This is a genomic window from Curtobacterium sp. AG1037, from assembly GCF_003349855.1.
In the GTDB taxonomy this organism is placed as follows: Bacteria; Actinomycetota; Actinomycetes; order Actinomycetales; family Microbacteriaceae; genus Curtobacterium; species Curtobacterium citreum.
Genome location: NZ_QQAO01000003.1, coordinates 1 through 57671, shown reverse-complemented (window position 1 = coordinate 57671; position 57671 = coordinate 1). Strand labels below are relative to the sequence as shown.

The window sequence follows — 57671 nt, the reverse complement described above, 5'->3', positions numbered from 1 at the left end:
AGCAAGGTCGGCGTCGCGGTCGGGTCGACTGCCCGCAGCGCACGGTGCGCGTCGATGAGCGCGGGCACGCGCTTGCGCGGCTCGACCGTCCCGAGGAACGCGATCCACTCCTCGTCCGGCGCGATGCGGTGGGCCGTACGGAACGCGGCGACCTCGTCGGCGTCCGGCACGTGGAAGACCGCCTGGTCGACGCCGAGGTGCGCCACGACCGTCGGCCGTGCGGCGCGTCCGGCGAGGCGGTCGAGCTCGGCCACGGTCGCGGCGCTCGGCGCGACCGTGGCCGCTGCGCGACCACGTGCGAGGCGCGTCCAGGCGCGGAAGAACGCGACCTTCAGTCGGGAGTGCGCGGCGGGGTCGCTGAAGAACGTCGCGTCGTGCAGCGTGACGACGGTCCGGGAGGCACGGCTCACCGGGAACGTGTAGTGCGGGCTGTGCAGCCTGGTCGCCCCGACCCGTCGGAGCAGCCCCGGCAGGCCGAGCTGCTCCCAGAGCAGCCGGGCCGGACGACGGGCCGTCCACGCGGGGGCCGCGTGGTAGCGGTGCGCGGGAGCGAGGGTCCGCAGCCAGTCCAGGTCACCGGGCTTCGCCACGACGTCGACGGACACTTCGACCTCGCCGAGGCCGGCGAGCAGTCCGGAGATGTACCGCGCGACACCGCCGCGGTTCGGTGGGATCGTCGTCGCGTCGACCAGCACCGGCAGCGGTCGCACCCTCAGGCCCCGATCTGGCGTTCGGTCGACCTGGTCCAGGCGATGCCGGACTGCGTGTCCTCGTCCTGGACGACGAAGCGTGCCGCCTCGCGCTGGATCACGATGTGCTCGCCGTTCGGCTTCGCGAGGAAGACGTGCACGAAGTACTGGCCGCCGCCCAGGCGCAGGTCCTCGAGGCGCCACTCGACGGTCGCACTGCCACGGAGCGGGGCGTGCGTCGTCTGCAGCTGACGGCTGTCGACGCCGAACGCCGGGTGGCCGAGGTGGTTCTCGATCTTGATGCCGGCACGCCACTCGGGCAGAACGTCGCTGTGCGAGAACGTGGCCCGCACCACGAGGTCGTCCCCGTGGTGGTGCTCCTCGCCGGGGGCCCGGCCGGGGATCTCGAGCTCGACGTGCTCGACCTTCGCCGGGTTGGCGTCCTCCTCCGGGTGCGACGCCTCGGCCTCGGCGATGCGCCGGCCCTCGAGGATCTCGCGGAAGTTCTTGACTGCGAGGCGGGCGGAGCCCTGGAACTTGACCTCGCCGTGGTGCAGCACGACCGCGGAGTCGCACAGCTCCTGGACCTGGCCGAGGGAGTGCGACACCAGGATGATGGTGCGGCCCTGCTCCTGGAACTCGCGGATCTTGTCGAGGCACTTCTTCTGGAACTGCTCGTCACCGACGGCCAGCACCTCGTCCACGAGCAGCACGTCGGGATCGGTGTTGATCGCGACCGCGAAGGCGAGTCGGACGTACATGCCCGACGAGTAGAACTTCACCTGGGTGTCGATGAAGTCGCCGATGCCGGAGAACTGCAGGATGTCCTCGAACCGGGCCTCGGTCTCCTCCTGCGTCTGGCCGAGGATCGCGGCGTTGAGGTACACGTTCTCGCGACCGGTCAGGTCGGGGTGGAACCCGGCGCCGAGCTCGATCAGAGCGGCGAGCCGCCCGCGACGTTCGACGGACCCGGTCGTGGGTTCGAGGATGCCACCGATCGTCTTGAGCAGCGTCGACTTGCCGGAGCCGTTCGGACCGAGCAGCCCGATCGTGGTGCCGGCGGGGATGTCGAGGCTGATGTCCTTGAGCGCCCAGAAGTCCTCGCTGTGGCGACGACCGGCGCGGCCCAGCGTGACGACGCGCTCCTTGAGCGAGTTGTCCTTGCGGATCGTGAACCGCTTCGACACGTTCCGCACGGTCACCACGTCGGGGGCGTCGGCGAAGGGGGAGCGGGTCTCCTGGTCGATCTCGTTGTCGATGCTCATCGGATCAGATCTCCTGGGCGAAGTTGCCCTGCAGCTTGGCGAACACGCGCTGGCACACGAGGAGCGCGACCAGGCCGACGACGGCGGCGACCGCCATCCGGACGAGCAGGTGCGACGGGTACTCGGAGTCGGCACCGGCGGTCCAGAACGCGCGGTGGATGCCGAGGACGGCCAGGGTGATCGGGTTGGACGTGTAGATCGAGAGCAGCCACTCCGGCGCGCGGGTGGCCACCATCTGCCAGCTGTAGACGATCGGCGACGCCCACATGAGCAGGAGCACGAGGACCTCGACGAGGTACTGCATGTCACGCAGGTAGACGTTCAGCGCCGCGAGCAGCAGGGCGAGGGCGGTCGCCCAGATCAGGATGACCGCGACCGACGGCAGGAAGTAGAGCAGGTCGAGGCGGACCCAGGCGAAGCCGCTCTGCAGGATCGCGGCGGCGATCAGGACGACGAGCTGCACGCCGAAGTTGAACAGCGCGGCACCGACACTCGCGAGGGGGTAGATCTCACGCGGCAGGTAGATCTTCTTGATCAAGCCAGCGTTGCCCACGATCGACGCCGTCCCCGTGGCGACGATCTCGCTGAACAGGCCGTAGAGCGTCAGGCCTGAGAACACGTAGATCGCGAACTCCGGGATGTTCCGGGACGCGCCGAGGATCTCACCGAGGACGAAGAAGTAGATCGCCAGCTGCACGAGCGGACGGATCAGCGTCCACGCGAAGCCGAGCGCGCTGTCCTTGTACCGCGACTTGAGGTCGCGACGGATCAGCAGATCGAGGAGCTGCCGGTGCGCGAAAATCTCGCGCAGCGACCCGATGACGGCGGTGGCCGGGCGACCGGCCGGGACCATCTGCTCCTGCCGGAGGCGCTCGAACCGCTCGGTGACGATGTTGCTCAAAGGGGGTTCCTCACGTTCGATCGGGCGACGGACAACTGTACATCGGCGACCAGGGGCGGCCGCCGGGCGTCAGCGCCCGTTCTTGCTCTCGCGCATCAGGCGGGTGCGGTTCTGCACCTTGTCGCGCAGCCCGGAGACACCGTTCTCCCGCAGGTACCAGGCCGCGAGCCGGGCGTCGCGGACGAGACCGTGGCGGCTGTTCGCGATCTGGTGGAACTGCAGTTCACGGGCCCGTGCGGGGCTGAGCTGCACGCGCGGGCGGCCCGCTGCCGCGACGGAGCCGGCCGGGACGGCGGCCTCGTGCGCGCGGTCCGCGGCGACGTGCGGGTCCTTGCAGAACTCGACGAGGGGAGCGAGGGCACGCTCCCACGTGAAGTCCTCGCGGACCCGGCTCACGGCGGCGCGGGCCGCCGCTGCGGCTTCGGGGTCGTACAGCATCGACTCGAGCGCCGCGGCGAGTCCGTCGACGTCGCGCTCCTTCACGGCGACGCCCAGGCCCTCGGCCGCGACGAGGTCGCCGAAGCTGTCGCCGTCGGTCGTGACGATCGGCAGGTTCGCCCACATGTAGTCGAGGATCCGGGTGCGGAACGAGAACGTCGTCTCGATGTGTGCGAAGTGCGTGCTGACGCCGGCGTCGGCCTCGAGCAGGTAGTTCTGCCGGTCGTCCAGCGCCACCCACTGCTCGTTGAAGAAGACGTGCTTGTTCGTCAGCCCCAGGTGGTCGCTGATGCGGCGGGTCTCGGCGACGATCGCCATCTCCGGCACGTCGGGGTTCGGGTGCGCGACGCCGAGGAAGAACAGACGGATGTCGTCGTGTGTCTCGGCGACCTTCGCGACCGCGCGGACGAGCGAGGGGGTGTCGAACCAGTTGTAGATGCCGCCGCCCCAGATGACGACCTTGTCGTCCTCGCCGATCCCCGGCGTGACGCCGCGGATGGCCTTGCGCTCGTGCTTCGGCGGCGTCGAGTCCATCCCGAACGGTGCGATCGCGATGAGCTTCTCGAGGTTGTCGTCCGCGAGGTAGTTGTCCGGGTTCACGCGGCCGACCCCGGCCAGCTGCCCGAGCCAGAACAGCCGCTGGCGCTCCGAGGCACACAGGAAGAAGTCGCCGCGCTCCAGCTGGCGGTTGATCACCTCGGTGGTCGAGGTGACCTGGTTGCGCCAGCCCACGTCGCCGTTGTCGCGGGCCTGCTCGAGCTGCTCGAGGTGCATCGGGTCGTAGAGGTCGACGACCATGATCTTGTTCGAGTTCTGCAGGGTCTGGAAGTGGTGCAGCGCGTAGCCCTGGAAGAAGATGACGTCCGCCCACTCCTCGTGCTCCCGCATCGTGCGCTCGTGCTGGAGCGGCACGCGGGACACCTCGAAGGCGTCGGACTTGCGGTTCGCCACGTTCCAGGTCACCAAGCGGACGTCGTTGTGCGGTGCGAGCGCCTCGGCGATCTTCCACGCGCGCATGCCCGGGCCGGCCATCTTCTCGCCGAGCGCGTCGCCCGTGATGATGAGGACCTTCGTGCGGTGCATGGGCTGCTCGACGTCGAACGCCTCGATGATCGCCTGGTAGCCCTCGAGGAAGTACCCGTCCTCGAACAGTGGCTTGAAGGCGTCGCCGAACAGGCGGAAGACCTCCTTGTCGGAGCGCACGCGCTGCGACTGGATCCGACGACGCTCCTCGCCCAGGCGGGGGAGGTCGGCGACGAACTGGTCGAGGGCGTAGAGCCCTGCGACGGCCTCCTTCGACATCGGCGTCGTCGGGTCGAACTCGTCCGGGGCGCCGGTGAAGCGACGGATGTCGAACTCCTCCGAGTCGCGCCCGCTCTTCGCGACGGCGCGGCGGGCCAGCAGCGCGAGCGCGGCAGGCAGGAAGGTGCCGAGGTTCTCGTCCGACAGGTTCTTGTAGAGCAGGTGCAGGGCGTTCCGCTCGAGCAGGTACATCTCGCGGTGGTCGCCGAACGACTTCATCGAGCCGTGGTGCTTGTGGAACACGACCGACCGCGGGGCGAACCGCACGCGGTACCCGAGCAGGTTGAGGCGCCACCCCAGGTCCACGTCGTCGTAGAACATGAACAGGCCCTCGTCGAAGCCACCGACCTCGAGGAAGACCTCGCGGCGGACGAACAGCGCGGAGCCGGTGCCGAAGAGCAGGTCCTGCGGGGTGTCGAAGCGACCGTCGTCGATCTCGGTGACGTGCGCCTTGTAGCCCATGCCGAACCAGCTCAGACCGGACTCGACGAAGTCGATCGCCTTGCCGTCCCAGTCGAGGACCTTGCTCGCCACGGCGGCGACCCGGGGGCTCGGGGCGAAGCCGGCGATGCCCTCCTTGATCCAGTTGACGTCGGGCTTCGCGTCGTTGTTGAGGAACGCGACGACCTCGCCGGACGCCTCGCGCGCACCGAGGTTGCTGCCGCCGGTGAAGCCGAGGTTCTCGGCGGAGACGACGATCTTGACGTTCTTCCGGTCGCCGAGCTCGGCACGCAGGCGCTGCTCGCTGTCGTCGCCCGACCCGTTCTCGACCACGACGATCTCGAGGCGGTCGGCGGGCCAGTCGACCTCGGTCAGGCGTGCGATGCACTCGAGGGTGTCGTCGGTCCCCCGGAAGTTGATGACGACGACGGACACGCGAGGCGCGAAGGTGGACACGGACGGACTCCATACGTCGGCTGGCGGTGGTGCCCCGGAGAGCGGGACCACTGTACCGGACGTGCTCCGGGTGCCCTCCGCGACCCGGGACGCTGCGCGACCTGGGACGCTCGGCGACCTGGGACACTGGGGGCATGGACGTCTCCGTGGTCATCGTCGACTGGCACCAGCCCGAACTCACCCGACGCGCACTCCGGTCCGTGCTCTCGCAGCGCGTCGATGCCTCGGTCGAGGTCGTGCTCGTGGTCAACGAGGCCGACGACGCAACGGTGGCCGCCTACCGAGCCGACCACCCGGGCGTGGTGGTCGTGCCGGAGCCGACGAACGCCGGGTTCGCCGGTGGCGTGTCGCGGGGGATCGCCGCGTCGACGGGCGACATCGTCGTCCTCGTCAACAACGACGCGGTGGCCGACAACGGGTTCCTCGACCGCGGGCTGGTCGCCCTCGCCGCCGGTGGTCCGACGGTCGGCGCGGTGTCCGCGACCGTCGTGCTCGAGGGTCGGTTCCGCCCGGTGGTGGACGGTGCGCCGACGTCGCAGGACGACCTGGTCGCGGGGGACGGGCGTCGCTGGCGCCGGGCGGAGACGGGGGAGACCCTCGTCAACGGCACCGGGGTCGTGCTCGACCGGTCCGGCAACGGCCGTGACCGCGACTGGTTGCGGCCGGTCGACGACGCCCCGGAGCACGCTCCGCTCTTCGGGTTCTCGGGCGGCGCGGCGTTCCTGCGCCGCGCGGCCCTCGAGGCGATCGGCGGCTTCGACGAGTCCCTCTTCATGTACTACGAGGACCTCGACGTCGCGTGGCGGATGCGGCTTGCGGGCTTCGACGTGCGACACGCCCCCGAGGCCGTGGTCGTCCACCGGCACGCCGCGAGCTCCGGCAGCGACGGCCCGCTCGTGCGCACGCAGAGCATGCGGAACCGGCTGCTCGTCGTGGCGCGCAACGGATCCGGCGGCTTCCTCGCGCGCGTCGTCGTGCGGACGGTGCTGCGCCTGGTGCGCGACCTGCTGCGCCCGTCCACCGCCCAGCTGCGCCCCGCGGCGTGGTGGCGGCTCATCCGGGAGGCCCGTGCCGCCCTCCGCCGCGCCCGCCGGCTCCGCCGTGGGGACCGGATCGACGACACGGCGCGTCGCCGCGTCGAACGCCTGCTCGACGCGACAGGCTGAGCGACGGCACAGGTGACCACGCGTCGCCCGCGGCCGTCGGGGCGGACGCGCCCCGTGCCTCCCGGACGGGGTGCACGTCGGGGGCTGTGTGATCGCTGTGATCCCTGTAGCCTGATGTGACAGACGTGACTCGCCGGATCAGGGCCCGGCCACGCGCGGTCGGGACGGCCGTGCGGCAGACACCGAGTCGCCGCCACAGGGAGGCCCCCGTCGTGAAGAAGGTCATCGCCGCGTTCGCGAGCGTGCTCGCGGTCGCGAGTGTGCTCGTCGGCGTCCAGCTGTCCGGCGTGGGGGCGCCGGACGCGGACCGTGCGTCCGCGCTCAGCGGGTCGCAGTTCGACCCGGGCAACATCATCCCGGACGCCGAGTTCTACAACGGCGGCGGGATGAACGAGGCGCAAGTCCAGACGTTCCTGGACGCACAGATCGGCACCTGCCGGTCGAGCTCGTGCCTCAACGTCGGGCGGTACTCGCTGAACAGTCACGGTGCGGACGCCATGTGCGGCGCGCTGACCGGCGGTTCCTCGCTGTCGGCGGCGCAGATCATCACGCGGGTCGGGGCCGCGTGCGGGATCAACCCGAAGGTGATCATCGTCACGCTGCAGAAGGAGCAGGCGCTCGTCAACGGCGCGACGGCGCGGAACCCCTCCGCCGCCGTGCTCGAGCGCGCGATGGGCTACGCCTGCCCGGACAGCGCCAACGGCGGCTGCGACCCGGCCTACGCGGGCGTGGGCAACCAGGTCTTCTGGGCCTCGTGGCAGTGGAAGCGGTACGGCAACCCGGCGGGCACGAGCAACTACTTCACGTGGTTCGCGCCGGGCGGCAACCGCAACGTGCAGTACAACCCCAACGCGGCGTGCGGCACGAAGAGCGTCTACATCCAGAACAAGGCGACCGCCGCGCTGTACTACTACACGCCGTACACGCCGAACCAGGCGGCGCTGAACAACCTCTACGGCACCGGCGACGGCTGCTCGGCGTACGGCAACCGGAACTTCTGGCGTCTCTACAACGACTGGTTCGGCGTCTCGACGGCGGACAACCCGTTCGGCGGCATCGATGCGAAGCAGATCGGGCCCGGCTACGTGCAGGTGAACGGATGGGCACTCGACCCGAACGCGAAGACCCAGCCCGTGCAGGTGCAGTGGTACTCGGACGGCAAGCTGCTCGGGACCCTGCCGGCGAACGCCTCGCGGCCGGACGTGGGTGCGGTGTACCCGGGAGCGGGCGGCGACCACGGCATCCTGAACACCCTGACGGTCGGCGGCGGCACGCACACCATCTGCGCCGTCGGCGTGAACATCGGCGCCGGCTCGAACGCGCAGATCGGGGCCTGCCAGACGGTCGCGGTCTCGACCGGCTCGCCGTTCGGTGGGATGGACGTGTCGTCGAGCGCACCCGGTGTCGTGTCCGTCGGGGGGTGGACGATCGACCCGGACACGGCGTCGTCGATCTCGGTCGATGTCTACGTCGACGGGCGCAACCGCGGTCGCTCGCCCGCGAACGGCTCGCGCCCCGACGTCGGCCGCACCTACCCCGGGTACGGCTCCGCGCACGGCATCGCCACCACCGTCGCGGTCCCCGGCGGCTCCCACGAGATCTGCGTCTACGGACTCGACGCCGTGGCGCCCGGCGGCAGCACGACCCTCGGCTGCCGCACGATCACCGTCGCTGACACCTCGCCCTTCGGCGGGATGGACGTCACGACGAACGGCTCGACCGCGACGGTGAACGGCTGGACGATCGACCCGGACACGAAGAACGTCGTGCAGCTGCGGATGTCGATCGACGGCGTCCAGGTGGGCACCGCGACCGCGAACGCCCCGCGCGCCGACGTCGGCCGTGCCTACCCGGCCTTCGGCCCGAACCACGGCATCGCCACGAAGTACGACCTGACCGCCGGTTCGCACCGGATCTGCGTCACCGCGGTGAACGTCGGCGGCGGCACGGACACCGAGCTCGGCTGCCAGTCGTTCACGATCGCGGCGAACCCGTCGCCCTTCGGCGGGATGGACGCGTCGTCGCCCACCGCGGGTCGCGTGCAGGTGAACGGGTGGACGATCGACCCCGACCAGCAGCAGACCGCGATCCGGGTCGACACCTACCTCGACGGCGTCGGCGTCGCCTCCGGCCCGGCGAACCAGTCGCGGCCGGACGTCGGTCGTGCCTATCCTGCGGCCGGCGCGCTGCACGGCATCAACCAGTCGTTCGCAGCGCGAGCCGGTTCGCACACGGTCTGCTCCTATGGGATAAATGTCGGGGCCGGGACGAACGTCCTCCTCGGCTGCCAGGCCGTCACCGTCCGGTGACGCCGGCGGCCCGACCGGTCCGCCAGGCCGTCACCGTCCGGTGACCCCGGCGGCCGGACCGGCCGTCCCACCCGATCCGAGAGAACCGCCGCGTGACCAGTCCCACCGCCGTCCGACCGCGACCCGAATCCCGAGCCACGGCAGCGTGGATCCGCGCCGGCGCCGCGTGGCAGCGGGTCGTCGCCCCCCGGCCGTCCGGGCTGCCGAACCTGCTCGTGCTGGTCGGCTTCCCGGTGGTCGCGCTGCTCGTCGTGGTGGTGCTCGTCGCACTCGGGATCTCCGGGAACTCGAGCGGCGTCTACTGGCAGTCGTTCGGCACCGGGGCGGATCCGGACCTGCTCGCCGGGCGACCGCAGGGCATCCGGAGCGACGAGTGGCTCGTCCAGTCGAGCTGGATCATCTCGCAGGTCCGCGAAGGCTTCCCCGTCGTCAACCAGTCCTTCCCCGGCGGCATGGACGCGACGATCCAGAACGACCTGCCGACCTGGGACTGGTCGAGCGTCTTCCGCCCGCACGTGGTCGGCTTCCTCTTCCTGCCGCTCGACCAGGGCATGGCCGTCCGCTGGTGGCTGCCCGTCCTCGCCGCACTCGTCGCCGCCTACGTCTTCGCGGTCACCGTGATGCCTCGTCGCCCGGTCACGGCCGGCGCGCTCGCGATCGCGCTCTGCCTGTCGCCGATGATCCAGTGGTGGTTCCTGCCGACCACGATCTGGCCGGTCGCCTGGGCCTTCACCGGGCTCACCGCCGTGCTGTGGGCGTTCCGGTCGTCGCGGCGCTGGCCCGGCATCGTCGCAGCGGCGGCGACCGGCTACCTCACCGTGACGATGGTGATGAGCATCTACGTGCCGTACATGGTGCCGGCCGCCGTCGTGCTCGTCGCGATCGCGATCGGGTTCCTGGTCGAGCGCCTGCGCACCCCCGGGGTCCCGTGGCGACGCACGCTGCTCCGACTGGTGCCCCTCGCGGTCGCCGCCGTCGGCGCGGGCGCGGTGATCGGGGTGTGGGCGCTCACCCGGATCGACACCATCCGGGCGGTCCTCGGCACCGTCTACCCCGGCCAGCGGCTCGAGGCCACCGGGGCGTCCGACTTCGGGGCCGTCGTCTCGCTGTTCAGCGCGCCGTTCCAGCGGGCATCCCAGTTTGGGGTCGTCCAGGGGCTCTCCGTCAACCAGTCCGAGGCGGCGGCGCCGCTGATGATCGCCCTGTTCCTTGTGCCGGCGCTGGTCTGGGTCTTCGTGGTGCAGCTGCGGCGCTCCCGCAGGACGGACTGGCCCGTGCTCGCGACCGGTGCGGTGCTCGTCGTGCTCTTCGCGTTCCTGCTCGTGCCGCACTGGGACGCCCTCGCGCACCTGCTGCTGCTCGACCGGAGCACCGACGCACGGCTGCGGCTGGCGTTCGACCTGCTCGGGGTGGTCGCGGTCGCGCTCCTGGCCGCCCGCCTCGACGCCGGGGTCGGTCGGCGCAGCCCCGTGGGAGAGGCGTCTGCCGACGAGGTCCCGGCGCCGACCCGGGTGCCGTGGGTGGTCGCCGGGTACGGCGCGGTCCTGGTCCTCGGCTCGGTCGCGGTCGTCTACAGCAGTCTGCACGCGCAGTCCTCGCCGGTGCTCGGCGCCTCGCACGCCTGGAGGTACGTCGCGGTGCTCCTCGCGGTCGCGGTCGTCGCCCTGGCCCGACGGTGGCTGGCCGCCGGTGCCGTCCTGGTGCTCGCCGCTGCGGTCGTCGTCGGCGGCGGTGTGAACCCGCTCTACCGCGGGGTCTTCGACCTCGCCACGCAGACGACGGCCGGTCGCGCAGTGTCCGACATCGTCGACGAGCACCCCGACGCACGGTGGGTGGGGATCGGCGGGTACGTCCCGACCGCGATGCTGCTCGAGACCGGCGCGCACTCCTACAACGGCGTGCAGACCTACCCGCCGGAGGAGATGTGGCGGGAGATCGACCCGAGCGGCTCCCAGGAGCAAATCTGGAACCGTCTCGCGAACGTCAACTGGCTCGACGGCGACGGGGACCCGAAGCTCTTCCTGCCGGTCCGCGACCAGATCCAGGTCGGGTTCGACGGCTGCAGCAGCTTCGCGCAGCGGAACGTGCAGTACGTGCTCGCCGACCAGCAGGTGACCGACCAGTGCCTCACCCAGGTGCGGAAGGTCACGCAGGGGGCGGAGTCGCTGTGGATCTACCAGGTGGAGCGGCGCTGACCGCGTCCCCACGTGACGGACGGGAGGCACGGCACGGGTCCGCACCGTGCCTCCCGTCCGTCGGGTGGTCCGTCAGGGGGTGGGTCAGCTGATCTCCGCGATCGCCTCCGCGCCACCCTCGCGGTCGTCCTTGAAGACGAACTTCCCGTACGCGAAGTAGCGGAAGACCGTCGCGACCGCCTGCCCGACCAGCGTGCCGGAGACGTTGTCGGCCAGCGGGGAGTCGAGGTGCAGGACGTAGCGCGAGAAGGCCAGGCAGCCCAGCTGCAGCAGGATCGCGACGACGTTGATGGCGGCGAACACCAGGAAGCTCCGCAGCGTCTGCGAGCCAGCGCGGTCGCGGAACGTCCACAGTCGGCTGCCGAAGTAGGTGACGACGCTCGCCACCGCGATCGCGATCACCTTGCCGAGCAGGGGGACCGCGAAGAGGGGACCGGACCCGCCCCAGAACACCAGCGCGTTGTACACGGCGGCGTCGACGAGGAACCCGACACCCCCGACGACGAGGAACGACCCGCCTCGTCGGAGGTGTCCCAGGAACCAGCCGGTGGCGTTCGTCACGTGTCCTCTTCCCGGTCGTGGACGGCCTCGGCCGAGTCCGCGCACCTGTTAGCCTTTCGCAGGGGATTCGTGCTCACGTCCCCGCCGCTCGACGGATCCAAGACCACTGAAGGACCCTACCTCGTGACTCACGACGACCTCGTCATCGCCGCCATCGTGCCCTGCCACAACGAGGCACCGGCCATCCACAAGGTCGTCACCGACCTCAAGGCAGCCGTGCCCGGCATCCACGTCTACGTCTACGACAACAACAGCACGGACGGCACCGACGAGGTCGCGCGCCGCGCGGGGGCCGAGGTCCGGTACGAGCACACCAAGGGCAAGGGCAACGTCATCCGCCGTGCGTTCGGCGACATCGACGCAGACGTCTACCTGATGATCGACGGCGACGACACGTACGACACCGCAGCGGCGCCGGAGATGATCCGCACCCTGCTCGAGGGGCCCTACGACCACGTCCTCGGTGTCCGGCAGGACGACCCCGATGCGACCGCGTACCGGCCCGGGCACGAGGCCGGCAACCGGATGTTCAACCGGGTCGTGGGCAAGCTCTTCGGTACGCCCGTGTCGGACATGCTCAGCGGGTACCGCGTCATGTCCCGGCGCTTCGTGAAGTCCTTCCCCGCGCTGTCCCGCGAGTTCGAGACCGAGACCGAGCTCACGGTGCACGTGATGAACCTGCGCGTGCCGCACACCGAGGTGCCGGTCGGCTTCAAGGACCGGGCCGAGGGCACCGAGTCGAAGCTCAACACCTACAGCGACGGCTTCAAGATCCTGTCGCTCATCGCGCACCTCATCCGGTTCGAGCGTCCCGTGCTGTTCCACGGGATCATGGGCGCGATCTTCGCGATCGTCGCGGTCGTGCTGGCCGTCCCCCTCTTCATCGAGTTCGGACGCACCGGGCTGGTGCCGCGCTTCCCGACGGCGTTCCTGGCCGCGTCGCTCATGGTGATCGCGTTCCTGACCTGGATACTCGGCTTCATCCTCGAGGGCGTCACGCGGCTGCGCCGGGAGACGAGCCGGCTGAACTACCTGATGTACTCGGCGCCTGGGACCTCGACGCGGCGGCTGCCCGTCGACCACCCCGAGCAGCAGCCGGCTCCGCAGCAGCAGCACGGGGACGCCGGCACGCGCTGACGCGGCGCCCGTCCGCCCTCCTACGGCGACGCGGTACCCACGGGGGTGCCGCGTCGTCGTCGTCCCGGCAACGGGCGCGTCGCGGCGTGGTCACGGTCCGGTGCGGGGCGGTCGTCGTGGTCCTGCGCGGGGCCGTCGCCGTCGCGGTCCTGCGGGCCCGTGGCGGCTCGGCCCGCCGGTCGGGTGCGGAGGAACCGCACCGCGAACACCACGAGCAGCACCGCGCGGATCCACAGGGCCGCCGTGACCATCTGCCCGGCCCAGGTGTCAGCGGTCTGCCCGATCGCGTCGTAGTAGCCGTTGCGGAAGAACCCGACCGTCAGGCACACGTCGGTGACCAGGTAAGCGGTGACCCACCAGCCGCCGAGCCGCAGCACCACGAAGAAGGGCAGCAGCCAGAGCACGTACTGCGGTGAGTCGACCTTGTTCGCCACCATGTAGACGCAGAGCATCGCGGCGGAGGCCTGGATCCACGGCGTGCGGCCTGTCCGGAGCGCACGCAGGACCGCCACGGCGAGCACCGCCAGGATCCCGATCGCCGTCGTCGCGGTGGACAGCAGCGCCATGGTGCCCTGCACCGGACCGTCCAGGTCGGCCGACCAGGGGAGCAGCCCGTAGTACCAGATCGTCAAGGTCGAGGGACCGATCGGGCGCTCGGCCTGGAACCGGAAGACCGACGACCACCCCTCGTAGTTGACCAGGGCGAACGGCACGTTGGCGACCAGCACCACGGCGACGCCGGCCCCGAGCGTGACGGCGGTGCGCCGCACCCGCTCGGACCACGGGGCGTCCCGGTCGAGCAGTGCGGCGAGGGTCAGGGCACCGAGGAACATCAGTGGGTAGAGCTTGAACGCGCCGCCCAGCCCGAGGAGCGCCCCGGCGAGCCCCCACCGCAGCAGGGGCGACCAGGAACGCGGTGCTGCGGTCGCCACGAGGAGCGCCGCGACCGTGCACGCCACCGGGAGCAGGTCCCAGTTGTAGACCGCGTAGAGGGCGAGCGGCGGGGTCGCGGCGAACACCCACGCGCGTCGACCGGCGATGCGCTGCAGCGCGAGGATGACGAGCACGGCCGTGACCGCGGCCGCCACCGCGGTCACGACGAGGAACCCGCGGACCGAGTCGACCGGCAGCGCCGTCAGCCACACCCACACGCCCGTCGCGGTCGGGTACTCGACGGTGCCACCGCCGAGGACGGGCGGGTCCCCGCGCCAGGTGCCGTGCACGTAGGGGAAGACGTGCTGCGCGAGTCCGCGGCTGTTCCAGAGCGCGGCGACGTCCGACCAGCACCCGTACCGGTTGACGTACTCGGCGCGGGACACGTCCGCCGGCTGGGGGACCGTGCAGAGGAGCTTCTGCCCGAGGTTCAGGGCGCAGGACACCACGACGACGACGCACATCGCGATGCGTTCGAGCAGGGGGAGACGCACGCGACGACCCTAGCAACCGGCGGGTCCGACGCCCGGGGTCAGACGCAGGTCGCGTTCCGGTCGAACCCGCCGGCGACGTACTGCGTCATGACGACCTGGCCCCCGGTGGTGAGGGCCGGACCGGAGCACGCCTGCTGCGCCGCCGCGAGCGTCGTGGTCCCGGTCGCGATCCAGCTCGGCAGGCCCGCGAGCGAGCTCGACGACGGGACGGTGCCGACGATGCTGTTCCACTGGAAGGTCGTCGAGTACAACCCGACCTGCGCGCCGACTGCACGGAACGCCGCGACCATCCCCTCGAGGTCGGCTCGGTTCTGCGTCGAGTCGGCCTGCCAGGTGCCCTCGGTCTCGACGTCGAGCCACCACCGGTAGGACGCGGGGGAGTCGACCCCTCGGGATCGGGCGTCGTCGTACGCCCGGGTGTAGCCGTACACGTAGGAGCACGCCCGGTCGTAGCCGCCGGCGCAGGTGCCGTACGGGTTCGCGACCGTCGGTCCGCCGTTCGGCAGGGTGTTGCTCGCCGGCCACACCGAGGCCTGCTTCCCGGGGTTCGCGGTGTTCACGTACAGCTGCACGGGGGCCTGCGAGGTCCCACCGGACGAGCCGGCCGCCCAGGACAGCTGGCTGGAGAGGCACGGGTTCGTGTTGTTCGCGAGGCCGCCGTTCACCCCGACGACGGCGAATGCCGCGTCGGTCGGGAGGGACGAGCCGCACTGCGGCCACGAGACGTCGACACCGGTGCCGGACGCCGAGGTCCCGTCGAGGAAGTACCCGGAGACGTCGACGTAGTCGTTCGCGGTGCCGCGCGACACCTTCGCCTGCAGGGCGCGGGCGGCGGTCGAGCCGGTCACCTTCGTGATCACGGCCGCCGAGACCTCTTCCCCGGCGCGGAACACCTGCGCGGCGACGGTCGCGTCCTGTCCCGCCGGGGTGACGCGGAGGTACCCGTCGGAGGACGGTGCCTGCACCTCGACGTTCGCGACGACCGCGGTCGCGGTGCCGGGGACGCCGCCGACACCGGTCGCCCGGACCGCACGGGGGGCCGTGCCGAGCGTCGAGGACTCGATGCGGGCGGTGTCGACGGGGACGAACACCGAACCGGACGTCGACGCGGAGTAGTAGCCCGCGACGTCCAGGAACACGGTCGCCGAGCCGCGCGACAACCGGACCTGCGCCGCCCCGTCGACCAGCCGGACGATCGCCAGGTTCGACACGGTGCGACCGGCGGTGAACTCCTGGGCCGCGACGGAGGCGTCGCGGCCGAGGGGCGTGAGCCGGACGTAGCCGTCCGCGGTCGGACCGTTCGTCTCGACGTTCACCACGACGGCCGTCGCGTCGTCCGGGACCCCGCCCTGCCCGGCCAGCTGCACCGGGACCGGCGTGGTGCCGACGGTCGGCGACGCGACGCGGGCGGTGGGCAGCGGGGTGAAGGTCGAGCCGCCGCCCGACGCGTAGTACCCGGAGACGGCGAGCAGCACCCGGGCCGACCCGGCGGAGACCTTGACCTGGACACCCCCCTTCGCGAGCTTGACCGTGGCCAGGTTCGAGATGGTGCGCCCGGCCGGGAACTCCTGCAGTGCGACCTGTGCGTCGGTGCCCGCGGGCGTGATGCGGACGTAGCCGGCGGCGGTGGGCGCCTCGACCTCGACGTTGACGACGACGGCCGTGGCGTTCGACGGCACCCCTGCACTCCCGGCGACGGGCACCACGACGGGGGTCGTCCCGACGGCGCCGTCGAACACGCGGGTGGTGTCGAGTGGTGTGTAGCGCGACCCCTGGACGGTCGCGGTCCCGGTCCCGGTCCCGGTCCCGGTCGCGGTCGGGGCGGCGGCGGCACGTTCGGCCGGCGCGACACCGACGACCGCGGCCGTTGTGAGGGCCGAGACCGCGAGCAGCGCGGTGACGGCGCGGGAGGCGAGGGACATGCCGGCTCCTGTCGGTGGTGGACCGCCCCCTGCGGCCCGCGGCCATGCTAGTGGCGCGGTCACCGCGGACGCGAGTGTGGATGCTCGCAGGCGCGGGAGGGCACACGGCAGGCGTGCAGGCAGGCGCGGTGCTCGGTCGTCGTCCTCCCTCAGGAGGGGACGCGCGGCAGGTGCCGACGCCACGACCGCCGCCGCGCCGCCACGACGATCACGGTCGTGAAGAGCATCAGCCCGGCGCCGTGCAGCAGGTAGCTCTCGGCCGTGCTGGTGACGCCGAGCAGGACGAGGACGGCCGCCGGCCAGACGTACGCGACACCGGGGAAGGTCGTCGCCGTCACCCAGGCGCGGGCGAACGCGAGCCCCGCGGCGACCGCGAGCAGGAGCGTGCCGGCGAGCCCGATCTGCAGGTAGGCGTCGACGAACGCGTTGAGACCGGACGTGAAGCGCGCGCCGGCGGGGTCGACCAGGGTCGTGAACGGGAACACGGCCTCGCTCGGCCACGTACCGACCCAGCCCCAGCCCTGCATCGGGAACTGCGCACCGAGCACCCGGATCTGCTCCCACAGACCCAGGCGCGTCGCCGTGCCGCCCGCCGCACCGATCTCCGCGAGCACCCGGTGCCGGAGCGCCAGGCCGAGGGTCGCCATGCCGAGCACGACCGCGCCGAGCACCGCGTTCACCACCGGTCTGGTGGCCGGTCTGGCGTGCCGCAGCGACCACAGTGCGAGCGCGGTCACGGCGAGTGCGATCATCGCGATCCCGGTGATCGGTGACTGCACGAGCATCAGGGCGATCACGGCGAGGGCGGTCGACGCGACGGCCCGCCACGTGGTGACCGACCGGGTGAGGAACTCGACGACGAACGTGACCAGGGCCACCGCGGCGACGAAGCCCATGAAGTTGCGGGTGCCGCCGACGCCCTGGATCGGGCCGCCGTACGCGATGTCCCCACGGATGCCGAACGCGGGGAACGGCACGTCGAGCACGAGTCCGGACAGCACCTCGAGCCCGAGGGCGACGACGAGCAGGATGCGGAAGGCGTCGCCGGCCGCGCGGATGACCTGCACGAGGTCCCGGCCGAGCGCCAGGTAGAGCCCGAGTCCGACGAAGCAGACCGTGGACGCGAACCCGCGCAGGGCGACCCACGAGTACTGACTCCAGAGCACGCTGAGGGCGCAGAACCCGACGAAGGCCAGCAGGGACAGCGGCAGGACGCCGTGCCACTCGATGCGGTAGCGCTGTCCGAGCAGGCTCAGGCCGGCGAGCACCACGAGGGTCGCGAGGGCGGCCCACGACCCGGCGGTGCCGACCATCGCGTGCACGGCCGGCTGCCCGAACGCGAAGAGCAGGACCGCGGTCGCCAGGGCCTGGCTGAACCGCCCGCCCGCCGAGAACCCGATCCAGGCGGAGAGGTACCGGCGCGCGAGCGCACGCCTGCTCACCGTCCGGTCCGTCACCCGTCCATCCTCTCGCACCTCGTGGAGAGTCCGCCGCGGGCATCGCGGAGCGTCGATATGGCTGGTCGTCGATATCTCGGATAGGTTCTCGCCCCGATGGACGAGCACGACGGCCCCGCGCGCACCGCGTCCCGCCGTCGCCGCGCGGTCGTCCAGGCGCTCGCAGCCGTCCTCGTCGCGCTGGCCGCCGCGGCACTCGCCTGGTGGCGCCTCGGCCCGGTGACCCGCGCGACGACCTTGGCCGAGGACGGCGGGATCTTCCTCCGCGAGCAGCTCGCGTACGGCGCCGGCGACACGCTCCTGCGGCCCTACGCCGGCTACCTCCACCTCGTCCCGCGCCTGCTCGTGGACCTCGCGGTGCACCGCCCCGTCGAGCAGTACGCCCTGACACTGTCCGCGTCGGCGTGCGCCGTCGTCGGCGTCGTCGCCGCGTCGCTCTTCCTGCTGTCCCGCGACGTCGTGCGCCCCTGGCCGTTCCGGCTCGTCCTGGCGGCGGTCCCGGTCGTCCTGCCGCTCGCCCCGGTCGAGATCAGCGGCAACGTCGCCAACCTGCACTGGTACGCGATGGCGCTCGTCCCGTGGCTGTTCTCGTACCGGGCCCGCACCTGGTGGGGATCCGGCGTCGTCGCCCTGCTGACCCTCGCGGCGACGCTGACGGAGCTCCAGACGGTCCTGTTCCTGCCGCTCCTCGCGCTGGCGTGGTGGCCCGCCCGCGACCTCACCGGTCGGCGGGCCGCTGCCGGTGAGCGGGACCGTCTCCGCGCGCTGCCCGTGACCGTCGCGGCGGTGCTCGGGGGCACCCTGCAGGTGGTCGCCGCCCTGACGACGGAACGACTCTCCCGCCCTGGGGACCCCTCCGTCGGCGACGTCGTTCGCGGGTACCTGCTGCTGCCGTTCGGTGGGCTGTGGGACCGCGACGTCGCCGCCGTCGGTGCGGCCGTGGCCCGCCACGGCTGGTGGGTCGTGCTGCTGCCGGCGGCCGGGATCGGCGTGGCGGTCCTCGCCGCGGTGCTCGTGGCCGGCTGGCGCACTCGGTGGACCATCGTCGCGCTGGTGCTCGGTGCGGCCGGCGTCTGGACCGCGGCGCTCGTCGCGAACCGCTCCGCGAACGGGCGGTGGGGCTCGGTCACCGGCGCGGCCCTGGCCGCGATCGGGCCGAACCGCTACGCCGCCGCCGCGGGCATGCTGCTGCTGTCCGCCGTGGTCGTCGCGGCTGCGGCACTCGCGGGCGACCGGTGGGCCCCGCGGCACGGCGGCGACCCGACGGGCCGACGTCGCCGACGGACGACCCGGACAGGAGGCGCGGTGCACGTCCTCCGCGTCGGCCTCGGCTGGTGCCTGGTCGCGCTGGTGGTGACGACGGCCGTCGCGAACGCCGCCCCCGCTCGGACGAACCGCAGCGACGGACCAGAGTGGGCGCCGCAGGTCGCGTCCTCCGTCGGCGTCTGCCGTGCCGACCCCGCCGCGGTGCTCGAGGTGCGGACGGCACCGTGGTCGGCGCAGGTGCCGTGCGCGCTGGTGGTGCGGGACCGCTAGCGGCGGTCGGTGTCCGTGACGTCCGACCCGCGGAAGGCACGGACGGCGACCGGGATGCGGGGACCGTCGCCCACCGAGGGCGGCTCCTCGCCGACGAGCACGTTCCTGGTCTTGATCGCGATGAGCGCGAAGAGCACCCAGTTCCCCTGGTACAGCAGGCGCGACTCGGCGACGGACTGCACGAGCAGGGCGACGACGACGAGCAGCGGGAAGAGCGTGACGGGGTCGAACGCCCGGGGCCGCAGGTCCGTGACGTAGCCGGTCCGGGTCGCGCACCACCAGGACCGGACGAGGGTCGACAGCACGTACAGCCCGAAGAGCACCAGGCCGACGATCCCGGTCTGCATCCAGACGTCCAGGTACGCGTCGTGCGCCTGCAGGTACACCACGCCGTTCCGGTGCGCGATGTCGGCGAGCTCCGGGATGTTCGGCCACCAGTAGCCGATCCAGCCCGAACCGACGACCGGGTGTCGGTCGACCAGGCCGAGGACCGCCGTCCAGATCTCGCCGCGGCCGGTCAGGTCCGACGACTTGCCGAGGACCGCGGTGAGCGCGCCGCGTCCGACGAGCGCCAGCACGGCGAGGACCACCGCGCCGACCGCCACCACGGCGTACCGGGGCGCCCGACGGCCGCTCGGCACCCGCCGCACCCACACCGCGACGACGGCCGCGACCGCGACGACCGCGGCTGCGACGAGCACCGTCGACGAGCGTGTCAGGGCGAGCACGAGGACCCCGAGCACGAGCCACACGACGGCCCGGTCGCGGCGGATGCGCCCCTCGGCGAGCTGCACGGCGACGGCCACCAGGGCCAGGAGCGCGACCATCGCGAGCAGGTTGGCGTTGCCGGGGAGGCCCTGGATCCGCCCGCCCGTGAAGAGCTCCGCGCGTGAGAAGTAGAAGGCGTCCGGGATCTTCCGGTCGCCGTAGTCCGTCCAGATCGGCGCGATCGGGTGCCGCACGACCACGGCGACGACGGCCTCGAACAGCAGCGACAGGCCGAGCACCCACCGCATCGCGAGCGACACGGCGTCGAGGATCCGCCGCCACGACAGCGTCGACGCGATCGCGAACGCCACCAGGACGCACAGGACCTGCGCGACCATGCTCGCCAGGGTCGCTGCGCGCCAGTGCGACCACGCGACGGTCAGCAGGCACCAGCCCAGGAACACCCAGAGCGCGCGCGGTGTCCGGGCGAGGGAGGGTCGGGCGCGCACGACGACCGAGACGCCCCACCCGCCGAGCGCGGCCCAGACGACCGCGGCGCCGTACCAGGTGAGCGTGTTCGGGACGGCGTCGCCCGCGAACAGGACGCCGACGACCGCGGCGCCGAGGGCGAAGGCCTCGCGCTCGGGCACGGTCCCACGGGCGATCGGCCAGGTGTTCGTCACGGGGGACAGGCTAACCGCCCGCTACGCTCGGCACATGTTCCTCGGCATCACGAACACCCCGCGCGACTACGCGTGGGGTTCCGTCACCGCGATCCCCGAACTCCTCGGCCGCACCGTCACCGGCGCCCCGCAGGCCGAGCTCTGGCTCGGTGCGCACCCCGGCAGCCCGAGCGTCGTGGTGAACCCCGCGACCGTCGGTGGCGCGGACACGCTCCTCGAGTGGATCGCCGCAGAGCCCGAGGCAGCACTCGGACCGGACCGCACCGGACTGCCGTTCCTGCTCAAGATCCTCGCCGCCGCCGCACCGCTGTCCCTGCAGGCGCACCCCACGCCGGAGCAGGCGCAGGAGGGCTTCGCGCGCGAGGAAGCAGCCGGCGTCCCGATCGACGACCCGGCCCGGAACTACAAGGACCCGTTCCCGAAGCCCGAGCTCGTGGTCGCACTCAGCGAGCGCTTCGAGGCGCTCAGCGGGTTCCGCGCCGTCGAGGAGACCCTGGCGGACGTCGACCTGCTCGATGCCGGTTCCGGTCGGCTCGGCGCGCTCCGCGTGCACCTGGCCCACGGGCTCGAGGACACGGTCAGCTGGCTCGAGACCGCGGACCCGTCGGCGCTCGCCGTGGTCCAGGCGGCGAGCGACCTGGCCGCCGCACTGCCGGACGACGCCGCCACCCCGAACACCCGGACCGTGCGCGACCTCACCACCGCGTACCCGGGCGACCCCGGCATCGTCGTGTCGCTGCTCATGCACCGCGTGACGCTCACCGCCGGCCAGGCGATGTACCTGCCCGCCGGGAACGTCCACGCGTACCTGGACGGGCTCGGGGTCGAGCTCATGGCCCCCTCGGACAACGTCCTGCGCGGCGGGCTGACGCCGAAGCACGTCGACGTCCCGGAGCTCCTGCGCGTCCTCGACTTCACGGCCCACCCCGCACCCGTGCTCGAACCGGAGCAGCTCGCACCGGGCGTGGACCGCTTCGCACCGGAGGGGGTCGGCTTCGCGCTCCTCCGCGTCACCGGCGAGGGGCGCCCGGTCGGCCTCGCGACGGGTGGGGTCGCACCGCTGACCGGACCGTCGATCGCGATCTGCACCGAGGGCGTGGTGACGCTCGTCGGCGCCACCTCGGCGACCCTGCTCCGCCAGGGCGAGTCCTGCTTCGTCACCCCGGACGAGGGCGACGTCACGGTCGAGGCGGACGTCGCCTCCGGCCTGACCTCCACGGTCTTCTTCGCGACGGGCGCCTGACCCCCGAGCCGGACCGACGGGCGCCCGGACCCGGCCGGACCCGGATCAGCCGGACCCGGACACGCAGCCCGGGTCGGCCGGCCGGGGTCGCCCGGTCCGCTAGCGTGACGAGCATGAGTTGGCTGGTCACCGGCGGTGCCGGGTACATCGGGTCCCACGTCGTCCGCGCCCTGCGCGCCGCCGACATCGAGACGGTCGCACTCGACGACCTGTCGAGCGGCTTCCGGGCGTTCGTCCCCGAGGACGTCCCGTTCGTCGAGGGCACCATCCTGGACGGCGAGCTCGTCGCCCGGACGCTCCGTGACCACGCGGTGACCGGTGTCGTCCACGTGGCCGGCTTCAAGTACGCCGGCGTCTCGGTCGAGCGCCCGCTGCACACCTACGAGCAGAACGTCACCGGCACCGCGACGCTCCTGCGCGCCATGGCCGAGAACGGCGTCACGAAGGCGGTCTTCTCGTCGAGCGCGGCCGTGTACGGCACACCGGACGTCGAGACCGTGGTCGAGGACACCCCGAAGGCGCCGGAGTCCCCGTACGGCGAGTCGAAGCTCATCGGCGAGTGGCTGCTGCGGGACATGGAGGTCGCCGCCGGCTTCACGACGACGTCCCTCCGCTACTTCAACGTCGTCGGGTCGGGGGAGCCGGACCTGTACGACGCGAGCCCGCACAACCTGTTCCCGCTGGTCTTCGACGCCCTCCTCGCCGGCCGGACGCCCCGGATCAACGGCGACGACTACGCCACCCCGGACGGCACCTGCGTCCGCGACTACATCCACGTCGCCGACCTCGCGCACTCGCACGCGGTCGCGGCCCGGAAGCTCGAGGCGGGGGAGCCCCTGCAACGCGCCTACAACCTCGGCAGCGGCGACGGCGTGAGCGTGCGACAGATCATGGACGCGATGGCCTCCGGTACCGGGATCGCGTTCGAGCCGGAGGTCGCACCCCGCCGGCCGGGCGACCCCGCGCGGATCGTCGCGACGGGCGAGGCCGCAGCGCGCGACCTCGAGTGGGCGATGCGGCACTCGCTCGACGAGATGGTGACCAGCGCCTGGGAAGCCCGCCGCCGCATCGGCTGACGCGCTCGGCGGGCGTTCTTGTCCCCCGACGGCCGGACAGAACGCCCGCGACACGCCCGTACGGGGGACATGACACGCCGCCGCGCTCAGTGCCTTCTATGATCCGCGACTTGACTCTCGGGAATCACACCGCTGTAATTACAGGCAAGCGACCTCGGTCGTGGTGACCGCAGTCGAGACGTCAGGGGTGATCAGGGTGAACGGTGCCGACTTCAACGCCGGAGTGCCGGAGGACTGGCACGTCGACCCCGTGTCCCTCGGGGTCCCCGGCGTCCGCCGTCCCGTCGCCGACGAGGAGAACCCGCTGTCGTGGCAGGTCGACTCGCTGTGCGCGCAGACCGACCCCGAGGCGTTCTTCCCCGAGAAGGGCGGCTCGACGCGCGAGGCCAAGAAGATCTGCACCTCGTGCGAGGTCCGGTCGCAGTGCCTCGAGTACGCACTCGAGAACGACGAGCGCTTCGGGATCTGGGGCGGCCTGTCCGAGCGCGAACGCCGCAAGCTGCGCCGTCGCGCCTAGCGGCTCCCGTCCGTCCCGGCGACCCGGCCAGGAGGCACGGCGCGCGCCCGACGTACACGGCACCGTGACCGGACCCACAGGTTCACGGCACGCCGTCCCGGCGGACCGGCACCGCGCCTCCAGACCGTAGAGTGACGCGCGTCATGCAGACCAGTCCCGCGCAGTCCCTGCCCCGCCCCGAGTCCGACCGGTCCCGGTCCGACGAGGGTCGGCCGCGGGTCGACGAGTCCCGGCCGGACCAGGCCCGGACCGGCCGACCCCGCGTCACGGCGGTGCTCGTCACCGCGAACGGTGGGGAGCACCTCGACCGGACCATCGACGGTCTCGTCGGGCAGACCCGGCACCCCGAGAACCTCGTCGTCGTCGACCTCGGGTCGACCGACGGCTCGACGGCCGACATCGCCCTCGGCGGATCCGCCGGGCTGGTCCGGCTCCCGGCCGGACGCCCCTTCGGCGAGGCGGTCGCACGCGGCGAACACGAGGCGCCGGTCGCGCCCGACGACGAGCCCGCCGAGGAGTGGCTCTGGATCCTGGGGCACGACAACGCGCCGGCGCCGACCGCCCTCGCGGAGATGCTGTCCGCCGTCGAGATCGCACCGTCCGTCGTCGTCGCCGGCCCGAAGCTCGTCGCGGTCGACGACCCGTCGCTGATCCGCGCGTTCGGCGAGAGCACGACGCGTACCGGTCGCTCGCTCACGCTCGTGCAGGACGAACTCGACCAGGGGCAGCACGACCGGCACACCGACGTGCTCGGCGTCGCCGCGGCCGGCATGCTCGTGCGTCGCTCGGTCTGGCGCGACCTCGGCGGCTTCGACCCGGCGCTGCCCGACGTCGACGCCGCCCTCGACTTCTGCATCCGCGCACGGCTCGCGGGGCACCGTGTGGCCGTCGTCCCGGAGGCCCGCGTCACGAGCGCCGGCCCGATCGAGGAGTTCGGTCGCAAGCGCGTCTCCGAGGCCCGTCGGGTGCGGGCCCACCGGCAGGCGCAGCTGCACCGCCGCCTCACCTACGCGCCCGCCGGACTGCTCTGGCTGCACTGGCTCACGCTCGTGCCGTTCGCGATCGGTCGTGCGATCGGGCACCTCGTGGCGAAGCACCCCGCCGCCGTGTCGGGCGAGCTCGCCGCGGCGTTCTCGGTCGCCTTCGGCAGCGGGGTGCGCCGCGCCCGTCGCAACGTGCAGCGCACGCGCCGCGTCGGCTGGGCGGCCGTCGAACCCCTCCGGGTGAGCTGGCGACGCCTCCACGAGCACCGCACCACCACGCGTGACGTCGAGCTCGCCCGGGTCGAGGACGCCCCGATCGCGCGGGCGTCGTTCCTCGGCGACGGGGGCGTCTGGGTGGTGCTCGCCGCGGCCGTGCTCAGCGTCGTGACGCTCTGGCCGCTCCTCGGCACCCCGGCGCTGACCGGCGGGGGACTCCTGCCGCTGAGCACCGACGTCGGACGGCTCTGGCAGAACGTCGGCTACGGCTGGCACTCCATCGGGACCGGCTCCACCGGCCCGAGCGACCCGTTCGCGGCCGTCGTCGCGCTCCTCGGGAGCATCACCGCCTGGTCGCCCTCGACCTCGGTCGTGCTCGTGGTGCTGCTCGCGATGCCGGTCTCCGCCCTCGGCGCGTGGTTCGCGGTGCGCAAGGTCACCACCCGATCCTGGGTGCCCGTGGTCGGCGCGGCGCTGTACGCCATCGCGCCGTCCTTGATCGGTGCCGTCACGACGGGGCACCTCGGTGCCGTGATCGCCCACCTGACGCTCCCGTGGCTCGTGCTCGCGGTCCTCGAGGCACACCGCTCGTGGGCCTGGGCGTCCGGTGCGTCGCTGCTGTTCGCGGTCGTCGCCGCGTCTGCCCCGTCGCTCCTGCCCGTGCTCCTGCTCGGCTGGCTCGTCTCGGTGGTCGTCGGCTGGCGCCGAGCGCACCGGCGGGTGTTCATCCCGGTGCCGACCGTGGTGCTCTTCCTGCCGCTCGTGCTCGAGCAGATCGCGCGGGGCAACCCGCTCGCGGTCTTCGCCGACCCAGGCGTGCCCTCGGCCACCCGTGCGCCGTCCGCGCTCCAGCTGGCGATCGGCCAGCCGCTGCCGGACTGGAACGGCTGGCTGCCGGTCGTCGGGTCGATCGACGCCGGTGCGGTGCTCGTCGCGCTGCCGATCGTGATGGCCGTGCTCGCGCTGCCCGTGGGGCTCCTGGCGATCGGCTCGCTCCTCGGCCACCGCTGGCACGTTGCGAGCGCCGCGCTCGTCCTGGCCCTCGTCGGGTACGCCACCGCCTTCGGGGCCACCCACCTGACGGTGACCGGGGTCGGCTCGACGACCACCATCGTCTGGCCCGGCAGCGCGCTGTCGGTGTACTGGATCGCGCTCGTCCTCGCCGCGTGCGTCGGGATCGACGTCCTGCCGCGGACCGCTCCGGCCACGGGGCTCGTCGCGACCGTGTTCGTCGGGATCGCCGTCGCTCCGGCGTTCGCCGCGTTCACGCTCGGGAACGCCGTCGTCGCCCCGACGACCGGCCGCGTGCTGAGCGCCTACGTCAACGCGGAGGCGCAGGCGAACCCGGACGTGGGCACGCTCGTCGTCGACCCGCAGCCAGACGGGTCCCTCGCGGTCGCCCTCGAACGCGGGCAGGGCTCCACGCTGGACGACCAGTCGACGCTCGACGCGACCGCGCTCCGCCTCAGCCCGGCTGGTACTCGACTGACCACGCTCGCGGGCAACCTCGCGAGCCGCAGCGGCTACGACCCGGAGCCCGCGCTCCGGGAGCTCGGCATCTCGTTCGTGCTCCTGCAGGACGCGCCGTCCGACGACGCCGCACAGGCCGTGTACGACCGGGCCGCCGGCGCCATCGGCCAGGACGCCCGCTTCACGAGCATCGGCGAGACGGCCACCGGCCGGCTGTTCCACTACGACGGCCAGGTCGACCGGGTGACCGGCGGCTCGGCGGCGACCCAGGCCACGCACGTGCTGTACCTCGTCGTGCTCGGCATCGTGTTCGGCGCGGCCGCGCTGCTCGCCGTGCCGACCGCCCCGCGCCGCCGTCGGGCGACCAGCAACGTCATCGAGGCCGAGGAGCCCGCCACCACCTTCGACGAGGAGCGCGACGAATGAGCACCGACCACGCCGCCGTCCGCCGGTGGGTCCTCCGCGGCACCGCGACCGCGGTGGCCGTCGTGGTCGCCGCCGGAGCAGTGACCGCGGCGCACGCGATCGGCACGTCCGCCGAGCCCGTCCGCCCCGCCGGCCGGACCGTGACCCCGGTGCCCGCCGCGGCCGAGCGCGTGTGCGCCGGCAGCGCGCTCCGGCTGTCCGACGACGCCGGGAACGACGCCACCCGCGCGAGCACCGTCGGCAGCGCCACGATCGCGTCCGCGACGACCGGCTCGACCGTCGACCGCTCGACGCTCGGGTCCTCGACCACGGGCGGCAGCGAGCCGGAGCTCCTCACCGCCCCGGCCGGAGACACGACCCCGCAGGTCGCCGGCAGCAGCAGCCAGACCGTGTCGTCGGGTGACCTCGTCGGCACCGCCTCCGCGTCCTGCGACGACCCGAGCCAGTCGACCTGGCTCGTCGGCGGGTCGACGGAGACGGGACGCACGACGCTCGTGACGCTCTCCAACCCGACCGACGTGAACGCCACGGTCGACCTGGCGGTGTACGACGCGAACGGCACCGTCAGCGCCCCCGGCACGAACGGCATCGTCGTGGCGCCGAACACGCAGAAGGTCGTGCCCCTGTCGGGCTTCGTCGCCGACCAGGCGTCGACGGTCGTGCACGTCACCTCCACCGGCGGGCAGATCGTCGCGCACATGCAGGAGAGCATCGTCCGGACGCTCACACCAGGCGGCTACGACGTCGTGTCCGGGGGAGCCGCACCCTCGACGAAGCAGGTCGTCCCGGCGGTCGTGCTCGAGAAGACGCAGGAGGCGCAGCGCGGCGACGACACCGCGGACGCCGCACCCGTCGTCCGGCTGTTCGTGCCGGGATCCCGCGCCGCGCGCGTCACGCTCGGGATCAGCACCGCCGACGGTGGCGGCTCCATGGTGAACGCGACGGCCGAGCCCGGTGTGGTCACCGACGTGGCGCTCGACGACTTCCCCGACGGTCGCTACGCGTTCACGATCTCGTCGACCGAGCCCGTCGTCGCCGGCGTCCGCAGCACGAGCCCGACCGAGGACGGGCGGACCGACCTCGGGTGGTTCGCCTCGGCGGAGCCGCTCACCGACAGCACGATCACGGCCCTCGCGCCCGGTTCGGCCCAGCGGATGACGTTCGTGAACCCGACGCGGAGCGACGCCACCGTGACCATCCGGTCCGGCGACGACCGCCAGCGCGTGACCGTCGCCTCGGACGGCGTGGCGACCGTGACGGTGCCGGTCTCGAAGCAGCTCGTCATGACGGGGACCGAGGGACTGGTCGCCGGGGTCACCTACGCCGGGTCGGACGGCATCTCGGGCTTCCCGATCCGACCTGCGACCGAGGAGTCCACGCCGCTGCGCGTCTACCCCTGATCAAGCACAGGCCGTGATCACGCACAGGTCCTGATCACGCGCGGGCCCTGATCATGCACGGGCCCTGATCGTCACCAGTGGCGGTAGCGGTCCGGTGCGAGGTCCCACGGGTCCTTGTCGAGGAGTTCGCCCACGGCCCGGAAGACGGCCGTCTCGACGATGACCCGTCGGTCGGTGTCGTCCTTCTCCGGGCTGTGGGTCACACGCTCCACCGGGATCCGGAAGAGCGTCACACGGCGGGCGTCGCGGTCGACCCGCCACCGCGGCATGTGGTCGGGCAGCGAGGCGTCGGTGGGCATGTCCGCGACGAGGAACACCACGCCCGCCAGCTCCTCCGGCCAGAGCCCGAGCAGGTAGTGCGCGGTGTCGCCGACGATCCGGTCGAAGGCCTCGGCGCGGGTGATCACCGGCGCGAGCTCCGGTCCGGTGACGCTCGACCGACCGCCGCGTCCGTGTCGGGAGCGACCTCGGCCGCGGTCGACGGGGGTGACGATCGGGGGCTTGCGACGCATCCCGTCATCGTACGCGGCGGGACGGGAACGGGCGGCGACCGGAGGGCCGGCACGGCCGTGCTCCGCTAGGGTCGAGTCCGGTATGGACGTACGGATCTGCAGCAAGGTCGCCTGTGGCGCGAGCGCCTCGGCGACCCTGACGTACGACTACGCCGACTCCATGGTCGTCGTCGGACCCCTCTCCACGCGCGTCGAGCCGCACGGCTACGACCTGTGCGCGCGGCACGCCGCCCGGCTCCGGGTCCCGCGCGGGTGGGACGTGGTGCGTCGCGGACCGCTCCGTCAGCCGACGGACTGACACCGCGCCTCCTGTCCGTGTCCTGGCCGACCCGTGACCGACGGGACGCGGCGTGGAAGACTCGACCACATGGCCACCGAGACCTCCACCGCAGCACCGTTCCGCGTCGCCGACCTGTCGCTCGCCGCGGCCGGACGCCACCAGATCCGCCTCGCCGAGAACGAGATGCCGGGACTGATGTCGCTCCGCGAGGAGTTCGGCACCGCGCGGCCGCTCGCCGGCGCGCGCATCGCCGGGTCGCTGCACATGACGGTGCAGACCGCAGTGCTCATCGAGACGCTCGTGGCGCTCGGCGCGCAGGTGCGCTGGGCGAGCTGCAACATCTTCTCCACGCAGGACGAGGCGGCCGCAGCGGTCGCGGTCGGCCCGCACGGCACGGTCGACGCCCCCGCCGGTGTCCCGGTGTTCGCGTGGAAGGGCGAGACGCTCGAGGAGTACTGGTGGTGCACGAGCCGGATCTTCGACTGGAGCGCCGAGGCTGCCGAGGCCGGTGCCGACTGGGCCGGACCGAACCTGATCCTGGACGACGGCGGCGACGCGACCATGCTGCTGCACACCGGTGCCGACGCCGAGGCAACCGGGTCCGCGCCCGAGCCCGCCGCGGATGCGAGCGCCGAGTGGCGGATCGTGCTCGACACGGTCGCGGAGTCCCTGCGCGCGTCGAGCGACCGCTGGACCCGGATCGCGGCGGACGTGCAAGGCGTCACCGAGGAGACCACGACCGGCGTGCACCGCCTGTACGACCTCGCGCGACGTGGACAGCTCCGCTTCCCGGCGATCAACGTGAACGACTCGGTGACGAAGTCGAAGTTCGACAACAAGTACGGCATCCGGCACTCGCTCCCGGACGGCCTGAACCGCGCGACCGACGTCCTGATCGGCGGCAAGGTCGCCTTCGTCGTCGGGTACGGCGACGTCGGCAAGGGCGCGGCCGAGGCGCTGCGCGGACAGGGTGCGCGGGTCATCGTGTCCGAGGTCGACCCGATCTGCGCACTGCAGGCCGCGATGGACGGCTACCAGGTCGCCCGGCTCGCGGACGTCGCGGGCGAGGTCGACATCGTCGTGACGTGCACCGGCAACCTCGGGGTCGTCGGGGTCGAGGACCTGCTCGCGCTCAAGCACCTCGCGGTCGTGGCGAACGTCGGGCACTTCGACAACGAGATCGACATGGCCGGGCTCGAGGGACTCGCCGGTGCCGAGCGCGTCGAGATCAAGCCGCAGGTGCACGAGTGGCGGCTGCCGAACGGGCGCTCGGTCCTGGTCCTCAGCGAGGGGCGGCTGATGAACCTCGGCAACGCGACGGGTCACCCGTCGTTCGTGATGAGCACCTCGTTCACGAACCAGGTGCTCGCCCAGATCGAGCTGCACACCCGGCGCGACGCGTACCCGACGGGCGTGCACGTGCTGCCGAAGCACCTCGACGAGAAGGTCGCGCGGCTGCACCTCGACGCCCTCGGCGTCCGGCTCACCGAGCTCCGGCCGGAGCAGGCCGACTACATCGGCGTCCCGGTCGAGGGGCCGTACAAGCCCGACCACTACCGGTACTGAGCCGGGCGCGCCGGCCGGCGCGGGCACGTCGGCCGGCCGGCGACGTCGGCGCCGAGTCTCGCGCTGGCGGACGAGACGCGCGCGCAGGAGCCCGAGTCGTGTCCGCCATGCCGAGTCTCGCCCCCGCGGCGCGTGCCGCGGCGGGCGCCCCGCACCGCACCGCGGGCACGTCGGCGCGTCAGCGCGGGAAGCCCGGCGGCCGGCCCGTTGCGGCCGCGGCGGCCCGGTCGAGCACGGCCGCCCGGGCACGCAGCGCCCGGGTGTCCCGGTCCCGCCGCAGCACGACGACCCCGGCCAGGAACACCTCGGCGGGTACGGGCGGCAGCGGGTGCACGTGCGGGACGACCTCGGCGGCGAGCCGCTCGGCCGTCGCCACCCGAGCCGCCGGCGCCAGGTCGGCGGCCCCGCGGAAGAACGCACCCAGGCGATTCTCGAGCCGCTGCGGCAGCGCCGAGACGTCGGCGGTGCCGGCCCACGCGGTGAGCTCGACGGGCAGGAGCACCTGAGCCGGACGGTGCCGGACGGCCCGCTCGTGCTGCACGACGGTCCCCGCGAGCAGATCCCCGAGGCGCCGCGGCCGACTGCCGAACAGGGCGACGACGAGGGCGATCGACCCGAACGAGCCCCACAGCTCCAGCAGGCCGACGAGCGCGCGGGTGATCGCGTGCCGGAAGCCGACCGCACCGCCGTCGAGCCGCACGACCCGGGTGCCGGTGGCGAACCGGCCGACGCTCCGACCGCGGGTGACGGTCTCCAGCGCAGCCGGGACGAGCACGAGCACCACGACGAGGACGCCGATCGACAGGGCGGCTCCCCACGCCGGGTCGAGGCCGTTCGGCCACAGCCGGGACATCCCGAGCAGCAGCATCAGGTACAGGACGACGAGGTACAGCCCGTCGAGCAGCCCAGCGGCGATGCGGAGCGCGATGCCGGCGGGCTGGACGTCGAGGGCGACCGCCTCGCCGACGACGAGCTCGTCCGCGGTGTCGTCGAGCGCGTGGACGTACCGCGCGTCGGCCAGGTCGCGGGGCGCTCGCGTCGTCGGCATGGCATCATTCTGTCGCACGGACCGAACGGTGGGACAGCACCGGACGGCGAGACGACGGGGGAGACGACGTGGACCTGGACGCCTACGAGGCCGTGCACCGCGACCGCTGGCAGGAACTCGACCAGCTCGCCCGCGCGCGTCCCCGCACCGGGGCCGACGCCGACCGGCTCGTCGCCGGGTACCAGGCGGCCGCCACCGACCTCGCGCGCATCCGCGCCGCCTCCCCTCGCACGGCGACCGGGGACCGGCTGTCGCTGACGCTCTTCCGCGCCCGGCTCCGGCTCACCGGCACCCCGGTCGACCCGCTCACGGCGCTGACCGGCTTCCTCGTGCTCCAGCTCCCCGCCGCGCTGTACCGCATCCGGTGGCTGACGCTCTGGGTCGCCGCCGCCACCGCGGTCGTCGCGGCCGTCGTCGCGGTGTGGATCAGCACGACACCCGGCGCGCTCGAGACCTTCGGGACTCCGGAGTCCCTCCGCCGGTACGCCACGCAGGACTTCCAGGCGTACTACTCCGACCACGGCCTCGGGGCCTTCACCGCCCAGGTGTGGACGAACAACGCGTACATCGCCGCGAGCATGGTGGCGTTCGGCATCACCGGGCTCTTCGTGCCGTACTCGATCGGGCAGAACGCGATCAACCTCGGGGTGTCGGCGGCGATCATGCACTCCGAGGGCCGCCTCGGCGACTTCTTCGTCTGGATCGCGCCGCACGGCCAGCTCGAGCTCTACTCGATCTTCCTCGCCGGGGCCGCGGGACTCCGGATCGCCTGGTCGTGGATCGCACCGGGGGAGCGGACGCGCGGCCAGGCACTCGCCGAGGACGGCCGCGCGCTCGTCACCGTCGCCCTCGGTCTGGTCGGCACGCTGCTGCTGTCCGGGCTCGTCGAGGGCGTCGTGACCCGCCAGGACTGGCCGTGGCCGGTCAAGATCGGGATCGGCACCGTCGCCCTCGCAGCGGTGCTCTGGTACCAGTGGGTGCTCGGCGGCCGCGCGTACCGCGCCGGCCAGCGCGGCGACGTCGAGGAGTTCGAGCGCGGCGCGACCGCGCTGGTCGCCGGCTGATCCCGGGGAGCCGCCACGCGCCTCCAGGCCGTCAGAGCCGGCCACCCGCCTTCGCACGGACGTACGCGTCGGCGACCAGCGGCGGCACGTCCGAGGGTCGTCCGCTGACGACCTCGGCCCCGGCGCGTCGGGCCACGTCCGCGACGCCGGCCGCGTCGAGCAGGGAGCGTTCCGCGGCGGCCCGCCGGTACACGTCGCGCTCCGCGCCGGACGGGAGGCCCGCGGCCCGTCGCGCGGACCGCCCGCGTCCGCCCCGGGTCCGGCCCGGCACGCCCCCGGTGACGGCGGCCGGGTCACCGGCGGCGGTGCGCTGCACGGCGGGGTCCTCGACGCCGGTGACGACGACCGCGTGGCGACGGGCGAGGCGGGGGAGGACCGCGAGCAGGTCGCCCGACGAACCGACGGAGTCCAGCCCGGTGAGGAGCACGACGAGGGCCCTGGCGGTCGTCACACCGTCGACGACGCCGGGGACGGCGGACCAGTCCGTCGCGCGGAGGCCCGGTTCGACGGTCGCGAGCACCTCGCCGAAGCGCTGCACGACGTCCGACCGGGTGGCGCCGCGGACGCGGTCGCGGACCGCGTCGTCGAGGACCACGAGGTCGACGCGGTCACCGGCCGCGGCCGCGAGGGCACCGAGCAGCAGCGCCGCCTCGATGAACGTGTCGAGGCGCGGTTCGTCCTCGATCCGACCGGCTCCGGAGCGCCCGGCGTCGACGACGACCACGACCCGGCGGTCGCGCTCCGGTCGCCAGGTCCGGACCACCAGGTCCTGCCGGCGCGCGGTCGCCCGCCAGTCGACCGACCGGACGTCGTCGCCCCGGACGTAGTCACGGAGCGAGTCGAACTCGGTGCCGTGGCCACGGAGCTGCAGGGTCGTCTCGCCGTCGAGCTCACGCAGTCGGGCGAGCCGGGACGGCAGGTGTCGGCGGGAGCGGAACGGCGGGGTGACGACGAGCGTCCCCGGCGCTGCCAGGACCCGCTGCCGTGCGGCGAGGCCGAGCGGCCCGATCGCCCGCACCGCGACCCCGGTCGTGGTGCGACGGCCGCGACGGAAGGGTGCGAACCGCATCCGCGCGGTGCGGCGTTCCCCCGGCGGCACGTCGAGGCGGAAGCGGCGCGGCTGCTGACCGGCCGAGGGCTCCCACATGTCGCGGAGCTCGGCGCGGAGCCGACGGGTGCCGTCGTTCGCGACGACGAGCGTGCCGTCGGCGGTGGCGTCCCGCCGTGCCGCGCGGGGCATCCGCCGCTCGATGCGGAGTCGCCCCGGGTCCGCGGCGAGGACGACGTCGAGCGCCGCGCCGACCACGACGACCGCCACCCAGGCGAGCCCCGCCCAGCCGCTGCCGAGCAGGACCGTCGGGACGACGGCGACGGCGAGCAGGACGACGAACCGACCGGTGACCGCCACTAGATCGGCACCCGGACCTGCTCGAGCACCTGTTGCAGGACGTTGTCGGCACCGACGCCCTCGAGCTCGGCGTCCGCGGCCACCCGCAGCCGGTGGCGCCAGACCGGCACGGCCATCGCCTGCACGTGGTCCGGCGTGATCGCGTCGTAGCCGGTGAGCCACGCCCAGGCCTTCGCCGCGGCGAGCAGGGCCGTCGCGCCGCGCGGACTCACCCCGACGCGGACCGACGGGGCCTGGCGGGTCGCGCGGGCCAGGTCCACGACGTAGGCGAGCACGTCGTCCCGCGCGGCGACGGCCTGCACGGCGCGCTGGGCGGCGCGGACCTCGTCGACGCCGAGCGCGGGCGTGATCCCGGCGGAACGCACGTCCCGCGGCACGAAGCCGTCCGCGTGCCGACGGAGCACCTGCCACTCGACGTCGCGCGGCGGCACGTCGAGGACGAGCTTCAGGAGGAACCGGTCGAGCTGGGCCTCCGGCAGCGTGTAGGTGCCCTCGAACTCGATCGGGTTCATGGTCGCCGCGACGAAGAACGGGTCGGGCAGCGGGTGTGCCGCGCCGTCGACGCTCACCTGGCGTTCCTCCATCGCCTCGAGCAGGGCGGACTGGGTCTTCGGGGGCGTGCGGTTCACCTCGTCCGCGAGCAGCACGTTCGTGAACACGGGGCCCTCGCGGAACGGGAACGTGCCCGTCGACGCGTCGTACACGAGCGACCCGGTGACGTCGCCGGGCATCAGGTCCGGCGTGAACTGGATCCGCTTGGTGTCGAGCGACATCGCCGCCGCCAGGCTCCGGACGAGCAGCGTCTTCGCGACGCCCGGGACGCCCTCGAGCAGGACGTGCCCCTGCGCCAGGACGCCGACGATCATGCCGGAGACGGCGCCCTCCTGGCCGACGACGGCCTTGGCGACCTCGGAGCGGAGCCGCCCGAAGGCCTCGCGCAGGTCGTCGCGCCGGATGTCGGGCCGAGCAGCGTTCCGGGCGTCGGGCCCTGCGTCGGTGGCCGCGCTGCTGGTGTGGTCGGTCACGGTCGTGCTCCTCGGTGCTTGTTCGACGGCGGGTGCTGGTTCGACGGCGGGTGCTGGTCGGGCGGCGGGTACTGGTCGGACGGCGGCTGCCGGTGTTCTGTGCGCCGCTCGCTGGTGGTCTGGTGCCGGTCGTCCGCCGGGCCGCCCGTCGCGGCGCGCAGCGACCGTTCGAGCGCATCGAGCTCGGACACCGCCGCGACCAGCGTCCGGTCGTCGCGGACGGGCCCGCCGACCAGGACCGCGCCGACCTCGGAGTCGGAGCGCCCGGTCGCGCGGGCGACGGCCCGGACGACGTCGTCGACGTGCGTGCTGCGGGGCAACCCGAGCCGCCCCGCACTCCGTCGGAGGGCGGCGACGCGCAGGGTGTCGAGCGCGTGCGTGCGGTCGCGGGTCCTGGCGTACAGGCGGGCCCGTCCCTCGGTGGTCTCGGCCGCGCGGACGACGACCGGCAGCCGCTCGACGACGAGGGGTCCGAGGCGTCGACCACGCCAGACGGCCGCAGCGACCGCGACGAGCCCGAGGAGGGCGAGGACGCTCGGCACCCACGGCGGGGCGAGCGAGCCGAGCGTCGGCGCGGCGTCACCGCCGGCCGGGGTCGGCACGTACCAGCTCAGCGTCGGGGTCGCGCTGCTCTCGCCGCCCTGGCCGAGCAGCCCGAGGGCGAGGGCCGCGTCGCCCGCGGTCGTGATCGTGTCGTTCCGCAGGGCGCCGGTGGTGCCGAGGAGGACGACGTCCCCACCCGCCGTGGCGGTCCGCGCGATGCCCCACCCGCGGCCGTCACCGAGGTCGGTCGACGCGCAGAGCTCGACGCCCGCGGTGTCGGCGTCCGGCGCCGCGACGTAGGCGGTGCCCTCGGTGGTGACCGACCGGGCGGCGGCCACCGCCGGCACGGGGCACGTGGTCGTGGACACGGTCCGGCGCTCGGTCACGCGCGACGCGGGCTCCAGCGGCAGCCCGACGGCGTCGAGCACGCGGGCGTCCTCGGTGACCAGGACGACGTGGGCGGCGCGGGCGACGATGCGCCGTGCGACCGCGGGGTCGAGGACCCCGGCGGAGTCGTCGACGAGGACCGTGCCGTCGCCGACACGGCCCGCGTCCCGCACCACGTCGACGGCGACCCCCTGCTCCTCCAGGACCCGGACGAGCGCGCGGGAGCCGCTCGCGGTCGTCGAGGTCGGGTCGAGCGGGGTCCGGTCCGTCGGCGCCGATCCCTGCACGACGGCGGTGGCCACCGCGAGGACCAGTGCGACGGCGACGACGAACGACCACAGGGCGATCCGGCGGGCGCGACCGCCGCGACCGGTCCCCGCGGGAGCCGGACCCGCGGGTGCCGGGGCCGTGGGCGACTCGGAGGGCGCGGTGCGCTCCCGGGTGGTACCGGCCGCGCTCACGCGGGGACCGCCGGTTGGTCTGGGCGGACGGGGCGGGTGGTCCACACGGTCCGCTCGGTGCCCAGGACCGCGCGGGCGATCGGTTCGTCCGCGGGACGACCGAGGTACCGCACGGCGTCGAACGCGGCGGCGGCCCGGGCGATGGCGTCGGCGGCGTCCGGGAAGGACGGCGCCGCACGGTCGGCGATCGCGCGGGCCGTGGCGCCGGGCACGTCCGGGACGAGGTCCCGTTCGCCGAGGCCCCTGGCGATCGCCCGGTAGCCGTCGAGGACCGCGCCGTCCCAGTCCCCGGCGCGCAGCGCTGCCCGTGCGGCCTCGGCGACGTCGCGCGCCGGACGCAGGTCGTCCGCGTCGAACACCCCGCCGATCGAGTCCGCGGCGGTGCGGGCGCGTCGGCGGGGGAGTCCGCGGGCGACGACCACGAGGACGACGACCGCGACGAGGACGACCACGGCCGTCCAGAGCAGCGTCTGCGCGACGGCGGGGGACCCGAGCCCGTCGGCACGGAGCGACTGCAGCCAGTCGAGGACCGCGCGCGACGCCCGGTCCCACCAGGTCGGCTCGACGGCCGCGTACTCGCTGCGCTGCAGTTCGCGCTCGAGCAGGTCCCGGGCCTCGTCCGGACCGGGGGTCACGGGCGACCGTCCGGCTTCCCGCCCCAGGTCGGCGGCTCCGGCTGCTGCGCGGGAGGGACCGGCCACTGCGGCGGCTGCTGCGACCACTGCTGCTGCGGGGTCCACTGCTGCTGCGGCGGCCACGGCCGCCCCTGCGCGGGCAGGAGCGGGTCGGCGGGCGCGAACGGGTCGCTCGGCTGCCCGGTCTCCAGGTGCGCCGCGATGCGCTGGTCGAGTCCCTCGGTGCGGATGCGTCGGTCGACCGCCAGGAAGGTCGTGATCGAGGCGGACAGCACGTCGACGACGCACTGGACCGCGATCACGAGCAGGCTCCCCACGACCAGGGCGACGACCGCGCCGACCCCCACGCCGGCCCGCGCGCCCGTCTGCCCGAGGGGGTCGAAGGTCCCGCCGAGCAGCAGCGCCCCGATGGACAGCGGCGTCGCGGCGATCGACGCGGCGAACCCGAACACGACCTGCACGAGCAGCAGGATGCCGAAGGTCCGCCAGAACGCACGCCGGGTGAGTCGCCACGACTGCGCGGCCGCGGCGAACACGGACCGGCCCTCGAGCGCGATCGTCGGGACCGTGAAGACGAACCGCGTGCCGAGCCAGGCGGCGAGCACACCGAAGCTGAGCGCGAGCACGACGAAGAGCAGGACGACGCCGCCGAGGCCCACGCGACTGCCCGACCCGATCGCGGCGACGCCGGCGAACGCCACCAGGCCGAACACCAGGGCGGCGACCACACCGGCGCCGGCCTGCAGCAGGATCCAGGCGAGGACCGACCACCGGCGACCGGCGAGCAGCCGCCACAGGCCGCCGAACGATGCACGGCGACCGAGGATCCGCTGCCCGGTGTCGACGGCGACGGGCGCCACGAGGAAGCCCCGGCCGAGCGAGGCGATGAAGGGCAGCGCGACGGACAGGAGCAGCCAGAGCGTGATCGACCCCGCGGTGACCGCGTCGGCACCCCGACCGGCGTCGACCGCGGCGAACATCCGCGACTGCAGGGCCTGCTGCCCGAGGGTCCCGGCGAGGGTCGACACCAACCCGAGCACGCCGCTCAGCAGCAGGCTCCAGAGCAGCAGGACCCGGGCGTTCCGCCGGAGGACGGTGAACGCACCGGACAGGACGTCCCCCAGCCCGAGCGGTCGCAGCGGCAGCACGGGACGCGAGCCGGCCTGCTGCGGCCCGGGCTTCCCGGACCACCCGCCGGACGGCGGCTGCGCGCCGGACCACGCACCGGACGGCCGCTGCTGCCCCGACCACCCGCCGGACGGCTGCGAACCCGGTGCCGGTGACGTGCCTCCCGGCCGATCCGTCCCGTCACGCGACCCGGACGCTCCCGGTACCTGCCAGTCGGACATCCCCGCCCCCGTCGTCATCCGTCGGCCGCGCTGCGGTCGCGCGCGGACACTCCCATCCTGTCGGAAAACCCGGCCGTGCGGGGGACGGCGCTATCGTGACAATGGGTGCCGGTCCGGCACCACCGCCCGCCACCCGGAGTCCACGCCCATGACACCGCGCATCCTCGTCGTCGACGACGACCAGGCCCTCGCCGAGATGATCGGCATCGTCCTCCGCTCCGAGGGCTACGAGCCCGAGTTCAGCGGCGACGGCAACGACGCCGTCGACGCGTTCCACAGCACCAAGCCCGACCTCGTCCTGCTCGACGTCATGCTCCCGGGCATCGACGGCATCGAGGTCTGCAAGCGGATCCGCGCCGAGAGCGGGACGCCGATCATCATGCTCACCGCGAAGGGCGACACCGCCGACGTCGTCGCGGGGCTCGAGAACGGCGCCGACGACTACGTCGTGAAGCCGTTCAACCCGAAGGAGCTCGTCGCGCGCATCAAGACGCGGCTCCGACCGACCGCATCGGACGCCACTGTGCTGCACGCGGGCGACCTGACCGTCGACGTCGCCGCGCACGAGGTCCGTCGCGGCGACACCGTCATCGCGCTCACTCCGCTCGAGTTCGACCTGCTCCGGGCGCTCGCCGAGAAGCCGAACCAGGTGTTCACGCGCGAGATGCTCCTCGACCAGGTGTGGGGCTACCACTACAAGGCGGACACCCGGCTCGTGAACGTCCACGTGCAGCGACTCCGCGCGAAGATCGAGCACGACCCCGACAACCCCCGGATCGTGACCACCGTGCGCGGCGTGGGGTACCGGGCCGGAGGAGCCTGAGCACCGTGTCGTCGGGACCGTCGCGCGACCTCTTCGGCCGCGGCTGGGCGGCGCGCGCGCGTCGCCGGGTCCGCCGGTGGGTCCGGCGCGGCTGGTACGCCGTCGCCTGGCTCTGGCGACGCTCCCTGCTGGTCCGGTCGGTCGCCATCACCGTCCTGACCACCGGGCTCGCCGTCGTGGTGATCGGCACCGCGGTGATGATCAGCATCTCGAACAACGTGTACGCCCAGCGCCGCGACCAGATCGAGGCGGAGTCGGCCCGGGCGACCGTCGTGGCGCAGGGCATCTTCGACGCGGCGACGGCGGCCGAGGACAACAACCAGACCGAGCTCGAGACGCTGCAGAGCGAGGCGCAGCAGGCGATCCTGTCGAACACGACGAGCCCCGGCGGCACGAGCATCGCGATCGAGCGGAGCCCGGACCAGTCCACCCCGCAGACCCTGCAGAACCTGGCGAGCTCGGACTTCCCGGACGAGGTCATCACCGACGCACTCCGGCGCGAGGTCGCCAAGGACACCGGTCGACTGAGCCTGCAGGCCGTGCGGCTCGACGACGGCGGCCGTCGTGAACCCGGGCTGGCCGTCGGGTCGGTGCTGCAGATCCCGAGCGCGGGCCAGTACGAGCTCTACATCGTCTACGACCTGTCCGACGCGCAGCAGACCCTGGACTTCGTCTCGCAGACCCTGTCGATCGGCGGCGTCGCGCTCATCGTGCTCATCGCCCTCGTGACGTCCCTCGTCGTGCGGCTCGTGGTGGTGCCGATCCGTGGTGCGGCGGAGACCAGTCGGAAGATCGCGGCGGGGCGCCTCGACGAACGCATCCCCGTCCGCGGGCACGACGACATCGCGATCCTCGCACGGAGCTTCAACGACATGGCGGACGCCGTGAGCCGGCAGATCACCCAGCTCGCCGAGCTCTCCCGCGTGCAGCAGCGGTTCGTGTCGGACGTCTCGCACGAGCTCCGGACCCCGCTCACGACGATCCGGCTCGCCGGCGACATGCTCTTCGACTCCCGGCACGCCTTCGAGCCGTCGGTCGGTCGGTCGGCGGAGCTCCTGCACGCCCAGGTCGAGCGCTTCGAGCTCCTGCTCGCCGACCTCCTCGAGATCTCCCGCTACGACGCGCAGGCCGTGCAGCTCGACACCGAACCCGTCGTGCCCGCGTCCCTCGCGGTCGACATCGTCGAGGAGTTCCGACCCCTCGCCGAGCGCGCCGGCGTCGACCTGCAGCTGGCCACCCCCGGCGGCCACACCACGATGCAGCTCGACGCGAAGCGGGTCCGGCGGATCCTGCGGAACCTCGTCGGCAACGCGATCGAGCACGGTGATGCGAAGCCCGTGCAGGTCGTGGTCGACAGCGACTCGCGCAGCGTCGCGATCGCCGTCCGCGACCAGGGCGTCGGCATGCCGCCGGAGGACACCGCCCGCGTGTTCGACCGGTTCTGGCGGGCCGATCCGAGCCGCAAACGCACGATCGGGGGGACCGGGCTCGGCCTCGCGATCTCCCTCGGCGACGCGCGGCTGCACGGCGGACGCATCGACGTGTGGTCCCGCCCGGGCGAGGGGTCGACCTTCGTGCTCGTGCTGCCGCGCGGCGAGCAGGTCGGCACGGCGACGTCCGCGATCCCGCTGCCCGAACTCGACGAGGCGTACGACGGCCCCCGGGCCGTCCGGGAGGAACGATGAGGAACACCCTCCGAGCCGCGGTGGCGACCGCGCTCGCGGCCCTGACCGTCGTCGCGGTCACCGCCTGCGCGGCCATCCCCACCGACGGCCCCGTGCGCGCCGGCCAGTCGGTCAAGGACGAGTCGATCTCCGGGGTGGACTTCCGCCCGGACAAGCCCGTCGACGGATCCGACCAGACCGCGATCCTGCGCGGCTTCGTCGCCGCGGGCACGGGCGCCCAGGACGACTACGCGATCGCCCGGGAGTTCCTCGCGGACGGCTTCGCGAAGAAGTGGAACCCGCGCCGCGGCGTGACGATCCTGCAGGGCAGCGGCACCGTCGAGCGGGTCGCCGACCGCGAGCTGACCTACACGCTCACCGCGAGTGCGACCGTCGACCAGGACGGCGAGTACACCCAGGCCGTGCGCCCGACCACGTCCACCCTGACGTTCCAGTTCGTCCGGCAGGACGGCCAGTGGCGCATCGCCTACGCGCCCGACGGCATCATCCTGACGCCGGTCAGCTTCGAGTCCGTGTTCCAGGAGCACGCGCTGTACTTCTTCGACCCCACCTACCAGTTCCTCGTGCCGGACGAGCGGTGGTTCCTCGCGCGCTCGTCGACCAGCACCCGGATCGCGAGCGCCCTGCTCGCCGGACCCGCTGACTGGCTGAAGGGCGCCGTCGTCTCGGCGTTCCCGGAGGGCACGCAGCTCTCCTTGAACGCGGTCACGATCGACAACGGCACCGCGCTGGTCGACCTGTCGAGCGACGCCCTCAGCTCGAGCAACGACGACAAGGCCCGGATGCGCGAGCAGCTCACGCGCTCCCTCGCCTCGGTCGCGTCGGTGTCCTCGGTCTCGATCACCTTCGAGGGCGCCACCTTCTCCGGCGCGGAGCAGGACGGCACCCCGGCGCAGGTGAACCCCGACGTCGACCCGCGGCCCCTGGTCGTCCGGGACGACCAGGTCGGCTTCGCGACGGCCGGGGGCAAGGTCGCACCGCTCGGCGGCGGGCTCGCCGACACCGTCGCCGGGCTCGACCCGCGGTCCCTCGCCCTGTCCGCGTCCGGCACGGTCGCCGCGGTCGGCAACGCCAGCGGCGTCGTGGTCGCCCGCGGCAAGGACGCCCTCCGCGTCGACGCGACGCCGGGACTCGTCCCGCCGTCGATCGACGATCTCGACTTCGTGTGGGTCGGCCGGTCCGACGACACCGGCCAGGTCACGGCGTACGGCCTCGGCGGCGACCCGCACGCCGTGAAGACGACGCTGCCGCAGGGCAAGCTCGTGTCGTTCCAGCTGTCCCGCGACTCCACGCGCGCGCTCGCACTCATCGAGACCGCGGACGGTCCGGCCCTGTACGTGATGGCCGTCGTGCGTGGCGCCGACCGGACGCCGACGAGCCTCGGCTCGCCGGTGCGCGTGCAGGCCGCGAGCGGCGACGCCGTCGGCGCGGCCTGGGTGAACGACAGCGACGTCGTGTCCGTCGCCCAGACCGACGCCGGTTCCGAGGTCGTCCGCTCCACGGTCGGTGGGCAGTCGAGCACCCTGCCGAAGGCCGAGGGCGTGGCGACCGCGGTCGTCGGGGGCGACGGCGGATCGATGCTCCTGCGGATGTCGGACGGGTCCGTGCTCCGGTCCACCGGCGGTGGCTGGGACACCACCGGGGTCACCGCGGACGTCCTCGGCGTCCAGCGCTGATCGGGCGGCCCACCCCGTTCCTCCTCCACAGGCCGGCCGGACAGGAGGCCCGTCCACCGTCCTTCCTGTCGGCGCGCGTCCGCAGGACGGTCACCCCGAGCATGGGGACGTGACCCGAGCGCAGCCCGACCCACCCCCGCCTCGCGACCGCTGGGCGGACGCCGCCCTCGCGGTGCTCGGTCTGGTCCTGCCGGTCGCATGCGTCGGGTGCGGCGCCCCGGACCGGGCGCTCTGCCGGTCCTGTCGCGCCGAACTCGACGCGCTCCCCACGTGCCGCCGCCTGGTGGCCGGCGTGCGGCTCGACGCCGCGTGGTCCTACGAGGGCCTCGTCCGCACCCTGGTGCTCGAGTGCAAGCTCCGGAGCCGCGTCGACCTCGCCGGGCCGCTCGCCGGACGGTTCGGCGTGCTCGTCCGGCGCGCGCTCGCCGACCACCCCGAGGCGGTGCTCCTGCGCGTCCCGCCGTCACGCCGCGGAGCTCGACGTCGCGGGTTCGACCCGGTGGTCCTCCTGCTGGGGCGCGCGCGGCTGCGACGACCGCGGGCGCTCGTGCGCGTCCGCGTCGGTGGCCCGGGGCAGCGGGTCGCCGCGGGGCACGGGCAGAAGGAGCGGACGGCCGTCGAACGGGTCGTCGCGACGGTCGGCACCCTGCGCGCCACCGGCGTGACCGATCGGGACGTCGTGCTCGTCGACGACGTCGTGACGACCGGGGTCACGATGGCCGAGGCGATCCGGGCGGTCCGCGTCGCTGGCGGCCGGGTCGTGCGGTGCGTGGCGCTCGCCGAGGTGGACGCCCGGTGACGCCTGGGTGTCCGGTGGGTGTCCGCACCGACCCGCCGAGGGGTGGTGACGGCGGCTCGGTCGGGGGTCTAGCCTCGCGGCAAGGCGTCCGGGATCGCCGGATGGAGGCGACGCGCCGAAGTACGGATGGGAGCCGCCACATGGACGTGACGATCACAGGACGGAACGTCGGGGTCACCGATCGATTCCGCACCTACGTCGAACAGAAGTCCGAGAAGATCGACGTGCTCGCCGACCGCGCCCTCGCCTTCGAGGTGCGCCTCAGCCGCCACAACGAGAAGTCCGGCGGCAGCGGGGGCGAGGACCGCGTCGAACTGACCCTCATCGGCCCCGGCCCGCTGGTCCGCGCGGAGTCCGCGGCGTCGGACAAGTACGCCGCGTTCGACCTGGCGTTCGCGCGCATCACCGAGCGGCTCCGCCGGGCGCGCGACCGCAAGAAGGTGCACCGCGGACGCCACCGCCCGACCTCCGTGGCCGAGGCGGCCGGCACCGCGTTCGAGCACATGGGCGTGACGCCCGCCGACGGCAAGCTCATCGAGACCGTCGCGACCGGGGCCGTCCCCGTGGTCGAGGAGGCACACGAGGACGACGCCGACGTCTACTCGCCCGTGGTGATCCGGCACAAGGTCTTCCAGGAGTCGCCGATGACCGTCGACGACGCGCTCTACCGGATGGAGCTCGTCGGGCACGACTTCTACCTGTTCGTCGACGCCGAGACCCACCGACCGAGCGTCGTCTACCGCCGGAAGGGCTGGGACTACGGCGTGATCGGCATCGACGACGGCGACTCCGCCGACCAGGTCGCCGAACCGGACCGCACGGCCGCCACGGTCTGAGTCGCACCGACGACCGACGGTGTGCGCGGCCCGCGACCGGGCCGCGCACACCCGCGTCCCTCCCAGCGCAGGGACCTGGCGGGTTGCTAGCATGACTGGCTGTTCGGATCGCGCAGGTCGCGCGCGACGACCCCGTAAGGAGCTCACGTGGCAAACGTGCTGGAGAAGGTCCTCCGCATCGGCGAAGGGCGCACCCTCCGTCGGCTGAAGGCGTACGCCTCGGCCATCAACGACCTCGAGGACGACTTCGCGAGCCTCACGGACGAGGAGCTCCAGGACGAGACGAAGGAGCTCCGCGAGCGCTACGCCAACGGCGAGACCCTCGACGACCTGCTCCCCGAGGCCTTCGCCGCGGTGCGCGAGGCAGCGAAGCGCACGCTCGGCATGCGGCACTTCGACGTGCAGCTCATGGGCGGCGCGGCCCTGCACCTCGGCAACATCGCCGAGATGAAGACCGGTGAGGGCAAGACCCTCGTCGCGACGACCGCCGCTTACCTCAACGCGATCCCGTCGCGCGGCGTGCACGTCATCACGGTCAACGACTTCCTCGCGTCGTACCAGTCCGAGATCATGGGCCGCGTCTTCCGCGCGCTCGGCATGACCACGGGCTGCATCATCGCGAACCAGACCCCCGCCGAGCGCCGCGAGCAGTACGCCGCGGACATCACGTACGGCACGAACAACGAGTTCGGCTTCGACTACCTGCGCGACAACATGGCGTGGCAGGCCTCGGACATGGTGCAGCGCGGGCACTTCTTCGCGATCGTGGACGAGGTCGACTCGATCCTCATCGACGAGGCCCGCACGCCGCTCATCATCTCCGGTCCGTCCTCGGGCGAGGCCAACCGGTGGTTCACCGAGTTCGCCTCCATCGCCACGCGGCTCATCCCGGGCGAGGACTACGAGGTCGACGAGAAGAAGCGCACCGTCGGCGTGCTCGAGCCCGGCATCGAGAAGGTCGAGGACTACCTCGGCATCGACAACCTGTACGAGTCGGCGAACACTCCGCTCATCTCGTTCCTGAACAACTCGATCAAGGCCGTCGCCCTGTTCAAGCGCGACAAGGACTACGTCGTGATGAACGGCGAGGTCCTGATCGTCGACGAGCACACCGGTCGCATCCTGATGGGCCGCCGCTACAACGAGGGCATCCACCAGGCGATCGAGGCGAAGGAGGGCGTCGAGGTCAAGGCCGAGAACCAGACCCTCGCGACCGTCACGCTGCAGAACTACTTCCGCCTGTACCAGAAGCTCTCCGGCATGACGGGTACCGCCGAGACCGAGGCGGCCGAGTTCATGTCGACGTACAAGCTCGGCGTCGTCCCGATCCCGACGAACAAGCCGATGCAGCGCATCGACCAGACCGACCTCGTCTACAAGAACGAGAAGGCGAAGTTCGAGCAGGTCGCCGAGGACATCGCCGAGCGCCACGAGAAGGGCCAGCCGGTCCTGGTGGGCACGACGAGCGTCGAGAAGTCCGAGTACCTGTCGAAGCTCCTCGCCAAGAAGGGCGTGAAGCACGAGGTCCTCAACGCCAAGAACCACGCACGCGAAGCCGCGATCGTGGCCCAGGCCGGTCGACTCGGCGCCGTGACCGTCGCCACGAACATGGCCGGCCGCGGTACGGACATCATGCTCGGCGGCAACTCCGAGTTCCTCGCCGTGCAGGAGATGCACGCCAAGGGGCTGTCCCCGACCGAGACGCCGGAGGAGTACGAGGCCGCCTGGGACGAGGTCTTCGCCGAGGTCAAGAAGACCGTCGAGTCCGAGGGCGACAAGGTCCGCGACGCCGGCGGGCTCTACGTGCTCGGCACCGAGCGCCACGAGTCGCGCCGCATCGACAACCAGCTCCGCGGTCGTTCCGGCCGCCAGGGTGACCCGGGCGAGAGCCGCTTCTACCTGTCGCTCACCGACGACCTGATGCGCCTGTTCAACTCCGGTGCCGCCGAGAGCCTCATGGGCCGCTCGAACGTGCCGGACGACATGGCGATCGAGAACAAGCTCGTCAGCCGCGCGATCCGCTCCGCCCAGGCGCAGGTCGAGGGCCGCAACGCCGAGATCCGCAAGAACGTCCTGAAGTACGACGACGTCCTGAACCGCCAGCGCGAGGCGATCTACAGCGACCGTCGTCACATCCTCGAGGGCGACGACATCCACGAGCGTGCGCAGACGTTCCTGAAGAGCGTCGTCGACGACGTGATCGACACCCACACCGCCGAGGGCAACGCGGACGACTGGGACCTCGACGCGATGTGGACCGAGCTCGGGACGCTGTACCCGATCTCGATCTCCATCGACGAGGTCATCACGGAGGCCGGCTCGAAGGGCAAGGCGACGCGCGACTTCCTCGGGCGGGAGATCCTGTCCGACGCCAAGCTCGCCTACCAGAAGCGCGAGGAACTCCTCGGCGAAGAGGCCATGCGCGAGCTCGAGCGCCGCGTCGTCCTCTCGGTGATCGACCGCCGCTGGCGTGACCACCTGTACGAGATGGACTACCTCAAGGACGGCATCGGCCTCCGCGCCATGGCCCAGCGCGACCCGCTGGTCGAGTACCAGCGCGAGGGCTACGCGCTCTTCCAGAGCATGATGGGCCAGATCCGCGAAGAGTCGGTCGGCTACCTCTTCAACCTCGAGGTGCAGGTCCAGTCCGACGGCGACAACGCCGTGATCGAGGCGAAGGGCCTCGGCGAGGGCGAGGCCACCGGGCTCGAGTACTCGGCGCCGTCGATCGACGGCGAGGTCGAGGTCCGCGACGAGCAGGGTCGCCTCGAGCAGGCGGCGACGGCCCGCGCCCAGAAGGCGCAGGCCGAGGCCGAGGCCGCCGCGGGTCCCGAGCAGGGCTCCGCCTTCGGGAACGCAGCCACGGCCTCCGGTCAGGCCTCGGCCAACAACCGTGCCGAGCGCCGGCAGGCAGCCAAGAAGGGCTGATCCGCAGCGGCCCACGAGCGCGTACGCGACGGACGGGAGGCGCGGTGCCGGCGGGCACCGCGCCTCCCGTCCTCCTGCTGGGCGCGTCGTTCAGAGGACGCCGACGACGACGGCCCGCCAGCGGCCCTGCCGGAGCTCGAGGCGGAGCGCGACGGCGCGCGCATGAGCGCGGGTGTGCACGACGACGGCCGCCTCGACCACTCCGGGCGCGACCGGGCAGAGCCGGACCGTGCCGACCTGGACGAGCGGCCGTGATCGGGCGCGACGCCGGAGCGCCCGGGCGCGCGCGGCGACGGCCGCGCGGTGCAGCAGGTGCCGGTGCACGTCCTCGGTGACCCACCGCGCGATGCTGTCGACGTCGCGGGCACCGGCGAGGACCTCCACGACACAACGGGCGAGGGCAGCGGCGACCTCGGCCGGGTCCGGCGGGGCGTCGGCGTCCGGCGTCCCGGGTTCCGGTGGCGGAGCCGGTGTCCCGGCGGGCCGCGGAGCCGGGACCGCGGCGACCGCTCGGACTCTCGTCTCCGATCGGTCGTCGTCGTCCTCGTCGTCGAGTCGATGCGCGTGTCCTGACACCCCGGTCCCTCCCATGTGGCGAACGTACGAATGTGTACGACATGAGAAATACGAAAGCAGCGTGGCTGTGGAGGCGTGCCGTTGTCCACAACGGGCCGCACCTAGACTGACGTGGTGTCGACCCTCAGTGACCTCGTCCTCGCGCAAGGCCGATCCTCCGAAGCGGACGTGGAGTGGCTCCACCTGCTCGTGGGGGACTGGCAGCTCCTCGCCGACCTGTCCTTCGCCGACATGGTGCTCTGGGTACCGACCGCCGAGGACGGCTCGTTCGTGGCCGTCGCGCACGCCCGGCCGAGCTCCGCCGCGACGCTCTTCTACCGCGACATCGTCGGGCAGGAGATCCGCGAGGAATGGCGCGAGCAGGTCACCGAGTGCTTCGCCGCCGCCCGGGTCGTCGACTCCGCCGAGCCGGACTGGTACGAGGACACCCCGACGCGCGTCCGGGCGATCCCGGTGCTCCGCCGACTGAACCCGAACAGCGCCGAGACGACCGAGCGTCCGATCGCCGTCGTCACGCGGCACTCGAACCAGGACGAGATGCGGACCCCGAGCCGCCAGGAGCTCAACTTCACCGCGAGCGCGAACGACCTGTTCGGGATGATCGCCACGGGTGACTTCCCGGACCTCGGTGCCCCGGCCGGCCCCCGCCGCGGTGCGCCCCGCGCGAGTGACGGGCTGCTCCGCCTCGACACGAACGGCGTCGTCACCTTCGCGAGCCCGAACGGCCTGAGCGCCTTCAACCGCATGGGCTTCGAGGGTGAGCTCGAGCGGAAGTCCCTCGCCGAGGTCACGACCGAGCTGATCGGCTCGCAGCTCGACGTGGACGAGTCCCTGCCGCTCGTCGTGACCGGGCGGGCTCCGTGGCGCGCCGACGTCGAGGCGAAGGGCGTGACGGTCTCGTTGCGCTCCATCCCGCTCCGCGACCAGGGCGACCGCATCGGCGCGATCGTGCTCTGCCGCGACGTCACCGAGCTCCGGCACCAGGAGCGCGAGCTCATCACCAAGGACGCGACGATCCGCGAGATCCACCACCGCGTCAAGAACAACCTGCAGACGGTCGCGTCCCTGCTCCGCATCCAGGCACGCCGGACCCACTCGGACGAGGCCCGGACGTCACTGCAGAACGCCATGCGTCGCGTGGCGGCGATCGCCGTCGTGCACGACACCCTGTCGACCGGCCTCAGCCAGAACGTCGACTTCGACGAGGTGTTCGACTCCGTGCTGAAGCTCGTGACCGAGGTCGCGGCGTCCCACAACACGACGGTCCGCCCGAAGAAGACCGGCGAGTTCGGCGTGCTGCCCTCGGAGGCGGCGACCCCGCTCGCGCTCGGCCTCACCGAGCTCGTCACGAACGCCGTCGAGCACGGGCTGGACGGCCGCGACGGCGAGGTCGAGATCGTGGCGAACCGCTCCGACGACCACCTCGACATCGAGGTCCGCGACAACGGCCGAGGCCTGCCGGAGGGCAAGGTCGGCTCGGGGCTCGGCACGCAGATCGTCCGCACGCTCATCCAGGGCGAACTCGGCGGGACGATCGACTGGCACACGCTCACCGGCAGCGGCACCGAGGTCACCATCACGATCCCGTTCCGCTGGCTCACCGCCGCCGGCGCCGCGTAGCGCTCGGCGCCGTGGGCCCGCCCCAGGCTGGACACACGACGACGCCCGTCGCTCCCAGGGGAGCGACGGGCGTCGTCGTGTCGTTGGTGCTGCTGCGTCAGGAGGCGCGGCGGGCGCGGGCCGCGCGGCGCTTCAGCGCACGACGCTCGTCCTCGCTGAGGCCGCCCCAGACGCCCGAGTCCTGGTTGTTCTCGAGGGCGTACTGCAGGCACATCTCCGTCACCGTGCACCGAGCGCAGACCGACTTGGCCTTCTCGATCTGGTCGACGGCGGGTCCGGTGTTGCCCACCGGGAAGAAGAGCTCGGGGTCCGCGGTGAGGCAAGCTGCCTGGTCACGCCAGTCCATGTGTGGTGCTCCTTGATGTCGATGCTCGAACGGCAGGCCGGGGCCGCGGCTCGGGGATCGGAACGCTGGGCATGCACAGGGCACGAGGGGAGACCTGTGGGGGAGGAATCCGCTGGGAGCGAGTCTGACGCCCGCTGAACGCTCGGGGGAGGAGCGTCGAACCGCGGGAGACGCACACCACATCGTGCCGTCCAAACGACCTCGAATATCGTTCCATACTGGTGGTACCAAATCAAGGGTTCCATCTGGAGGATCGCTGTGTCCGAGACCACCCCGAACGGCCCCGGCCCCGTCGCCGGTCGATCCCCGGCGTTCACGACGCTGCTCGTGGTCGTCGGCCTCGAGGCGCTCGCGCTCGTCGTCGTGACGGTCGCGCTCCTCGTGGAACTCCTCGTCGCGCCGGCGTCGAGCATCGCTTCCGCGATCGCGCTCGTGGTCCTCGCCGCGATCGCCGCGACCTGGCTCGTCGCGATGTTCCTCGGGCTTCGGAACCACCGCTCGTGGGTCCGCTCCGGGATCATCGTCTGGCAGGTGCTCCAGGGCGCGCTCGCGATCGGCGCGTTCCAGGGCGTCTTCCGCGTCGCCTGGGTGGGCTGGGTGCTCCTCATCCCGGCACTGGTCGGCCTCACCCTCGTGCTCTCGCGGCCGATCACGGCCGCGCTCGTCCCGCGCGGCCAGCGGGACGACTGACGTCGCGTCTCGGGACGTGAGCGCGAACGGACGGGAGGCGCGGTGCCAGCTGGCACCGCGCCTCCCGTCCGTCCGTGGCTGGGTTCAGACCAGGCCGAGCTTCTTCCGGAGGCTGGCCACGTGACCGGTCGCCTTCACGTTGTAGAGGGGCAGCTGCACGCGGCCGTCCTCGTCGACGACGATCGTCGAGCGGATCGTGCCGGTGACGATCTTGCCGTAGTTGTTCTTCTCGCCCCAGGCGCCGTAGGCGCGGTGCACGGCGAGGTCGGGGTCGCTCAGCAGGGGGAAGGTCAGGGCCTGCTCGTGCTGGAACTCCTTGAGCTTCGCCTGCTCGTCCTTCGAGACGCCGAGGACCTCGTAGCCGGCCGCCTGGAGCGACGTCATGTTGTCGCGGAAGTCGCACGCCTCGGTGGTGCACCCGGGGGTCGAGGCCGCCGGGTAGAAGTACACGATGACCTTCCGACCGCGCAGGTCGGCGAGCGCGTGCTCCGTGCCGTCCTGGTCCGGGAGGGTGAAGTCGGGGGCGGTGTCGCCGACCGCGAGACGGTCCGTCATGGTGCTCCTGTTCGTGTCCGGTGCCCGAGTGGTCGTGAGCACCCAGAACCCATGCTATTGTTGTTTCCCGTTGCAGCACGCAAGTGCGAGAGCAGCAGACAACTCAACACCATGCGCCTCTAGCTCAATTGGCAGAGCAACTGACTCTTAATCAGTGGGTTCTCGGTTCAAGTCCGAGGGGGCGCACCACACAGCAGGCCCGGTCGGATCATCCCGACCGGGCCTGTTTCGTTGTCCGGCGATGTTCTCGGGGGCGAGCGACGCGACACGCGCGGGGTGTGGATCTCGACGAGATCCAGCGGGACGGATCTGTGGCCGTCCGCGGTTCGTCCGCGCCGGGCGCGATCGGTCGGCCGTCGGGTGCTGTCAGGCCCCGGAGGTCGTGTCGGGCAGGTCGACCACGCGGGTCGGACCCGACTCGGGGACGAGCGTCCCGGCCGAGGCGGCAGCGAGGTCGGCGCGCAGGGCGTCGAGGGCTTCCTCCGGCACCCAGAGCGAGAACGTGGCCGTGGCGCCATACTCGGGGGTGTCGAACGTGGCGTCGTGGTGTCCGGCCCAGTCGCGCAGCAGGTTGTCGATCCGGCCGGCCTCGGCGTGCGGCACGGCCACGGTGGCCCGGGTGCGCTCGGCTCGTCGGACCAGTGCTGCCTGGTCGAGCGCCTCGGAGACGGCCGACGAGTACGCCCGGACGAGCCCACCGGCGCCGAGCTTGACGCCGCCGAAGTACCGCGTCACGACGACGACCAGGTCGGTCAGGTCGCGGCGCCGGAGGACCTCGAGCATCGGGACGCCGGCGGTGCCGGACAGTTCGCCGTCGTCGGAGGACCGCGCCTGGTCCCCGAGGACGCCCGTGACCATCGCCGTGCAGTGGTGCCGCGCGTCCCAGTACCGGCGTCGGACCTCGGCGACCACCCGCTCGGCGTCGGGGACGTCCACCACCGGCGCGACCGTCGCGATGAACCGGGAGCGGTTGACCGTCCGTTCGTGCTCGACGGTGCCAGCGACGGTCGAGGGCAGGACGCGGGACATCCCGACAGGCTACGGCGGGACCGCGCTACCATGGCGTGCACCGCTGGCGACTGGGGAGGAGTCCGATCGACATGACGACCACCGATCCCAAGGGTGGCGCGCTCGACGCGGCCGAGCTCGCGCGCCGGCTCAACCTGCTGCTCGACTTCGAGGAGTCGCAGCGTGGCGCCCCGGTGCCGTTCTCCGCGGTCGAGGACTACGTCGCGGCGCAGGGCGGTTCGCTCTCCCGCGCGAAGTGGACGTACATGATCTCCGGGGACGGCCGGCGCAACCGCGACACGGACCTGCTCCGCGTGCTCGCCGGCTTCTTCGAGGTGGACGAGCGCTTCCTGCTCGAGGACAGTGCGGTCCCGGAGCGGATCGGTGCCCAGATCGAGCTCGTGCGGGCACTCCGCTCGGCTCGGGTCAGTGGCTTCGCGGCGCGGACGTTCCCCGGGGAGCTCTCGCCCGACGCCCTGCGGCGCATCGCCCGGGTGCTCGAGGAGGAGTCGGCGCGGGGGAGCGTCGCATGACCGGGCCAACCGGCCACGGCGAGGCGTCCGCCTCGGTACAGGCGTTCTGGACGAGGGGGGAGCGCGAGGGCTGGTCGGACATCGACCAGGCCGTCGCCGCAGCCGCGGACCACGTCGGCAAGCCGATCGTCGTGCGCGAGGAGTCGTTCCTCAGCGAGGAGCCCGTCTGTGGCTTCGTCGCGACGCTCGAGCACCAGCACCTCGTGATGATCTCGCCCACCGCGTCCGAGACCTTCCGGGCGTTCGTCATCGGCCACGAGCTCGGACACGTGCTGCACCGCCACCAGGAGCACGCGCCGCAGTCCGCCTACGTCCGCGACGTCATCCCCGACGTGCCGGAGTACAAGGTCGAACGCGCCCTCGCGCGCGGCATGTTCACGAATGACTACGAGCACCAGGCCGAGCTCTTCGCCGACCAGCTCGCGGGTCTCATCCGACGGCACCGCGGCCGGCCGAGTGCCTTCCGCGGGGTCTTCGGGTGATCCTCGCCGTCGCCCAGGCGCTCGTCCTGGTCGTCGGGAGCGTCGTCCTCCTCCGACTGCAGCGCGGACAGGACCGCACCCTCGCGGTGACGTTCCTGCTGTTCGCGGCGACGGTCGTCACGAACGTCGACCCGCTGTACCGCTGGCTCGACCCCCTGCTGGGCGGGCAGAACGTCGTCACGGTGCTGAGCGACTGCCTGATGGTCGCCGGGACGAGCACGCTGCTCTGGGGCGTCGCGAAGGCGGTCGGCGCCGCACGTCCGTGGCTGCGGACCACGATCGTCGTCGCATGCGTGGTCGTCGTCGTGGTGGTCGACGGGGCGTTCGTCGCGCTCGATCGTCCCGCCACGACCACGACGTTCATGCTCGTCGCCGGGGACCAGCCGGCCGCCGCCGTGTACTCGATCGCGCAGACCGCGTACCTCGGCACGGCGTTGGCCGCGACTGCGGTCATCTGCGTGCTCCACCTGCGCGAGGCCCGCACCGCCGCCGACCGCCTCGGCCTGTGGTTCATCGTCCTCGGCGGGGTGCTCGGTGTCGTCCGCATGGTCGTGGTGGTCGTCATGGACCTCGCGCACGTCGCCGGTCGGCTCGACGTCACCCACGCCCTGTCCCTGCCGTACGACGTCACGACCCCCGGCGCGGTGCTGTGCACGGCGTCCGGGATGCTCCTGCTCGTCATCGGCCACCAGGTCGCGCGTCGTCGGACGAGCCGGCGTCTCGACGCCGCCCTGGCCGCGCTGGAGCCGCTGCACGAGCGCATCGGCACGGACAACGCCTACCCCGAGTCCACCGACGCCGCCACCCGGGTGAGCCGCCTGATCGTCGAGATCAACGACGGCGCGCGACGAGCCCGCCGTCCGCTCGACCCCGACGACCGTGCCGTCCTGGCCGCCGCGGAGTCGGCGCTCGACGATGCGGCGGGCACGGCCTGACGTCGTTCTGCATCGGAACGATCACGTTCCCGAGCACGGCTCGACCTCCTGTGGACCAGCCGTGTAGGGTCTGTAGCACGTGCTACACGTCGTGTGGTGCGCCGGGGCGGACTCGGCCGCGTTGGGGGCGGCCGAGCACCCCCGGGTCCCGCGGCACCGGCGGTTCCCGAGCGCAGCGGCCGATGGGTGCGGTGTCTAGACTCGTCGCGTGACCGTCTTCGCCGCCATCGTGCTCTTCGTCGCCGCCGTCTTCAACGTCGTCACGTGGCCCCGGTTCTTCCAGCGCGTGGCGAAGGACGCCCGGGCGCGGGACGCCGCCGGCAAGCCGACGACCTTCTACTCGGTGCACCTCGTGCTGCTGCTCATCGCGTTCGCGATCGCCCTCGCCGCGGTCGTCGCCGGCGTCCTGCTGCTGCTGGCCTGACCCGCGCCGCAGCGTCGGGACCACGTCCGGACGCCGCGCCGCGCCGCAGCGCCGCGCCTCAGGACTCGGACGGCAGCGGGTCGCCCAGCGCCCGACCGAGCACGAGCGCCGCGATCCGCTCGTCGGACGTGTCGAGCAGCACCCGGTAGGTGTCCGACGCGGTGACGAACTCCACGCACACCGCGTCGAAGTCGCACGGTTCGATGCGCCAGCCCCGCACCTCGTCCATCGGGACCTGCGTCAGGGTGTCGCGCTCGAAGCTCGTCTCGGCCCGCACGAGCTCGTCGTACACCCGGATCCGACCGATGGTCCCGCGCCACGTCAGCTGCAGGTCGAACGTCGGGGCGGGGGAGACAGAAGGGTCCGGCACACGCCGATCGTACCGACGCGTGCCGGACCCGTGGAAGGTTCCGGGGCGAACCGCCCGCGCATTCCGGATGACATGGGGACGCGCGGACCGTCCGTGCGGGATCATTCCCCCCTGCTGTCACCGTCCTTGCCGCGACGGACCTGGTTCGCCGGGTCGCGGACGCCGATCGGGTACGGCCCGGTCACGCCCTCGCGGAGCGCTGCGATGCGCAGGATCCGGTCGCGCTGCAGGAACCACCCGACGACGAGCAGCGGGATGATGACGACGAGCGACGCGATCGTGTACGTCCCGACCGGGTAGTCGATCGCCATGAGCACGACGACCGACGCCAGGAACGCCAGGGTCAACCACGACGTCACCGGAGCGCCGGGCAGGCGGAACGTCGGCTCCTTCGCCAGGCCCTGCTTCGCCCACTGCCGCAGACGCATCTGGCAGAGGATGATCGTGCCCCACGCCGTGATGATCCCGAGGCTCGCGACGTTCAGCGCGATCTCGAACGCCTGCGCCGGGACGAAGTAGTTGAGCGCGACGCCCGCGACGGTGAAGGCCGCGGTGAGCAGGATGCCGGCGTAGGGCACGCCGCCTTTCGACATCTTCGTGGTCCACTTCGGCGCCGAGCCGTTCATGCCCATCGAGTGCAGGGCTCGGCCGGTGGAGTACAGACCGGCGTTCAGCGACGACAGCGCGGCGGTGAGCACGACGAAGTTCATGATCGAGCCGGCGATGACGCCCACCTGCGGGTTGCCGAGCGACGAGAAGAACGTCACGAACGGGCTCTGCCCGTCCTTGTACGACGTGTACGGCAGCAGCAGGGAGAGCAGGACGACCGACCCGACGTAGAAGACCGCGATGCGGAAGACGACGGAGTTGATGGCGCGGGGGATGACCTTCTCGGTGTCCTGGGTCTCGCCGGACGCGGTGCCGACGAGCTCGATGGCCGCGTAGGCGAACACGACGCCCTGGACGACGAGCACCGCGGGCAGCACGCCGTTCGGGATGAGCCCGCCGTTGTCCTGCCAGATCGAGAAGCCCGTGCGGACGGCCTCGCCGCCGGTCTCCACCGGGAACGCGAAGACGAGCCAGACGAGCGCGATGACGAGGAACGCCACGAGCGCGGCGACCTTGATGAGCGCGAACCAGAACTCGAGCTCGCCGAACACCTTGACCGCGACCATGTTGGCGGCGAGCACGACGACCAGGGCGATGAGTGCGAGGAGCCACTGCGGCGCCGCGGTGAACGCGCTCCAGTAGTGGAGGTACAGCGCGACCGCGGTGGTGTCCACGATCGACGTCATCGCCCAGTTCAGGAAGTACATCCACCCGGCGGCGTACGCGAACTTCTCGCCGTAGAACTCGCGGGCGTACGAGATGAAGGACCCGGAGGACGGGCGGTGCAGCACGAGCTCGCCGAGGGCCCGGAGGATGAAGAAGGCGAAGATGCCCGCGACCAGGTACGTGACCGCCAGGGCCGGTCCCGCCGTGTTCAGGCGGCCGCCCGCGCCGAGGAAGAGTCCGGTGCCGATGGCCCCGCCGATCGCGATCATCTGCAGTTGCCGGGGCTTCAGACCGTGCTGGTAGCCCTCCTGCTCGTGCGAGAAGTCGTTCGCGGGCGTGCGGGACACACCCGTGTCGTTCTGCGCTGTCATGCGCGCCAACCTACATGCGTGTCCGCGCCGGGGTGGAACGGAGTGCCGACCTGAACGACACCACAGGTCCGGGCGATGCTGAACACGACCGGTGGGGGACCGGACAGCATGGACCGATGGACACCCTCCTCCGACTCCTCGTCGCGATCGGGATCGCCCTGCTCGTGACGGCCGCCGCCGCGCTCGTCCTGCACCTCGTGCTCCGGACGATCGCCCGACGGGAACGCTGGGCCGCCGTGCTCTCCCGACGCACGAAGCACCCGTTCCGCTCGATGCTCCTCGTCGCCCTGACCTGGGCGGCCTTCGCGGCCAGCGTGCCGCGGAACACCGAGGCGTACCCGTGGCGCGACGAGGTCTCGCACGCGTTCCTCATCGTCACCATCGCGGTGGGCTGCTGGCTCGCCTGCGAGATCGCGATCTTCCTCGAGGACCTCGGCCTGCACCGCTACCGCGTCGACGTCCCGGACAACCGGGTTGCGCGGCGGATCCGCACGCAGGTCCTCATCATCCGACGGCTCACGGTCGCGGTCCTCGTGATCATCGCGGTCGGCGCCATCCTGCTGACGTTCCCCGGGGTCGAGGCCGCCGGTGCGAGCGTGCTCGCCTCGGCGGGGCTCATCTCGGTCGTCGCGGGCCTCGCGGCGCAGTCGACCCTGGGCAACGTGTTCGCCGGGATGCAGCTCGCGTTCTCCGGGTCGATCCGGGTGGACGACGTCGTGGTCGTCGAGCAGCAGTGGGGGCGCATCGAGGAGATCACCCTCACCTACGTCGTCGTGCACCTCTGGGACGACCGCCGGTTCGTGCTGCCGTCGACGTACTTCACGAGCACGCCCTTTGAGAACTGGACCCGTACGGGCAGCGAACTCCTCGGCGCCGTCGAGTTCGACCTCGACTGGCGGATCAGCCCGACCGAGATGCGCACCGAGCTCGACCGGATCCTCGGCACGTCGACGATCTGGGACGGCCGTACCAAGGTACTGCAGGTCACCGAGGCGGTCGGCGGCCTGGTGCGCGTGCGCATCCTCGTCAGTGCCCGGGACGCCGGCGGCCTGTTCGACCTGCGCTGCTACGTGCGCGAGGAGATGGTCGAGTGGGTGCAGCGCGAGCACCCGGACGCGCTCCCGCGGCAGCGCGTGCAGGTCACGCAGGGCCGGGAGGCGGTCGGCAAGGCCCGACCGCGCACCGAGGAGCAGGACGCCTCGCTCTTCCGCGAGGGCGACGAGCGCTCCGCGCTCTTCACCGGACCGATCCAGACGTCCGGCATCCGCCCGGAGGACGTCCCGCCCGCGCGCTGAGGGACGCGACCACACGACGGATGGGCGCGCCCCGCTCAGCGGTGACGCGCCAGCGTCACGCGGGGCGCGCCGACCGAGCCTGCGAGGGAGGGGTGCCAGCCGACACCGTGCCTCCCGTCCGATGGGTGGTCGCGCTGGCGACCTAGCTGTACTGAGCCGTCAGGTTGTTGACACTCGGGCTGCGGGCGTGAGTCCGTGGCTCGAGTGGATCCGTTCAGTGTTGTAGTGCTCGATCCAGGGTG

The 57671-nt window shown here is 72.6% G+C and carries 48 protein-coding genes and 1 tRNA gene (1 of these 49 running past the window's edge); 27 read left to right on the top strand and 22 right to left on the bottom strand.

The annotated features are described in order from the left end of the window. From DEU32_RS04945 to DEU32_RS04930, 4 genes are all read right to left on the bottom strand, one after another. Positions 1–710, bottom strand: the 5' portion of a protein-coding gene (locus tag DEU32_RS04945; RefSeq protein WP_217488534.1) for a glycosyltransferase family 1 protein. 430 nt of this gene lie to the left of the window's left edge; 710 of the gene's 1140 nt are visible here — the first part of the coding sequence; its start codon is at positions 708–710; its stop codon lies off the left edge, out of view. Positions 711–712: 2 nt separating this feature from the next. After that, positions 713–1954 carry an ABC transporter ATP-binding protein gene (locus DEU32_RS04940; RefSeq protein WP_114849600.1) on the bottom strand — a complete coding sequence of 414 codons (1242 nt, stop codon included), beginning with the start codon at positions 1952–1954 and terminating at the stop codon, positions 713–715. A gap of 4 nt (positions 1955–1958) precedes the next feature. Then, positions 1959–2855, bottom strand: a complete 897-nt coding sequence (locus tag DEU32_RS04935; RefSeq protein ID WP_254631504.1) for an ABC transporter permease — start codon at positions 2853–2855, stop codon at positions 1959–1961. Positions 2856–2924: 69 nt separating this feature from the next. After that, positions 2925–5492, bottom strand: a complete 2568-nt coding sequence (locus DEU32_RS04930; protein WP_114849599.1) for a glycosyltransferase — start codon at positions 5490–5492, stop codon at positions 2925–2927. A gap of 134 nt (positions 5493–5626) precedes the next feature. On the opposite strand from DEU32_RS04930, the gene DEU32_RS04925 reads away from it, so the two are divergent. The 3 genes from DEU32_RS04925 (at position 5627) to DEU32_RS04915 (ending at position 11162) form a co-directional block, all read left to right on the top strand. Continuing rightward, positions 5627–6658 (top strand): glycosyltransferase family 2 protein, encoded by a 1032-nt coding sequence (locus DEU32_RS04925; RefSeq protein WP_114849598.1) that lies wholly within the window; start codon positions 5627–5629, stop codon positions 6656–6658. A gap of 212 nt (positions 6659–6870) precedes the next feature. Further along, positions 6871–8967 (top strand): hypothetical protein, encoded by a 2097-nt coding sequence (locus tag DEU32_RS04920; RefSeq protein WP_114849597.1) that lies wholly within the window; start codon positions 6871–6873, stop codon positions 8965–8967. Positions 8968–9059: 92 nt separating this feature from the next. Continuing rightward, a complete protein-coding gene (locus DEU32_RS04915; RefSeq protein WP_114849596.1) occupies positions 9060–11162 on the top strand; it encodes a hypothetical protein in 2103 nt (700 codons plus the stop codon). 84 nt (positions 11163–11246) lie between these two features. Here the strand turns inward: DEU32_RS04915 and DEU32_RS04910 are convergent, their stop codons facing one another. Further along, positions 11247–11723 carry a GtrA family protein gene (locus DEU32_RS04910; protein ID WP_254631505.1) on the bottom strand — a complete coding sequence of 159 codons (477 nt, stop codon included), beginning with the start codon at positions 11721–11723 and terminating at the stop codon, positions 11247–11249. Between the two features lie 123 nt (positions 11724–11846). On the opposite strand from DEU32_RS04910, the gene DEU32_RS04905 reads away from it, so the two are divergent. Next, positions 11847–12860, top strand: a complete 1014-nt coding sequence (locus DEU32_RS04905) for a glycosyltransferase (RefSeq protein ID WP_114849594.1) — start codon at positions 11847–11849, stop codon at positions 12858–12860. A gap of 20 nt (positions 12861–12880) precedes the next feature. On the opposite strand, the gene DEU32_RS04900 is transcribed toward DEU32_RS04905, so the two are convergent. From DEU32_RS04900 to DEU32_RS04890, 3 genes are all read right to left on the bottom strand, one after another. Then, positions 12881–14287 carry a hypothetical protein gene (locus DEU32_RS04900; protein WP_114849593.1) on the bottom strand — a complete coding sequence of 469 codons (1407 nt, stop codon included), beginning with the start codon at positions 14285–14287 and terminating at the stop codon, positions 12881–12883. Positions 14288–14325: 38 nt separating this feature from the next. Continuing rightward, positions 14326–16209, bottom strand: coding sequence for a hypothetical protein (locus DEU32_RS04895; protein ID WP_114849592.1), 1884 nt, complete (start codon positions 16207–16209; stop codon positions 14326–14328). Positions 16210–16358: 149 nt separating this feature from the next. After that, positions 16359–17666 (bottom strand): exopolysaccharide production protein, encoded by a 1308-nt coding sequence (locus DEU32_RS04890; RefSeq protein WP_114849591.1) that lies wholly within the window; start codon positions 17664–17666, stop codon positions 16359–16361. Between the two features lie 96 nt (positions 17667–17762). Here DEU32_RS04890 and DEU32_RS04885 point away from each other — a divergent pair, with 96 nt between their 5' ends. Continuing rightward, entirely contained in the window at positions 17763–19202 is a 1440-nt protein-coding gene (locus DEU32_RS04885; RefSeq protein ID WP_114849590.1) for a hypothetical protein, read from the top strand. On the opposite strand, the gene DEU32_RS04880 is transcribed toward DEU32_RS04885, so the two are convergent. Then, positions 19199–20593 carry an O-antigen ligase gene (locus DEU32_RS04880; RefSeq protein ID WP_114849589.1) on the bottom strand — a complete coding sequence of 465 codons (1395 nt, stop codon included), beginning with the start codon at positions 20591–20593 and terminating at the stop codon, positions 19199–19201. The two genes, DEU32_RS04885 and DEU32_RS04880, sit on opposite strands and share 4 nt — an antisense overlap. 34 nt (positions 20594–20627) lie before the next feature. Here DEU32_RS04880 and manA point away from each other — a divergent pair, with 34 nt between their 5' ends. From manA to DEU32_RS04855, 5 genes are all read left to right on the top strand, one after another. Beyond that, positions 20628–21836: a mannose-6-phosphate isomerase, class I gene (manA, locus tag DEU32_RS04875; protein WP_114849588.1), complete on the top strand. Its 1209-nt coding sequence runs from the start codon at positions 20628–20630 to the stop codon at positions 21834–21836. A 113-nt stretch (positions 21837–21949) separates the two neighbouring features. Continuing rightward, positions 21950–22912, top strand: coding sequence for a UDP-glucose 4-epimerase GalE (gene galE, locus DEU32_RS04870; RefSeq protein ID WP_058742174.1), 963 nt, complete (start codon positions 21950–21952; stop codon positions 22910–22912). 187 nt (positions 22913–23099) lie between these two features. Then, complete coding sequence (locus tag DEU32_RS04865; protein WP_373286830.1) at positions 23100–23429, top strand: WhiB family transcriptional regulator; 330 nt, start codon at positions 23100–23102, stop codon at positions 23427–23429. 143 nt (positions 23430–23572) lie between these two features. Then, complete coding sequence (locus DEU32_RS04860; protein WP_147281409.1) at positions 23573–26524, top strand: glycosyltransferase family 2 protein; 2952 nt, start codon at positions 23573–23575, stop codon at positions 26522–26524. Beyond that, positions 26521–27924 carry a DUF5719 family protein gene (locus tag DEU32_RS04855; RefSeq protein WP_114849585.1) on the top strand — a complete coding sequence of 468 codons (1404 nt, stop codon included), beginning with the start codon at positions 26521–26523 and terminating at the stop codon, positions 27922–27924. Before DEU32_RS04860 ends, DEU32_RS04855 begins: the two co-directional genes overlap by 4 nt. Before the next feature lie 71 nt (positions 27925–27995). Here DEU32_RS04855 and DEU32_RS04850 read toward each other — a convergent pair whose 3' ends face one another. Then, positions 27996–28436: a metallopeptidase family protein gene (locus DEU32_RS04850; protein ID WP_114849584.1), complete on the bottom strand. Its 441-nt coding sequence runs from the start codon at positions 28434–28436 to the stop codon at positions 27996–27998. A gap of 82 nt (positions 28437–28518) precedes the next feature. On the opposite strand from DEU32_RS04850, the gene DEU32_RS04845 reads away from it, so the two are divergent. Together DEU32_RS04845 and ahcY are read left to right on the top strand one after the other, a co-directional pair. After that, complete coding sequence (locus tag DEU32_RS04845; protein ID WP_058742158.1) at positions 28519–28734, top strand: DUF3499 family protein; 216 nt, start codon at positions 28519–28521, stop codon at positions 28732–28734. 69 nt (positions 28735–28803) lie between these two features. Continuing rightward, complete coding sequence (gene ahcY, locus DEU32_RS04840) at positions 28804–30282, top strand: adenosylhomocysteinase (RefSeq protein WP_114849583.1); 1479 nt, start codon at positions 28804–28806, stop codon at positions 30280–30282. Positions 30283–30460: 178 nt separating this feature from the next. Here ahcY and DEU32_RS04835 read toward each other — a convergent pair whose 3' ends face one another. Further along, positions 30461–31330, bottom strand: coding sequence for an RDD family protein (locus DEU32_RS04835; RefSeq protein WP_114849582.1), 870 nt, complete (start codon positions 31328–31330; stop codon positions 30461–30463). Between the two features lie 68 nt (positions 31331–31398). Between DEU32_RS04835 and DEU32_RS04830 the strand changes: the two genes are divergently transcribed. Then, positions 31399–32394 carry a stage II sporulation protein M gene (locus DEU32_RS04830; RefSeq protein WP_114849581.1) on the top strand — a complete coding sequence of 332 codons (996 nt, stop codon included), beginning with the start codon at positions 31399–31401 and terminating at the stop codon, positions 32392–32394. A gap of 31 nt (positions 32395–32425) precedes the next feature. Here the strand turns inward: DEU32_RS04830 and DEU32_RS04825 are convergent, their stop codons facing one another. The 5 genes from DEU32_RS04825 to DEU32_RS04805 form a co-directional block, all read right to left on the bottom strand. Further along, positions 32426–33802, bottom strand: a complete 1377-nt coding sequence (locus DEU32_RS04825; protein ID WP_114849580.1) for a DUF58 domain-containing protein — start codon at positions 33800–33802, stop codon at positions 32426–32428. Next, the gene (locus DEU32_RS04820; RefSeq protein WP_114849857.1) at positions 33802–34758 is read right to left on the bottom strand and encodes a MoxR family ATPase; all 957 of its coding nucleotides are present in this window, start codon (positions 34756–34758) and stop codon (positions 33802–33804) included. Before DEU32_RS04820 ends, DEU32_RS04825 begins: the two co-directional genes overlap by 1 nt. Before the next feature lie 65 nt (positions 34759–34823). After that, positions 34824–36218 (bottom strand): DUF4350 domain-containing protein, encoded by a 1395-nt coding sequence (locus DEU32_RS04815; protein ID WP_114849579.1) that lies wholly within the window; start codon positions 36216–36218, stop codon positions 34824–34826. Then, positions 36215–36853, bottom strand: a complete 639-nt coding sequence (locus DEU32_RS04810; RefSeq protein WP_147281408.1) for a DUF4129 domain-containing protein — start codon at positions 36851–36853, stop codon at positions 36215–36217. The genes DEU32_RS04815 and DEU32_RS04810 overlap by 4 nt, the downstream gene beginning before the upstream one ends. Next, positions 36850–38202: a glycerophosphoryl diester phosphodiesterase membrane domain-containing protein gene (locus DEU32_RS04805; protein WP_114849577.1), complete on the bottom strand. Its 1353-nt coding sequence runs from the start codon at positions 38200–38202 to the stop codon at positions 36850–36852. Before DEU32_RS04805 ends, DEU32_RS04810 begins: the two co-directional genes overlap by 4 nt. 148 nt (positions 38203–38350) lie before the next feature. Here DEU32_RS04805 and mtrA point away from each other — a divergent pair, with 148 nt between their 5' ends. The 6 genes from mtrA to secA all read left to right on the top strand — a co-directional run bounded on the left by mtrA (position 38351) and on the right by secA (position 46949). Continuing rightward, positions 38351–39025 (top strand): MtrAB system response regulator MtrA, encoded by a 675-nt coding sequence (mtrA, locus tag DEU32_RS04800; protein ID WP_058742167.1) that lies wholly within the window; start codon positions 38351–38353, stop codon positions 39023–39025. 5 nt (positions 39026–39030) lie between these two features. Continuing rightward, on the top strand, positions 39031–40710 hold the full coding sequence (gene mtrB, locus DEU32_RS04795; RefSeq protein WP_258554783.1) for an MtrAB system histidine kinase MtrB: 1680 nt from the start codon (positions 39031–39033) through the stop codon (positions 40708–40710). After that, positions 40707–42386 (top strand): LpqB family beta-propeller domain-containing protein, encoded by a 1680-nt coding sequence (locus DEU32_RS04790; protein ID WP_114849576.1) that lies wholly within the window; start codon positions 40707–40709, stop codon positions 42384–42386. Before mtrB ends, DEU32_RS04790 begins: the two co-directional genes overlap by 4 nt. Before the next feature lie 109 nt (positions 42387–42495). Beyond that, positions 42496–43185, top strand: coding sequence for a ComF family protein (locus DEU32_RS04785; RefSeq protein WP_174778047.1), 690 nt, complete (start codon positions 42496–42498; stop codon positions 43183–43185). Positions 43186–43325: 140 nt separating this feature from the next. Then, the gene (gene hpf / locus DEU32_RS04780) at positions 43326–44021 is read left to right on the top strand and encodes a ribosome hibernation-promoting factor, HPF/YfiA family (protein ID WP_114849574.1); all 696 of its coding nucleotides are present in this window, start codon (positions 43326–43328) and stop codon (positions 44019–44021) included. 147 nt (positions 44022–44168) lie between these two features. After that, positions 44169–46949, top strand: a complete 2781-nt coding sequence (gene secA, locus DEU32_RS04775; RefSeq protein WP_058742171.1) for a preprotein translocase subunit SecA — start codon at positions 44169–44171, stop codon at positions 46947–46949. Between the two features lie 90 nt (positions 46950–47039). On the opposite strand, the gene DEU32_RS17380 is transcribed toward secA, so the two are convergent. Next, the gene (locus tag DEU32_RS17380) at positions 47040–47540 is read right to left on the bottom strand and encodes an Rv3235 family protein (RefSeq protein ID WP_258554782.1); all 501 of its coding nucleotides are present in this window, start codon (positions 47538–47540) and stop codon (positions 47040–47042) included. A gap of 99 nt (positions 47541–47639) precedes the next feature. On the opposite strand from DEU32_RS17380, the gene DEU32_RS04765 reads away from it, so the two are divergent. Then, entirely contained in the window at positions 47640–49145 is a 1506-nt protein-coding gene (locus DEU32_RS04765; protein ID WP_114849855.1) for a sensor histidine kinase, read from the top strand. Positions 49146–49242: 97 nt separating this feature from the next. Here DEU32_RS04765 and DEU32_RS04760 read toward each other — a convergent pair whose 3' ends face one another. Continuing rightward, a complete protein-coding gene (locus DEU32_RS04760; RefSeq protein WP_022904217.1) occupies positions 49243–49491 on the bottom strand; it encodes a WhiB family transcriptional regulator in 249 nt (82 codons plus the stop codon). 258 nt (positions 49492–49749) lie between these two features. Between DEU32_RS04760 and DEU32_RS04755 the strand changes: the two genes are divergently transcribed. Continuing rightward, entirely contained in the window at positions 49750–50181 is a 432-nt protein-coding gene (locus DEU32_RS04755) for a hypothetical protein (protein WP_114849572.1), read from the top strand. An 84-nt stretch (positions 50182–50265) separates the two neighbouring features. On the opposite strand, the gene bcp is transcribed toward DEU32_RS04755, so the two are convergent. Beyond that, complete coding sequence (gene bcp / locus DEU32_RS04750; RefSeq protein WP_114849571.1) at positions 50266–50736, bottom strand: thioredoxin-dependent thiol peroxidase; 471 nt, start codon at positions 50734–50736, stop codon at positions 50266–50268. A 113-nt stretch (positions 50737–50849) separates the two neighbouring features. On the opposite strand from bcp, the gene DEU32_RS04745 reads away from it, so the two are divergent. Beyond that, positions 50850–50925: transfer RNA gene (locus tag DEU32_RS04745), tRNA-Lys, on the top strand. Positions 50926–51102: 177 nt separating this feature from the next. Here DEU32_RS04745 and DEU32_RS04740 read toward each other — a convergent pair. Then, entirely contained in the window at positions 51103–51765 is a 663-nt protein-coding gene (locus DEU32_RS04740) for a YigZ family protein (RefSeq protein ID WP_114849570.1), read from the bottom strand. A 71-nt stretch (positions 51766–51836) separates the two neighbouring features. On the opposite strand from DEU32_RS04740, the gene DEU32_RS17085 reads away from it, so the two are divergent. The 4 genes from DEU32_RS17085 (at position 51837) to DEU32_RS04725 (ending at position 54118) form a co-directional block, all read left to right on the top strand. Beyond that, complete coding sequence (locus DEU32_RS17085) at positions 51837–52277, top strand: hypothetical protein (RefSeq protein WP_058742987.1); 441 nt, start codon at positions 51837–51839, stop codon at positions 52275–52277. Continuing rightward, the gene (locus DEU32_RS17080; RefSeq protein WP_058742986.1) at positions 52274–52759 is read left to right on the top strand and encodes an ImmA/IrrE family metallo-endopeptidase; all 486 of its coding nucleotides are present in this window, start codon (positions 52274–52276) and stop codon (positions 52757–52759) included. Before DEU32_RS17085 ends, DEU32_RS17080 begins: the two co-directional genes overlap by 4 nt. Continuing rightward, positions 52756–53694, top strand: a complete 939-nt coding sequence (locus DEU32_RS04730) for a hypothetical protein (protein WP_114849569.1) — start codon at positions 52756–52758, stop codon at positions 53692–53694. The genes DEU32_RS17080 and DEU32_RS04730 overlap by 4 nt, the downstream gene beginning before the upstream one ends. Before the next feature lie 208 nt (positions 53695–53902). Next, positions 53903–54118 (top strand): SCO4848 family membrane protein, encoded by a 216-nt coding sequence (locus DEU32_RS04725; protein WP_114849568.1) that lies wholly within the window; start codon positions 53903–53905, stop codon positions 54116–54118. Between the two features lie 58 nt (positions 54119–54176). Here DEU32_RS04725 and DEU32_RS04720 read toward each other — a convergent pair whose 3' ends face one another. Continuing rightward, positions 54177–54488: a hypothetical protein gene (locus DEU32_RS04720; RefSeq protein ID WP_114849567.1), complete on the bottom strand. Its 312-nt coding sequence runs from the start codon at positions 54486–54488 to the stop codon at positions 54177–54179. Between the two features lie 101 nt (positions 54489–54589). Then, positions 54590–56134 carry an amino acid permease gene (locus tag DEU32_RS04715; protein WP_114849566.1) on the bottom strand — a complete coding sequence of 515 codons (1545 nt, stop codon included), beginning with the start codon at positions 56132–56134 and terminating at the stop codon, positions 54590–54592. A 116-nt stretch (positions 56135–56250) separates the two neighbouring features. On the opposite strand from DEU32_RS04715, the gene DEU32_RS04710 reads away from it, so the two are divergent. After that, positions 56251–57429, top strand: coding sequence for a mechanosensitive ion channel family protein (locus DEU32_RS04710; protein WP_058742981.1), 1179 nt, complete (start codon positions 56251–56253; stop codon positions 57427–57429). The last annotated feature ends 242 nt before the right edge of the window (positions 57430–57671 follow it).

What these genes read in the sequence shown, in the direction of transcription:
- DEU32_RS04940 (WP_114849600.1), bottom strand. Translation starts at nt 1,954, where the DNA reads ATGAGCATCGACAACGAGATCGACCAGGAGACCCGCTCCCCCTTCGCC.
- DEU32_RS04925 (WP_114849598.1), top strand. Translation starts at nt 5,627, where the DNA reads ATGGACGTCTCCGTGGTCATCGTCGACTGGCACCAGCCCGAACTCACC.
- DEU32_RS04895 (WP_114849592.1), bottom strand. Translation starts at nt 16,209, where the DNA reads ATGTCCCTCGCCTCCCGCGCCGTCACCGCGCTGCTCGCGGTCTCGGCC.
- DEU32_RS04885 (WP_114849590.1), top strand. Translation starts at nt 17,763, where the DNA reads ATGGACGAGCACGACGGCCCCGCGCGCACCGCGTCCCGCCGTCGCCGC.
- manA (WP_114849588.1), top strand. Translation starts at nt 20,628, where the DNA reads ATGTTCCTCGGCATCACGAACACCCCGCGCGACTACGCGTGGGGTTCC.
- galE (WP_058742174.1), top strand. Translation starts at nt 21,950, where the DNA reads ATGAGTTGGCTGGTCACCGGCGGTGCCGGGTACATCGGGTCCCACGTC.
- DEU32_RS04860 (WP_147281409.1), top strand. Translation starts at nt 23,573, where the DNA reads ATGCAGACCAGTCCCGCGCAGTCCCTGCCCCGCCCCGAGTCCGACCGG.
- DEU32_RS04855 (WP_114849585.1), top strand. Translation starts at nt 26,521, where the DNA reads ATGAGCACCGACCACGCCGCCGTCCGCCGGTGGGTCCTCCGCGGCACC.
- DEU32_RS04850 (WP_114849584.1), bottom strand. Translation starts at nt 28,436, where the DNA reads ATGCGTCGCAAGCCCCCGATCGTCACCCCCGTCGACCGCGGCCGAGGT.
- DEU32_RS04845 (WP_058742158.1), top strand. Translation starts at nt 28,519, where the DNA reads ATGGACGTACGGATCTGCAGCAAGGTCGCCTGTGGCGCGAGCGCCTCG.
- ahcY (WP_114849583.1), top strand. Translation starts at nt 28,804, where the DNA reads ATGGCCACCGAGACCTCCACCGCAGCACCGTTCCGCGTCGCCGACCTG.
- DEU32_RS04835 (WP_114849582.1), bottom strand. Translation starts at nt 31,330, where the DNA reads ATGCCGACGACGCGAGCGCCCCGCGACCTGGCCGACGCGCGGTACGTC.
- DEU32_RS04805 (WP_114849577.1), bottom strand. Translation starts at nt 38,202, where the DNA reads ATGTCCGACTGGCAGGTACCGGGAGCGTCCGGGTCGCGTGACGGGACG.
- mtrA (WP_058742167.1), top strand. Translation starts at nt 38,351, where the DNA reads ATGACACCGCGCATCCTCGTCGTCGACGACGACCAGGCCCTCGCCGAG.
- DEU32_RS04790 (WP_114849576.1), top strand. Translation starts at nt 40,707, where the DNA reads ATGAGGAACACCCTCCGAGCCGCGGTGGCGACCGCGCTCGCGGCCCTG.
- hpf (WP_114849574.1), top strand. Translation starts at nt 43,326, where the DNA reads ATGGACGTGACGATCACAGGACGGAACGTCGGGGTCACCGATCGATTC.
- DEU32_RS17380 (WP_258554782.1), bottom strand. Translation starts at nt 47,540, where the DNA reads ATGGGAGGGACCGGGGTGTCAGGACACGCGCATCGACTCGACGACGAG.
- DEU32_RS04760 (WP_022904217.1), bottom strand. Translation starts at nt 49,491, where the DNA reads ATGGACTGGCGTGACCAGGCAGCTTGCCTCACCGCGGACCCCGAGCTC.
- bcp (WP_114849571.1), bottom strand. Translation starts at nt 50,736, where the DNA reads ATGACGGACCGTCTCGCGGTCGGCGACACCGCCCCCGACTTCACCCTC.
- DEU32_RS04740 (WP_114849570.1), bottom strand. Translation starts at nt 51,765, where the DNA reads ATGTCCCGCGTCCTGCCCTCGACCGTCGCTGGCACCGTCGAGCACGAA.
- DEU32_RS17085 (WP_058742987.1), top strand. Translation starts at nt 51,837, where the DNA reads ATGACGACCACCGATCCCAAGGGTGGCGCGCTCGACGCGGCCGAGCTC.
- DEU32_RS17080 (WP_058742986.1), top strand. Translation starts at nt 52,274, where the DNA reads ATGACCGGGCCAACCGGCCACGGCGAGGCGTCCGCCTCGGTACAGGCG.
- DEU32_RS04715 (WP_114849566.1), bottom strand. Translation starts at nt 56,134, where the DNA reads ATGACAGCGCAGAACGACACGGGTGTGTCCCGCACGCCCGCGAACGAC.
- DEU32_RS04710 (WP_058742981.1), top strand. Translation starts at nt 56,251, where the DNA reads ATGGACACCCTCCTCCGACTCCTCGTCGCGATCGGGATCGCCCTGCTC.